Below are 42,212 nucleotides of genomic sequence, written 5' to 3'. Positions count from 1 at the left end.
GGCATGACACCCTATGAGTTCGCAACCCGGTCCGAAAAAGGCCAAAACCAGAACAGAGCTAACTTATAAATGCGGACACAAAGGGGAGCAGGTCATTCGGCGACCCATCTTCCAACTTTTTCCAATCATCAGCCACACGATCACATAGTCTCGAATTTGGCGCGTCCGTCTCATGTCTGTACAAGCGGCGCCTGGAGGCCACAACATAACAAAAACCAGCAGTTGGGTTGGATACGTCCAAATGGTTGTGCAAGCTGATGTTACGGGCCGGGACCACGACGATTGTTTCACGTATAGCAAGCTCGGGCCGTCCATTGACATTACTATATCGCATAAACCGCGATTAGTGCGCAGTAAGAAGGGCGCTCCTCTAAATTCGAGGTACCCGAGCTAATCCACGGCTGCATCTCAATTGGGTAGTTGCGTCGTGCCAGATTGTGTCTCATATCCACGGGTTTTGAGGGGATGCCGAATATGACTAAATACGCGAGCCTCACCGACTATCTTAAACTTAGGACGGAAGGTGAACTTACTCTGACATTCGACGAGATTGCCGACATCATTAACGGATACCTTCCGAAGTCTGCAGAGCAGTCCCAATATTGGGAAAACGCGGCGAAGATGTGCGCGGGCCACAAAGCATCACAAAGAGCTGGTTATAAGACATATCTCGTACCTGGGAACGACAAGGTGCGCTTCGTTCGCAGTTAAGCTGGTTGACAAAATAACCACACTTGTCTCCTGTCGGGAGTAACCGATTTCGGCGTGAAGCCCGGCTTCCGGACGAGGTGCCCAAGCCGGGGCCTACTGACGCCGTTGACGGTGCAGGTCTCGCGATGTGCTGTGCTTGATGCCGCATCCATTGTCACCGAAGCCCATCCTCTTGGTTCGAGTGCGCTTTATTTTTGGAAAGGCGCGGATTACCCTCGTGACAAGTCGATCCGCACTTGCACGGACAAGCAGTGGTGAAGGCTAAAACGCGCGGTGAGGTTGTCATAATGGATGGTAAAAGCCTGCAGTCCTCTCGCAAAACCAGGAACGGCACGACTTCCCTGTAGTTACTGCGTCCAATCACAAGGATAATTACTGCTATCTCCGCAAATGGGAGCGGTGCCCATTCATAGGACCACTGCATCCATGCTTAGGTGACCTCGGGTAGGCCGCCGATCAGCTTGTCGAGCGTGATTGGATAGTGTCGGATCCTGACCCCTGTCGCGTTGTAGATCGCATTGGCAATAGCGGCAGCGACACCGCAAAGTCCGAGTTCACCGACGCCCTTCGCCTTCATAGGCGACGACATCGGATCGGTCTCATCCATGAAAATCACCTCCTGATGCGGAATGTCGGCATGCACCGGCACTTCATAGCCGGCGAGATCGTGATTGACGAAGTAGCCTCGGCGCGTATCGACCGCAAGCTCTTCGGAAAGTGCTGCCCCAACTCCCATCGTCATCGCGCCGATGACTTGGCTGCGCGCTGTGATCGGGTTGAGTATCCTTCCTGCCGCGCAGACGGCCAGCATGCGCCGGATTCTGCTCTCCCCAGTGTCGACGTCGACACCGACTTCAACAAAGTGGGCACCGAAGGTCGACTGCTGATGGGTCTTCGACAGATCGCCCCACTTCATGGTGTCCTCACCGACAAGTCCGTGCGGGCCTACGGCCTCGGCAAGGGGAAGCGACCGGTTGCCGGAGCGAACCTCGCCGTTTTCAAAGACAACATCGTCGGAGTTGAAGCCGAGCTTCTGCGTAATTGCCTCGCGCAGCTTGACGCAGGCTGCGTAGACACCAGATGTAGCGGAGTTTGCCCCGAACTGTCCGCCCGAACCGGCCGAAACGGGAAAGCGCGAGTCACCGAGATGAACGCTGACCCTGTCGATCGTGACGCCCATCATTTCCGCAGCCGTCTGGGCAATGATGGTGTAGCTGCCCGTTCCGATATCAGTCATGTCGGTTTCGACTGTAACGACCCCTTCACCGTCCAGTCGAACCTTCGCCCCAGAGGGCATCACAAGGTTGTTGCGAAAAGCCGCGGCGACACCCGTCCCGATAAGCCAGCTGCCCTCACGTCGGGATCCGGGCCGTCCTTGTCCCTCCCAGCCGAACCGCTCTGCCCCCAGTTTCAAACAGCCGATGAGATCGCGGTGAGAGAATGGGCGCTCGGGTTTTTCCGGATCGACTTGGGTATCGTTGATAATCCTGAACTGTACGGGATCAATACCCACCCTCTCGGCGATCTCGTCAATCGCTATCTCGAGCGCCATAAGGCCAGGTGCCTCGCCGGGCGCGCGCATTGCGTTGCCCTCGGGAAGATCGAGCGTCGCCAGCAGCATAGCCGTCATCCGGTTCGCGCCAGCGTAGAGTAGCCGGGTCTGCATGACAGCGGTCTCGGGGCCGCCCCCGGGTAAGTCGCCGGACCCGCTCTCATGCGCGATGGCCGTAATCTTGCCGTTGCGTTCAGCACCGATGCGGATTCGCTGGAGGGTAGCTGGGCGGTGGGTCGTGTTGTTTACGAGAAACGGCCGAGGCAGCGCTACCTTGACGGGACGCTTGGCAGCGCGTGCACCGAACGCGGCCAGCACGGCGTCCGCCCGAAGGAACAGCTTGCCACCGAACCCGCCGCCGATGAACGGCGACATCAGGTGGATCTTTTCCTTGTCCATATCAAGCGTTGTCGCCAGGTCGGACCGCCACCAGTCGATCATCTGGCTCGACGTCCAGACGGTCAACTCGTCGCCATCCCATGCGGCAATCGACGCGTGCGGTTCCATCATCGAATGTGATTGGTCCGGAGTGGTGTAGGTTTCGTCGAGAACGACCGGAGCGGCCCTGAAGGCGCCTTCGAAATCGCCCACCGCCGAATCCGGCTGTTCTGACTCCGGCTTGACCGCCGTATCCATCGCCGCCTTCAGATCAAACGAGCCCTTCTCCTCGGTGTAGGCGACCTTGATCAGCACGCTCGCCGCGCGTGCCTGCTCGAAGGTCTCCGCCACGACCACAGCGATCGCCTGATGATAGTGCTGCACCTCGTCACCTCCGAAGAGATTGGCGGTATTGTACTTGCCTTTTTTCCGCTTGCCCGCGTCCAGCGCAGTCACTACGGCGAGCACGCCCGGCGCCTTCTTCGCTGCGGAGATGTCCATCGACTTGATTCTGCCTTTAGCAATTGCAGCGCCGAGGGGATAGCCGTAAGCACAGCGCACGTTGGAGTCATGCCACTCGTACGCATACATCGCCCGGCCGGTCGTTTTGAGCTGGCCGTCAATGCGGGGGATCGGCCGACCGATGACCTTCAGACGATCGATCGGATTGGTGGTTGCTGGTGTATCGAACTGCATGGGCTCAACCCTTTGCTGCGGCTATGACTGCGCCGAGCGTGCGCTCGACCAGGTCAATCTTGAATCGGTTTTGCCCGGTGCTGCGCGCATCCGCAAGAAGGACACGGCTCGTTGCCCGCGCGCCGTTCGGTAGCTCGGTGTCCGCCGCTTCGACGCGCCATGGCTTGTGCGCGATACCTCCGACGGCAACGCGTCCCGTGCCGTCCGGCTGGATCACTGCGCCCACTGAGACAAGCGCAAAAGCATACGAAGCACGGTCCCGGACTTTCCGATAGATATGCTTGCCTCCGAGGGGGCGTGGCAGCAGCACGGCAGTAATGAACTCGCCGGGTTCCAGGACGGTCTCGATCTCAGGGGTATCTCCGGGCAGACGATGCAGATCCGCAATCGGAATGGAACGGCGGCTTCCATCGCCCTTGACGCTTTCGATCGTCGCATCCAGAGTCCGCAGGGCGACTGCCATGTCGCTCGGGTGCGTCGCAATACACGCATCGCTCGTTCCAATGACGGCGTGCTGTCGCGAAAAACCGCCAATGGCTGAACAGCCGCTGCCTGGCTGGCGTTTGTTGCACGGTTGGTTCGTGTCATAGAAATAGGGACAGCGTGTGCGCTGCAGAAGGTTTCCTGCCGTGGTGGCCTTGTTGCGCAACTGGCCGGAGGCGCCCGCGACAAGCGCTCTGGAAAGAAGGCCGTAGTCGCGACGAACGGTCTCGTCGGCAGCAAGATCCGTATTGCGGACCAAAGCGCCGATGCGCAGCCCGCCTTCCGATGTGGCTTCGATCTTATCCAGGCCGAGATCGTTCACGTCGATCAGATGAGCCGGCGTCTCGATTTCAAGTTTCATCAGATCCAGCAGGTTCGTGCCGCCGGCTATGAACTTGGCTTGGGAGTTGGAAGCGGCAACTTTGGCCGCTGCCTCGATGGAAGAGGCGCGTTCGTAAGTGAAGGGTCTCATGCTTTGGTCCCCGCGACTTCGATGATTGCGTCGACGATGTTGGAATAGGCACCACAACGACAGATGTTGCCGCTCATGCGCTCGCGAATTTCGACCGGAGTGATCGCCACTTCTGCATTAAGATTGTCGGTGACGTGGCTCGGGATGTTCGCCTGGATTTCCGCCAGCATGGCAACAGACGAACAGATTTGGCCCGGTGTGCAGTAGCCGCACTGGAACCCATCATGCTTAACGAAGGCTGCCTGCATGGGATGAAGATCGTCAGGCTTACCGAGACCTTCGATTGTGGTGATCGCGTCGCCTTCATGCATGATAGCAAGCGTCAGGCAGGAATTGATGCGGCGTCCGTCGATTATGACAGTGCACGCACCACATTGGCCGTGATCACATCCCTTCTTGGTTCCGGTGAGATGGAGATGCTCGCGTAGTGCGTCGAGAAGGGTTGTCCTGTTGTCGACATCGAGTTCGCGGCCCTCTTCGTTGACTGTAAAGGTTAGTTTGGTTGTGTAAGCCATTTCATTCCTTGAGGCCTGCGCCGCCGCTCCCCCGGCGATACCGATGGCCGCGACGGTCGCGGCCGATGAGATAAGTAGATCTCTGCGGGATATTTCAAGTTGGGTGGGGTGCATATCCAAGTCCAGTTTGTTTGTTGAGTCCAACAAGGTCGCGACGCCGATTAGGCAAGACCCGACGAACAATCCAGAACAGAAATACGGGACGATTGGTTGCCCGCTATCACATCATGTTAATTCATATAATCGTGATCGGTTCCCCTCCGCTGGTTTAGGGCTCGAGCGATCCGTCCCATCCGACGTGCCGGACGTTCTCGTGTTTCGTCGGTTTGGGGGATGCTGCGGCAACTCTCGCCGTCACAAGCAAAGACATCAGGCCGGAGCCTTGTCGCCTTTGAGTTCCGCCATCTTCTGCGAAAGGACCCAGAGGGCCTTGTTGAGCTTGATGTCCTGATCGATGCCATTGGCCAACTAAGCAGGAAAGACGAGCGTGTCGCCGCTGAGCTGACCGCTCTCGTACGCGAAACTGCGGGGCCGGATATGGAGATCCTGATCGACGCTCATGGACGTTTCAATGTACCTACCGCTATCCGCCTTTGCCGTACTCTAGAAGATGCAGGTGATATCGGTTGGTTTGAAGAACCGGTGCCCCCTGAAAGCTATCATGCCTTGAAACAGGTACGCGACAAGGTGGGCGCTGCGATTTCCGTTGGCGAAAGGCTGCATACACGCTGGGACTTCGTGCCCGTTTTGAGCAAGAACTGGCAGAATTCATTATGCCGGATGTGACCTGGACCGGAGGGATCACCGAGTTGAAAAAGATCGCGGCAATAGCGGAAGCTTATTATGTTCCGGTTACTCCCCACGATGCGAGCGGACCGATAAGTACAATTCGTTCCTCGAGAAACCGCTCGACAACAGCGGAGAGAGGTTGAAATTACCTGCTGGTTCCGGTCTCGGTCTAAGGCTTAACATGGACTTCATGCGCAGCAATATTATCGATGGCTTCGGGGGGTAAGATGTCTTGGAGAGATGGTGGGAAGGCAATTGACATTTTAGGCTCCTCTGTGGGCCCATCGGAAAGCTTAGGCGCCAATCTCCCGGGATTCAAAACGGTACAGGGTTAAGGCTGACGACTTGGGTTCCAATACGCGCCGACACCAAACTCCTGCGATTTTCGGATGCGGAATGGCAAGCCAACTGCAGTGGCGCGATATGTTCCAACGACAGAGATCAGCACGCCTGCAAGCCGCGGACGTAAGGCGCAGGCAACTTCAGAGCAGTGTTTTTCGCTTGTGCCTAAATATCCGCAATGACTCGTTTAACCAAAACATGGGCCTTCTCACGTCACAGCTATTGGCGCTGCATGCGGAAAACTTCCCGAGAGCAGATGCTCGCCGACAACTCTGCCGGGGAACATCCGCCAAAGACCAAAAAATAGGTTCTGTCTCAATCGATTGACCTTATCTTCACTCAGACACTACTAATTAATCCGCCGTCGACGCGTATGACAGATCCTGTCAGATAGGACGCGCGCGCGCTTGCCAGAAATGCCACGACGTCCGCATATTCCCGCGGTTCGCCGTAGCGACCAACAGGGATAGACGCTGTACTTGCGGCCGACACTTCCTCCACCGCTTTTCCATCGCGTTTCGCCTTTTGCTCATCGAGAAATGCAATCCGCTGCGTTGCTATGCGGCCCGGCAGCACAATATTGACCGTGACCCCATCCCGTCCGACTTCACCGGCAAGTGTCTTTGACCAGCCTAGGAGTGACATTCGCAGCGCATTTGACAAGCCGAGGTTGGGAATAGGAGCGACGACTCCCGAGGAGGTCGAGGTAATAATCCGGCCCCATTTTTTCTCCCGCATTTTTGGCAGGACAGCATCGCTGATCGCGATCACGGAAAGCACCATATTGTCGAAATATTTCCGCCAGCTATCCGCGCTCTGACCGGAAACCAGTGTCGGAGGCGGGCCACCGGTAATGTTGACCAGAATGTCCACCGATCCCAATTGTTTTGCGATCAGCGACAGATTCGGCTCGACCGCCGAAAGATCTCCAAGATCCCACCCCACCGCCATGGCGGAATCGCCACTGGCCTGAATATCGGCCACGGTCTTTTCAGCGGCCTCTTTGTTGATATCGGCGACTGCAACCTGAGCGCCTTCAACCGCCAATGATTTCGCAATAGCACTACCGAGACCACCGCCCGCGCCGAGAACGAGCGCAGTTTTTCCCTTGATTCCTAGATCCATGCGTATTTCCTTTCCATTTCCGGTAGAGCCGGTTCTTCGTTCAAATTCGCTGTCAACCGGCTATCCAGCCGCCATCGACCATGAGATTGATGCCTGTTATGTAGCTCGCCATGTCACTTGCGAGGAACAAGGCGGCGCCGGCGACGTCATCGGGAACACCAAGCCGCGGCCAAGGCGTACGCCGCCGGGAATAATCCAGGCCCTCCGGATCGTTTGCCACACCGGGTTTGCCGGTGATGATCTTGCCCGGCGCGATCGCATTGCAGATAATCAGCTCATCGGCGTGATCGATTGCGATTTGACGTGTCATTTGAACTATACCGCCCTTGCTGACGCCGTAGGGGAAGTCTCCGGGGCAAGCGACCATGCCGTGCTGGGACGAGATGTTAATGATCCGGCCGCGGATGTCATTGACCGGTTCCTGCTTCAGAAACTGCTGAGCAGCTCGTTTGCAGCAATAAAAGAAACCGGTGAGATTGACCCCGATAACACGGGCCCATTGATCGGGCGTCGTTTCAAGCAGGTTGGTTGAAGTATATATGGCGGCGTTGTTGACGATCACGTCGAGCCGACCGAACTGCTTGACCGTCTCTTCCACCAGCCCGTCGACAGCATCCCAGCTGGAGATGTCAGTCTTGACGAAGATCGCCTTTCCACCTTCGTCACAGATCATATTTGGAGTGGTTTCCCCACCCTCAAGGGGCGTCTCGATCACATCAGCGACGACGACTGTCGCTCCCTCCCTGGCGTAGCGAAGCGCTATGGCACGGCCAAGGCCTGAACTCGCGCCAGTGACAATCGCAATTCTGTTCTGCAATATGGGCATTGGTTTTCTCTCAGTCCTGCCGGGCTATGACTTGGCCCTGGGCCTCTGTGACAAGCGATCCTTGAGACACGATCGCCCTGCCGCGCAGAAAGACGTCCGTGAGTTCAGCAGGAACGGTCCAACCGTCGAATGGCGTGTAGCCGGCTCGGGACAGTTGTTGCGCGTTGGTGATCCTGAATTTCCGGCTCCGGTCGATGATCACAATATCGGCGTCATAACCCGCAACTATCGCACCTTTCGAGCGACCGAGACCAAAACGCCGCGCTGGAGCCAGAGCGCACATGCGCACAAGGTCTGTCAGCTTTATCACCCTCTCGTCGACCAGCTTCAGCATGACCGGCAGAAGGGTTTGCAGGCCGGGCATCCCGCCGGGAATTTCGGCGAAAGCACCGTAACGCGTGTCCTTTTCCGCCGCGCTATGGGGTGCATGGTCCGTCGCGACAATATCGATCAATCCTTCAGAAAGTGCCGCACGTAATGCCTGGACATCATCCCGTCCGCGCAGTGGAGGCGAGCCCTTCAGATTTGCTCCCAGTATCTCGTAGTCATCCGCCGTGAAAAAAAGATTCTGCGGCGTCGTTTCCACGGTTGCATCCGCCATGTCTTTGAGGCGACGCCACACACCAAGGCCAAGGAGAGAATTGATCTGGCGAATATGAATGCGTGCTGTGGACTGCGCAGCAGCCAGAACCGCGCGGGCGATACCGTTGGCTTCAGCCAGCGGCGGGCGGCTGGATAGAAATGCCCGAATGTCACCGGCCCAATCACGCGCCTCGCTGCCCAGCAAGATAGACTGGTCGCCCGGTGAAATGCCTATCACCGTATTCTCGCTGCCAAATCGTTTCAGGGTTTCATGGACGCTATCAAGGCTGTCAAAAAGGTAGGCGGGGGGTACATCTGCAGTAAATAGCTCGAGGGATACGGGCCGAAGCTTGAGCATTTCCAGGACGGCGTTCATATCCTTACTTATGACGCCCTGGAATCCGACATCGACGTTGAGACGCCCTTTCGCCAATTCCATCTTGTCGCGCAGCTGCTGACCTGTGGCTGTCCAGGGTTCGTCCGTCGGCATATCGAGCACAGTAGTGACACCCCCGAGAGCCGCAGCTTTTGTGCCACTGTCGAAATCTTCCTTGTGAGTGAGCCCCGGTTCACGCAGATGGGCATGCGCATCGATCAGTCCCGGAAGCAGATATTTCCCTGCGGCATCCACATGTGTCCGGGCACCTGCTGTTTCTCCAGGACAAAGGAGCGCGGCAAACAGTCCGTTGGCGATGGCAATGTCGGCTTTGCACTCTCCTTCCGCATTGACGACGGTACCGCCTGTGATCAGCGTATCAAACATTTGGCCGATCCCACATTTGTCAGCTCAAGCCCGGCAAGCGCGGCTCTTCATGTGTGACAACTTCGATCAGCGCTGCCTGTCCCTTGCCCACCCGTTCAAGGCCACGCAGGAGCGCCGGCCGAAGGTTTTGCGGAAGGCTCACACATTCCCCGTAGCCGCCCAAGGCTTCTGCAATCGGGGCATAGGCGCCCGACATACGGTTTGCGCCATATTTTCGGGAAGCTATCGGCATGCTGGCCGCATAACCGCCAAGCACATTGTTGCGTAACACCACGGTCAGAATTGGCAAGTGACACCGGATTGCAGTTTCGAAATCAATAGCGACCATGCCAAAGGCAGACTCACCCATCAGGTTGACAACAGTGGCGTTGGGCCGCGCGAGTTTAGCACCAAGCGCAAAACCGAGGCCGCTGCCAAGCTGAGTTGTCTTCCCCCAGCCTATATAGCTTCCCGGTACAACGGCCTCATAGAATGGACTGAACTGATCGCGTGGATTACCGGCGTCGTGAGTGACAACAGAGTTAGAGGGATCAACCGCCTGCATGATTTCCCAAACGACGCGATAAGGTGAGATCGGCTCGCTGTCGGCAGTCAATAGCGGCATCCAGCGTTCCCTAAACGCGGACCGTATCGAACGGATCTCGTTCATGACGTCGGCACGATCCACCAAGACATGCTTTTGTTGATTGACATAGGCGATCATCTGCCTGAGGGCCGAGCGAGCATCGCTGACGACGCCTTGGGCGATGAGATAATCCTTGCCAAGGTCGCCCGCGTCCACCGTAACCTGTAAGAGCACCTTGTCTTTCGCGATCGGCAATATGTAATAGGATCGCGTCAAGCTCGTGCCCAGCGCTAAAACGACGTCTGCCTTGTCCATGAAGTGATCTACCGTGGCTGGCCTTGCCCTGCCTGCCGTACCTAGCGCCAGTGGATGGTTTTCCGGAAAGCCACTCTTTCCATTTGGTGTCGTCATGACCGGGATACGCAGCAATTCGGCAAACTCGACCAGTTCTTTCGTGGCGGAGGCGGCAAGAACTCCCTGGCCCGCAAACACTACCGGGTTTTTTGCGGCCAGAAGTGTTTTGACCAGTTCAGCAATCTCGCCAGCATCACCCTGCGGTGCGCTGCGCCGTGGTCGTTGATAGACCTCATTGGTTGGATCGAATTTTTCCGCAAGCAAATCGACGGGCAACTCCAGCAGTACTGGCGCCGGTCGGCCATTGCGAACGCGGGAAATGGCCGAATGCATTAATTTGGGCAGATGTTCGATGCGGCCTGCTGTCTCGGACCATTTGGTCACGTGCCGGAAATTACGGCTGGCGTGGAAATTTGGGGGCACTGCTTCCGACCCGCGCGGATATCCTGTCGGCAAAAACAGGATGGGGGCGCGGTCGTTGAACGCTTGGGCGATCCCACCAAACGCGCTCTCAGCGCCAGGCCCATACTGCACTGTTACGACAGCCAACTCACCATCAGCCACAGTGCGGGCGTAGCCTTCGGCAATGTTGACCGCGACACGCGGCGTTCGGGCGATAACCGGTGGAATGTCGAGTGCCGCGCAGGCATCGAAGAGTTCGCTGTTGGGAAAGCCGATGATCTGCTTGACGCCTTCCAGCTTTAGGATTGAAGCGACGATCTGCGCGCCGGACATCGTCTGCCCTCCGGCCTTCACCGGGCTGATCATCAATCTGCCTGCCACGCTCGCATCGACCCTGCGGATTGATTCATTCATGATTTTCGAGCCAATGACGCGCGATGTCTTCCCGCCGCATGAAGGCAGCAGCTGGTTTATTGCTGACGTGCTCAATAACCTCGCGCAAACCCGAGGCACGATTGGGCTGACCCATCCAGCGGGCATGAACACCGATGGTAAGCATCCGCCCCCCGGTCTCGTCAGCTTCGTCGATCATATAGTCGATGGCGGAACGGCAATCCTCGGCAAAATCGCGCGGACTGCTATAGCCGGGCGCTATCAGGTAGCGACTGTCGTTCAGCGTCTTGGAATAGGGGACGACCAGCAGCCGCGTTCCATCGTGGTCGGCATAATATGGAAGATCATCGTTGCAAGGGTCGGAATAATACAGGAAACCACCTTCTTTAACGATCAGGTCACGCGTGTTGACGCTCGGAAAAGAGCGGCAGTTCCAGCCCAACGGGCGCCGTCCCGTCAGCTTCTTGTAAAGCGCAATTGCCTCATTCAGCTGGCGCTCCTCTTCATTGCGGTCCAGGGTGGAATATTCGCTCCAGCGCAGGCCATGACCCAGCAGATCGTGGCCGCGTGCGTTCATCCATTCGATGACGGCCGGGTTGCGCTCCAACGCAACAGCACAGGCGGACACTGTAACTGGAACGTTATATCGATCAAAAAGACGCGCCAAACGCCAGACACCAGCACGGCTGCCGTATTCAAAGTGGGTTTCGGTGCCGAGATCGCGCACCGGTGGGCTATTGGGAATATTGTATTCACCCCAATTGTCGTTACGACCATCTTCCAGCCACGAGTATTCCGAGCCTTCTTCGTAGTTGAGCACCAGATTGATGGCGAGTTTCACGCCATTCGGCCAGCGGACAAAGGGTGGCTTCGGGCCGTAGCCTATGAAATCGCGCGGCTGGTGTTCTGTATTATTCAACGCGGTCTCACCCGTCATCATAGTCCCTCCCCTGCTGCGTTGCTCTCATTGGCGACAATCCATTGCATGTAGTCGTGAAAAGCCTCCTTGACTGGACGTGGACGCCAAGCAGTGTCGCGCTCAATACGTGCAAGGTCATAAGCACCCCACATGCCGTCTTTCAGTGCGGTGTCTTGAATTATGTTGGCAGTCTCTGGAGGGCTGACTTCGACCATCAGATCCGGTATTTTTTCCTGCGCCCAGTTGATCACGTCGCCGATGGTCGACGTGACGCCACTGCCGATATTGTAATGGCGGTAACGAAGACGTGGCGCCATGAGCAGAGCGATAATTGCCTGTGCCACATCCGACGAGTGTGCATAGTCACCTACCGGTTCCAAGCTGTTGGGACGGATCACCTCACCTGCCAGGGCCATGTGCGCGACGCGATTTGGTACGTGACGAAAATTGCGGCTTGTGGTTGCCCGGTCCATAGGACCATAAACAGATGCGAGGCGAACACTTAAGGCCGATATGCCGAAGAGATCAGCGTAACGGTTGACGACCATTTCCGAGGCGAATTTGGAAATGGCGTAAAGGGTCAACGGCGCGACATAACCATCTTCCGGCAGCGGCTCTCCCGCCCAATCTGGACCGTGATGGCGATAGATCGCACCAGAGCTGACATAGACAAAGCGCTTGACCAACGGCTTGGCCCGGGCCCATTCCAGCACCCTCACGGTTCCCATCAAGTTGACGTCGACGATGCGGGCCGGGTCCTCGGCTTCCGGCTGGCGCTGCGCTTCCGTTACACTGCCTCGCGAGATGGGGGTTATCGTTGCGCCATGCACCACTAACGAAATGTCATGGCCATCAAGTTCGCTCGACCACTGCTTTGAATCCAGGATATCGGCTTTAAGCACGGTAAGACGGTCTCGAACGGGAGCGAAATACCGCTCAGCCATGTCGTCAAGTCCGGACCGGTCGAGAATAACGGCGCGGGCCTGTGGGTCGCGATCAAGCCACTCGCGAACCAGAACACTCATAACAAAACCCGTACCGCCGGTTACAAAGAGAGTCATTTCGAGATCCATTTCATTGCAGCGAAGAGATTCACCGAGTTGCAAAACCACCATCAGCGAGCAAATCAGTGCCGGTAACGAAGGAGGCGTCCGGGGACAGGAGAAAGACGGCAGCGGCAGCAATCTCACCGGGTTGCGCGATCCGGCCGAGCAGATGCGCGGGTCCGAGACCTTTATTGGCTGTCTCAAGATCGGGCCAGCGTTGCAAAAGCCTGGAAGTAGCCACTGCCCCCGGAGATAGACTGTTCACGCGAATGCCATCGCCGGCATGATCGACCGCCATGGCTTTGGCAAGATGGACGAGGCCTGCCTTGGCCGCGCAATAGGCTACCGCCTTTCCGGTCGCCACATGACCAAATTGGGACGCGACAAGCACTATCGATCCGCCCCCGCTGGAAATCATGAGTGGTACCGCGAATTTGCTGGCGATAAATGCGCCCGTCAGGGTAACGTCGATTTCCAGCCGCCATTGCTCTTCATCGAGATCGACGACCGTGCCATCGAGCGAGGGTGCCGCAGCATTGTGGACCAATCCATCGAGGCGCCCAAAATGATCAATAGCAGCGCTCATTGACCGGGCCATGGAACGTTGATCCGTCACATCACACTCAAGCGCCAAGGCACAAGAACCTAGTTCCGCAGCAAGATTTGCGACGCTATCCGGCGAAGCGTCCGCGCAGACTGCACTTCCTCCTTCGGCTATGCAGCGCCGCGCGATCGCTGCCCCGATACCGCTTGCAGCTCCAGTGATGAAGACCACCTTTCCGCCAAGCCTTTTCCCCGATTGATCTGGAATTTCCATCATGACGCAAGCGTCCGTGAAAGGTCCTGCCGTGGCGGAAAGGGTCGTTCTCGCGCAATGAATTGCCCGCGACCAGGCTTGGACAGGACCTTGCCATCATTCCAAACCAGTTCCCCGCGCGAAATGGTCATGACGGGCCAGCCCCGCACCGTTTGACCTTCATAGGGTGTATGGTCGGTTGCATGATGCAACATCGCGTTGTTGATGGTGACTATTCGGTCCGGATCCCAGATCGCCAAGTCTGCATCTGATCCGACCGCCATCGCTCCCTTGCGCGGATAGAGACCGAAGAGACGTGCCGGTGCTGCGGAAGTCAGCTCGACAAACTTCTGGAGAGAGATGCGGCCACCATTGACACCAGCCGAAAATAGCAGCGCAAGTCGCGTCTCAATGCCAGGAATGCCATTTGGAATCCGGTTAAACGGCGTATCAGGGCCGCCCGCAATCTTGTCGGCATAGTTCCAGGGCGAATGATCAGATGAAAAAACTTCAAGGGTTCCGTCAAGGATCCCGTCCCAAATCGCCGGTTGGTTGGACTTGTCACGGGGTGGCGGCGTACAGACGCATTTCGATCCGGACAGGTCATGGGTGTCGATGTTCTCAGCCGACAGGAATAGGTATTGCGGACAGGTTTCCGCGTAGATGGGCAACCCTCTGGCCTTGGCACGTCGGATTTCCTCCACCGCGCCGCCGGCGGCAACATGGCTGACCAGAATGGGAGTTTCGATCAGTTCCGACAAACTGATTGCGCGATGGGTGGCCTCCCGATCTCCGATCTCTGAGTGAGCTTTCTCGTGGTAGCGTAGCTGCGTTTTGCGGGCTTCGATAAATTTCTCAGTGAGCCAGCGGATACAAGCGTCGTTTTCCGCATGGACCATGACCATTGCGCCCTCTGACCTGGCAACATCGAGAACGTTCAGTACCTCATAATCATCGAGCTTCAGCCCGTCATATGTGAGGTAAATTTTCATCGAAGTGCAGCCTTCATTGATCAAGGCCGGGATCTCGTTCTTTAAAACCTCCGCCGACGGATCACCGACGATCAAATGAATCCCATAGTCAATATGAGCCTTCGGGCGGGCCCGATCGTGGTAGTCGAGGACGATGTCTCGCAGCGATTGACCGCGCATCTGCATGGCAAAGGGTATAACGGTCGTCGTGCCGCCGCACATTGCCGACAGCGTTCCGGTGTTGAAGTCATCAGCCGTGGCTTTGCCTTCCCACGGCTGCTGATCCATATGGCAGTGGCTATCGACGCCGCCTGGGAGAACCAGCCGGCCTTCAGCCGATATTTCCGTATCTCCCTTCGGCAAATCTTTGCCAAGCGCCGCAATTTTCCCACCACGAATCCCAACATCAATTTCAAGGGTTTGATCTGGCAAGACGACCCTTCCACCCCGAATGACGAGCTCAAAATCACATGCACTGCTCATTCGTTTACTCCTGAGGTTACACAACTCGATCCCCTGCTGGCGGGTATCACGGCGTGTCTGCGCATGAGATTGAAACTCGCTGCGATTGCTACAGACGCTGCTCCGCTGCCCAGCATTACAAACAGCGCTTGCGGCGCCACATGTTCCATCAGACCGGCGGCCAAGCCGGGCGTCATGACGTTGCCGATGGAGTAGAGAAGGAGCAGTCCGCCGGATGCCGACACCATATGGCGGCTCTCAATCTGTGAATTGGCAAAGGCGATAGCGACGGGATAGATGGTCAAAGCCGTCGCTCCATAGGCGAAAAAAAGCACAAAGAGCAACGAAACATACCGATTGCCCGACCATACAATCCCGGCACACAGCAACGCAGCAACACCCCCTTGCACCAGTAACATCAGACGGCGATCCAAGCGATCCGACAACCAGCCCACCGGGGCCTGGGCCAGCATACCGCCGATACTGAATGTCGTGATCAATGCAACAGTCGTAGCCGCAGAAAGGCCGATACGAACACCATATATCGGCGTCATTGCAAAGACATTCATATTGGTCATGCCGGCCTGGAAAACGCCAAGGATTGTAACAGGCGCGAGAATAGCAAGTTTCCATAGACTATAGCGCTGTTTGGCTGGCGCGATGGTCAATGGATCAGGTTGAGGTTCCCAGGCTGGCAATACTGGCCAGTGAGCGGCAATGAATTTGCAATAAACCAGACCAGCGACGAACGTCATTGTCGCAATGAGGAACAGGTGCGGTGAATGCGGCCCGGCCACCTCGATCATCAATTGGCCGAACAGGACCGCAAGCGAGGTCATCAGCATATAGAGCGCAAAATAGGTGCCTCGATGGCGCTGGTCGGCGTAAAGATTGATCCAGCTCTCTGAAACGATGAACAGCGCTGCCATCGACAGACCATTCATCAGACGAAGAACCACCCACACGGGCATGAATATTGTCAGGGTAAAACCCGCTGTCGCCAGCGCCGCAAGCAAAGAAACCAGGAGAAAGGTCCTCTGATGCCCAAGTTTGGCAACAAGAAACCGCGTGACGAGGCAACCCGCCAGAAATCCCACCGGGAATGCGGTCAACACAGTCTGGACCACGCGCGGGTCTACCTCCGGATTGCTCAAATGAAGTGAAACTGCTGTCGTCAGCAAGCCGTTGCCGGTGCCAATAATGCATATACTGAACAGGATCGGGAAAATGGCGCGGGACCGCGCCACTTTCTGCCAGAGTCTTGTTCCGGATACCGACGGCTGAGTCACGATTATGCACACCCTTGCGCTGATGCGCCGAATGGAGATGGCGTGGTGCGCAGTTCGGCAGCGTCGATATGGCAGGCAATCTCATGTGTGTCTGACATTTTTCGTAATGGAGGCGGCACGGAATCGCATGCTGCGCCGACCTTTCGGTGGCAGCGGGTCGCAAATCGGCAGCCGGCGGGAACATTGATCGGACTGGGTGTATCACCCGTCAAGTGGACACGAACGCGCCTCTTCTCATCCGGATTGGGGCTGCGGATCGCCGAAATCAGAGCTTCGGTGTAGGGATGCGTACCGCCGCCAAACACCTCTTCGACAGTTCCCTGCTCCATGACCTTGCCAAGGTACATGACAACAACTTTGTCAGCGACATGCCTGACCAACGCCAGGTCGTGGCTGATAAACAGCATCGTCGATTGTCTCTCCCGCTGGATATCGAGAAGAAGGGTAACAATGGCCGCTTGGACGGATACATCGAGAGCTGAGACAGGTTCATCAGCAACGATGAGTGCCGGATCGGCTGCGAAGGCACGGGCGATCGCAATTCTCTGCTTCTGCCCGCCGGAGAGCTGATTTGGCTTGCGGTTGGCGATCGTAGGCGACAGCCGCACCATTTCAAGAAGCTCGCGAACGCGCTCTTCGATCGCGGCCTTACCCTTGCGGATGCCGAACTTTTTGATGGAACGGCGGATCGAGAATGCCGCAGAATGGGACGGATTGAGGGTACTGTCCGGATTCTGGAAAATCATCTGGATGGATTGCAGAAGGTGGCGAGGCCGGTCTTTCGCCTGAATTTCCGCAACGTTTTCGCCAGCTATCCGAATCTCTCCCGAAGTGGCCCGGTCAAGTCCCGTGACGATGCGAGCCAAGGTTGACTTCCCACAACCGGACTCGCCAACGAGTGCGACAATCTCGGCCTTCGCCGCATTGAATGAGACTGATTCATTCGCCTTCAGGGTTCTGTCCCCGCCCAGCTTGTAAAGTTTGGTCAGATCAGAAACCGCCACAGCTTCCGTTTGAACCTGAGCCTTGCCAATCTGCGCAAGTTGGGCAGGTTGGGAGCGTTTCATATCCCTCCAGCGAATGCAGCGAACCACATGATCACCGCCGATATCTTCAAGCTCGAGATCCGGCCTATCACACAGACCGGCCGTAAACCCTGTACAGCGCGGTGCGAAGAAACAGCCGACGGGGCGCTCTTGTGGCAACGGGATATGGCCAGGGATAGCGGCAAGCGACCGGCTGCGCTTGTCATGGGTGATATCGGGGATGCAATCGATCAAGCCCTGCGTATAGGGATGGCGTGGTTTGCGAAAGAGATCACCGGTGGGGCCTTCTTCCACCATTTCGCCCGAATACATAATGCCAACCCGGTCGCAGGTCTCCGCAATCAATCCAAGATTGTGCGAAATGAACAAGAGACTTGTGGAATAGCGGGATCGCAATTCACCGATCAGATCAATAACCGCCGCTTCCACGGTAACGTCGAGGCCGGTGGTCGGCTCATCTAGAAGCAATAAAGACGGGCGCGCCAGGAGTGCCATAGCGATAACCACGCGCTGTTGTTGACCGCCCGAAAGTTGGTGCGGATAGCGCTTGAGCATATCGCTGGCGTCAGGCAAACGTACATCTGCAAGCATGGCGGCAGCCATTTCCATGGCCTCCGTGCGGGACACTCCCAGATGCAGAAGCGGCACTTCTGCAAGTTGGGATCCAATTGTTTTAACCGGATTGAGTGCGCTCATCGGGTCTTGATAGACCATGGCAATCTGCCGGCCCCTGATTGCCCGCAGCTCTCTCGCACTTGCGCCGACCAGCTCCTTGCCTTCGAAGCGGATGCTGCCACCGGCGATCACACCCGTGTTGCCGAGATACCCCATGATGGCCATGGCAGTCGTGCTCTTGCCGCAACCGGATTCACCGACGAGACCATAACTTTCCCCCGCCTTGACGCTAAAGGACAGGGTGGGAACGGCCACCACAGTCTCGCTCTTGCCGTGAAACTCGATCCTCAGATCGTTGACATCAAGAACGGTATCGGACTGTGAACTGCCGGACATGGCCGCTCCTTTAGGGTTGGATACGATCAGGTTCATGGTTTCCAAGCCTCTCTCATGCCATCAGCGAGTAGGTTAAAGCCAAGTACAAGACTGACGAGGGCTGCGGAGGGGATTAGTGACATCAACGGCCAGACATTGAGGACCGTTACGCTCTCCTTGACCATCCCGCCCCAGTCCGGATTGGGGGGCGGTAGTCCAAGACCGAGGAAGCCAAGAATGCCAATAGTGATGATCGTATAACCGATGCGCAAACAGGCATCGACGATCAACATGCTGCGGCAGTTGGGGAGGAGTTCGACCAGCATGATATAGAGCGTGTTCTCTGCTCGCAGCCGCGCCGCCGCAATGTATTCCTGCTCCTTGAGGCCGAGCACCAAACCGCGCGTGATGCGCCCTATACCGGGGGCCGATGCGATTGTTGTCGCAATCACGATGTTCGTGACCGAAGGCCCGATATTCGCGATCAGAATGACGTAGATGACCAGCACGGGGAAAGCGAGGATAATGTCGGAAAACCGGCTGATGACGGTGTCGATCCAGCCACCGTAATAACCGGCGAGCATGCCCATCGTAATTCCGACAATCATGGCGACGGCCACAGAAAGCGGGGCAACCGACAGCACCGTTCTTGCACCGAAGATCAGCCGGGCCAGTATGTCCCGTCCCAGGATATCAGTGCCCAGCCAATGAGCCGCGGAAGGATATGGATTGCCCATAGCCATAACATCGGAATCCGTTGGAGACGGCAAAGGCAGAACGGGGGCTAGCAAGGCCGCGGCAACCCAGAACGTGACGAGAAACAGGCCGATGAGAGCTGTGCGCGAATAAAAGATCCGCATCCAGTTTGACCGTGCTTGACGTTTTATACGGGCTACCTGAACTGCATCCGGAATATCTAGAGCTGCCATGATTTACCTCACCCGGATGCGTGGATCTAGCAGCATGTAGCCGAGGTCACCCAGCAGCTGCGTTACGACGGCAATGGCGACAGTGATCAGCGTTGCCGCCTCGAGAGTTGAGATATCGCCGAACAGGCTGGCTTCGAGTATCAATCGCCCAAAGCCCGGATAGGCAAAGACGAGCTCGGTCACGACCACGCCGCTGATGAGAAAGTTGATCTGGAGGAGCAGTACAGTGAACGGTGCAATCATTGCATTGCGCAGGGCATGGCCGAGGATCACACGACGTGTGCTCATGCCTTTCAGCACTGCGGTGCGAATATAGGGCCGTTCCATTACAGCGATCATAGAAACGCGGATCATCCGGGCGACGTATCCGAAATCGTAGATCACCAGCACAGCTACGGGCAGGACGAACTGGTAAGGAATCGCCCAACCTCCGTCACTGTTCAAGGGGCTTGTCCCGGGTAGTATCGGCCAGAGAATGACGAAAAGCGTGACCAGAAAAACGCCCGAAGCGAATTCCGGAATTGATGTGAAGGTGATGCATATCACCGACAGAGTTCTGTCGAGGGGGCCTCCTTCCTTCAGCCCCGAAAGGATGCCAAAGATAATGGAAAGGGGAACGATGAGGAGAAAGGCGAGGCCGGCGAGAATCGCGGTATTGCCCAGCCTGTTCCAAATCACGTCGTTGACAGGCAGCTTGTTGAGGGTCGAATAGCCAAAGTTGCCAAAATATTGTGAGCCGCGCGGATCTTTGAAATTCAGGCCAGTGCTCGGGTCCTGCAGCGGATCAGGGATAGCTCCAACGAGAACACCGAGCCAACGGCCATAACGTACGACGAGCGGATCGTTTGCCTTCAGCTTCGCCGTCAGCAGGTCGACCTGCTGTTGCGTCGCGAATGGTCCAAGAGATTTGCGTGCGACGCTGCCGGGTGTGTATTCACAGACTGCGAAGACCAGAAACGATGCGCAGAGCATTGTCAGCAACATCATTGCCAGTCGGTTGAGCAGGAATTTTACCATGTCATCGTTCCATCGCCATCTGCACTGTCCCCGGTCGCACGTTCGCGACTGGGGATGGCACGGAGGATTTATGCCGCGATCGCGTATTGATGCGCGAAGATATATTGTGAGGGGTGGAGTTCGAAGCCCTTGACCTTCTTGTCCATGACGGTCGAGAAGATGCGCCAGAAGGGTTGAACGATCGGCCCGTCATCCTGCATGATCGCCTCGATCTTCGCCATGACCTTGCTGCGCTCTTTCGGATCAAGGATCCCCTCGGCCTGGGTCAAAAGCTGGTCGAATTCGGCGTTGGAATAATGAGATTCGTTCCAGGCCGCATTCGAGCGATAGGCAAGCGACAGCGTCATGATGGCGAGGGGGCGATGGCCCCAGGCCGTCAAACTGAAGGGCGCCGTAGTCCAAACTTCCCAATATTGAGCGCTTGGCAGCGACTTGATATTGATGGTGACCCCTATATCCTTGAATTGCTCCGCAAGAACCTGTGCCGTATTCAACTCCCAGATAGGATCTGGACGGGTTACCATGTCAAATTCGAAGCCCTCCGGATATCCTGCATCGGCAAGCAGCTTCTTCGCCTTTTCGATATCGCGGGGATATTTCGCAAGGGCTGCATATTCGGGATGCGAGGGAGCGACGTGATGATCCTCCGCAGGCGTGCCGGCTCCAAGAAGTGACGTCTGAATAATCTTTTCCCGATCGATCGCATATCGCATTGCCTGGCGAACACGCTTGTCTTTGAACTGCTCGGCATCTGGATGCATGCGGGCAACAACAGTCTGGGTGGTCTCGACCTTATAGACCGCGACATGCGGGAAGTTTTTCATTGCATTGACCTGGACAGCATCGGCTTCCGACAGACCGTCCACTTGCCTTGAAGCGACGGCAGCGATTCCCGCTCCGGGATTGTCGCCAAGATCGACATATTCGAACGTATCGAGATAGGGACCTGTACCCCAGTAGTCGCTGCGGGCCTTGTATTTCGCGCCCTTGCCCACCGTGTATTCGACAATTTCGAACGGACCTGTACCATTGGCATCGGCGCCGAAAGCGCCGTTCTCGGCCGGATCGAGAATAAACATCGGGTAATGGTAAAGATGTTCTGGAACTGCGATCTGCGGAGCAAAGCAGTTTAGGCGGACGGTAGCGTCGTCGACCTTTTCGATCGCGTTGTCTGCCCAGAGTTTGCTCGACTTCTTGGGATTTCCCTTGTCGTCTTTCTCGCCGCCGTCATATTCCTGTACGAGATAGCCGGTGAACAAGCCCAGCATTGACGATCCGATTGCAGGATCGCAGACACGCTTCAAATTCCAGACGACATCGTCCGCCGTCAATGCCTTGCCACCCTTGCGCCATTTAACGTCTTTGCGAATGTGCAGCGTCCAGGTCTTCAGGTCGTCGCTGACCTGCCACTTTTCCAAAAGGTAGGGATGGGTGATGTTGTTGCGGTCGGTTAAGGTCAAATATTCACAGACCTGGCGGATGACATTGGATTTCTCAGCAAAGTCGGCCAGGTGCGGATCTTTGATTTCCATGCAGCGCATGCCGATGCGCAGATTGCCACCTTTGGGCATGTCTTCTGCCCTTGCGACGCTCGGTTCGGAAATACCGGCAAGCGAATAGGCAGCGGCGGCTGACATGCCAAGAAGGGTGGCCTTACGCAAAAAATCTCGGCGACTAATGCCCCTGCTCGTGAGGTCGGCAATCAGCGTGGGTATATAGGGATGCTCATCTGTGTCCATGATCGCTATCTCCTCTTGATCACTAACGGTTCCGTTTTTTGTAAGCCACGGCGACGTTGCTACCCCGGCCTGGCCTCGTTGCGGACTTCTGTCCGTCTCTTAGGCTTCGGATAATCTAAGAGCGATTTACATCGCAATATATGCACCGACTCGACGCTCTCTATGCGTGAAGCGACATCGTCATGCCAACAATATGCCGCCCTACCTGTGGTTCTCTCGCCTGGTTACAGCAGGACTTTCCTTGAAGTGACGCCGATAGAAGCGGCTGAAGTGCGAAGCAGATTCGTAGCCGCAGATGTCGGCGATAGTATTGATTGCGAGCTCGGTATTAATCAGCAATTCCCTCGCACGCAGCAGCCGCAGTTCAATGTAAAATTTTGAGGGGCTCTTATTGAAGCTGGATTGAAAGAGTCGTTCGAGCTGGCGAACGGACATCGCAACGCTATTGGCGAGCTGCGCAATTTCGATCGGATCGTTTAGCGTCGCCTCCATGCGGCGTATGACAAAACCGAGCTTGGGATTTCGGATGCCGAACCGGTCCAAAGCATCCATTCTTTGCACATCGCTTTGCCGGCGAATACGAGGATGATTAAATTGATCGGAAATTTGTGAGGCCAGATCCCGGCCTTCAACGGCGGCGATCAAATACAGCATCATGTCAAGTGTGACGGTACCGCCCGAAGATGTGAGGAACCGGCCATCGATGGCAAATATATCGTCAGTCGCCAGACAATTCGGAAATTCGGCGCGAAAACTTGCAAGGGATTCCCAATGAACCGCACACCGTCGTCCTTCCAGCAGCCCTGCTTTTGCAAGGAAAAAGACAGCCGTGCTGACGGCACCAAGGATACATCCTTCAGAGTAAATCCGCCGCAGCCAAGCGAATATATTGGAATCGTAAGCATCCGTGTAATTGATTCCGGCGCACAATAATACAACGTCACAGCGCGATGCCCCAGACATTGAGGCATCTGCATCGAACCCAAGTCCACTGCTCGACTTGACGTGACCACCGTCGGCGGAGATCAACAACCATTCAAAAGCAGTCTTCTTTGCCAGTCTATTTCCCTGCCGCAAGGAATCCAGCGCAGCGGAAAAGGTCATGAGCGGAAAATCTGGTATGAGAAAGAAGCCGATACGGATCGGACGATCGGCCTGGGCAAGCTGGTCGAAGGAAACAATTTGCTTGGGCATTTATCGATCCTGTCCCTGAAGAGCATTCTGCACAATGTGACTCTGCTGAATTCCACATTTGCACAGTTAGAAAATATATCCGGTACCTTTATTGTTTGAATAGATCAGCGCTTCCCGTTGGCAGTTGCCCAGGCAAGAAACGTGCCGCGCTGGCCGCCGGAAAACTCGTGCGGAAAACGATCCGGCCATCGAAACGTAAAGACCGACACCCTCTAAAAGCTCGCCGACACGCTGGCGGGCTTGCGAAAGCTGTCGCGAGCCCATGGGTGACGATTGGTCCCGCAATCGCCTGGCCGGGATGTGCGGATTGAGGCTTTCGAACGGGTCTCGAAAGATCATCTGCGCTTCGCGGATATCGGTGAAGATTTACCCGCTTTGAGAACATTCTTGCCATCGATGCGCCCGTCGCTGGAAATTGCGTCCGTCAGGCGGATGATCGAGCGGCCGGGGGGTGGACTTGCCGCAATCGGATTTCGCCGACAATCGAGAGAGTCTAGCCCTTGCGCAATTCGAGCGAAACGCCTTCGACGGCATGATGCGACCTTGCCGCGCTCATAAATTTCACGATCCATTCTGTCAGGAGTACTCGGAACCCATCGCGCCCCCTCCCATTAAGCTCCTGATGTTCTCAATGAAAGGAAGAAGCATGACAAACGGGCTTGTACATCACAAGGAACTGAACCTGGATGGCATCAAGATTTTTTATCGCGAGGCTGGGCCAAGAGAGGCGCCGGTCATCCTGCTTCCTCATGGTTATCCGTGTTCGTCTTATGAGTTTCGCAACTACATGCCTCCGCTGGCTGACAGGTGGCGGCTAATTGCGCCGGATTTTCCTGGCTGCGGTTACAGTGATACGCCAGAGGACTTCGACTACACCTTTGACGGCTACACTGATTTTCTGGAACGTTTCACGGCGAAACTCGGACTTAACAAATTCACTCTTTATCTCCATGACTTCGGATCACAGATTGGTTTACGGTTCGCCATCAGTCGCCCCGATCTAATCGCATCGTTGATCATACAGAATGGTGACATCTACGAAGATGTTTTGGGGAAAAAATATTCATCTTTAAAAGCAATCTGGGAAAAAACCCCTGAGAATAGCTTTGCAGAAATCAGGCAGGGCATCTCCCAGGAAGAGTTCCAACGTGAATTCCTCAACGATGTTCGACCAGAACTGGCGGCCGCGATTCCTCCCGATCTTTGGATGCTGCATTGGTCGTTAATGACCGATCGACGGAAAGATATATCAGCCCATATCATCGCTGGATTAAAGGACAATTTAGACTGGTTTCCTCGATATCAAAGTTATCTTCAAGACCATCGGCCGCCAACGCTGATAATTTGGGGGCCACAAGATGGCTATATGCCGGAAGCCTCAGCGAGAGCGTATTTGCGAGACTTGCCTGATGCCGAATTGCATCTATTGGACGGCGGCCATTGGCTGTTGGAAACAAATCTCGATGAGGCTGTGAGCTTGACGCGGAGCTTTTTAGGACGCCACGGTTAGTTGCCGACGCCGGCTTTCAAACCGCCTGGATCTCCAGTGTCAACAGACCGAAGATGCTTCAACACGCCGAATAGGAAGACTCCGTTTAAGTGCCGCGCGACAACGTCGACCTGGAATTCGACTCTTCGTTGGATTCCGAAGGCAAGGCATCGTGGAAAAGCTCAAGGCCAATCCTGCAAGGACTTCGAAAAGGCCTTTCCTAGATCATAAATGAGTGGCCTGGCGAAACCTGCTGGTACTGCCTTGCGGGAGGCGTATAACCGACAGGCCGGATCGGGCTTATGATTTCATCATTGGAGATGGCGCGGACCCGATGCCGTTGAGCGGGGTCCGCTACCGGAACCGCGGCGAGCAGCTTCTTGGTATAGGGATGCTGCGGGTTGCCGAAGATTTCTTCCCGCGGCCCGATTTCAACGATCTCTCCCAGATACATGACCGCGACGCGGTGACTGATGCGCTCGACGACTGCCATATCATGCGAAATGAACAAGTAGGCGAGTTTGAGCTTTTCCTGCAGCTCCATCATCAGGTTGACGACCTGAGCCTTCACGGAAACATCAAGCGCCGAAACTGATTCATCCGCCACGATCACGCGCGGCGCGACAGCAAGCGCCCGCGCAATGCAGACGCGCTGTCTTTGGCCGCCGGAAAATTCATGGGGGTACCGCTTGGCCATTTCGGCCTGAAGTCCGACGCGTTGAAGAAGATCGGCGACCTTCGCGTTGGCTTGGGCGGGCGTCTGCAGTCCATTGACGACCATCGGCTCGGCTATGGCCTCGCCGACCGTCATGCGAGGGTTGAGGCTCGCGTAGGGGTCCTGGAATATCATCTGGATGCCCTTGCGTTGTTCACGCAATTTGCGGCTATCCAGTGATAGCAAGTCCACGCCATCCAACTCGACAGAGCCGCTCAATGCCGTCGTCAAGCGCATGATGCAGCGCCCGGTCGTCGATTTGCCGCAACCGGACTCCCCGACGAGTGCTAGCGTTTCCCCAGGCATGATCGCAAAGGACAGATCCTGGACAGCATGAATTCGCCCTTTGATACCCCGAAACATTCCGCCCTGGATGTCGAAGCGAGTTGTAAGCCCTTTGACCTCTAGAACAGGCTTGCCGCCCCGCGAGACGGTATCAACTCCTTGTGTCGCCTTTTCGGGCAAACCCGTTTCCCGATCGATATCCGGAAAGCGGATTGGCATGCTGATTCCAGCCAGCGAGCCCAGCCGGGGCACAGCAGCCAGCAGCGTGCGTGTATACGCATTCTTCGGAGCAGCGAAAATCTGCGCCGTCGGGCCCGTTTCAACAGTATCGCCCCGATACATAACGACAGTTCGATCCGCAATCTCGGCAACGACGCCCATATCGTGCGTGATGAAGAGAACAGCCATGCCCTCTTCGTTCTGAAGCGTCTTGATCAGGTCGAGGATCTGCGCCTGGATGGTGACATCAAGCGCCGTGGTCGGTTCATCCGCAATCAACAGCTTCGGCCGGCAGGCCAGCGCCATCGCGATCATGACTCTTTGCCGCATACCGCCCGAGAAGCCATGCGGATATTCGTCGAAGCGCGCTTTTGCGGAGGGAATGCGAACCTTTTCAAGCAGCCGGACGGTCTCCATTTCGGCCTCTCGCCGAGAAATACCTCTATGCAAAATGAGAGACTCGGCGATCTGCGAGCCGATCGTAAGAACGGGATTGAGACAGGTCATCGGCTCCTGAAAGATCATTGCGATCTCGTTCCCGCGAATACGGCGCATGGCCTCCTGCGGCAGATCGAGCAGTTCTTTGCCTTGCAACTTGACGCTGCCGCCAACGCGACTGCGCCCAGCCGCATTGAGCCCCATGATGGACAAGGCAGTTACGCTTTTTCCTGAGCCGGATTCGCCGACGATGGCAAGAGTTTCCCTTGGCGCGATTGCAAACGAAACATCGTGAACCACCGTCTTCCAACGTCCGTTTATCAGAAACGACGTGGTGAGATTATTCACTTCCAGAACAGGCTGCGTCATCATTGCTCCTCCCGATATCCGATTGAAGACGAAATGCGTTCGGGTTCTTTCGAAGGCGTCTGATGGGTTTGCATAATCGAGAGCAAATCCTCGAAAGCATTTTGCAGATGTGATCTGCTCACATCTCTCGCGTCGGTCTTCGAACCACGCCGGTAGGCATCAATCAATCGGTTATGCTCCTCGATGGCGCGCGGCTTTCTCAGATCGCTAAACCCGTATCTGCGCCTGAGCGCCTGGGTGAGAAGATGATGTCGCCCCAGGATCTGATCAGCTTCGAAGTTCACCCTGATGCTTTTGGCTGCTTGGTGAAAGACGCTGTTATATTCGATAATCTCTTCAATGTTACCCTCCGCAACCGCCTGTTCATAAAGCTTTTCGGCTTGAACCATGCGGGATATGTCGCGTTCTGTCGCGAGTGCAGCGCGTTCACCTTCCAGATAAGGAATCAACCCAAGCCGGACTTCGTAAATGTCAAAAAGAAATTCCGGTGTAACCGCACGGACCACAGCTCCCCGCTTCGGATGTATCGCGATCAACCCTTCAGCGGCGAGTTGAAGCAACGCTTCCCGTATAGGAGCAAGGCTGAGGCCATATTGCTCAGCAAGCTCCATCGTCGTAATGCGCTGGCCATCGTCCAATTCGCCGTTTACGACAGCCTGCCTGATCGCCAACGCGACCCGCTGATAGTTCGGAACGCCAATTGACTTCCTGCCTTTTCCCAATTCCCCCAGCCCGTTCATGCTATCCGTCCTCTCTGGCCTCGTCTCGCAGCACCCGTCATATCAGTCTCGAGACTCAGGATCGAGAACGTCGCGAACGGCATCTCCAACGATATTGAAGGCAAGAACGCAGAGCGTTACCGCAAAGCCGGCGGTAATAACCGACCACGGTGAGACCAGCATCTCTGTTAACCCATCGCGAATGAGGTTGCCCCAACTGGCGGCCGGCGGCTGCGTGCCGAGACCGAGAAAGCTCAAACTTGCCTCGATCCTGATCGCGGTCGCCACCCAAAGGGTCGCGACGACGACGAGCGGTCCGGAAATATTCGGCAGGATCTGCTTCCAGAGGATGCGCATCCATGACTGCCCCGATGCGACGGCTGCGTCGATATAGGGCTCTGCGGTGATGCTCATCGTCGACGCACGCGCCACGCGGACGAACCGTGGCAGGAAAGCGAACGCGATCGCAACGATGAGATTGGTGAAACCAGGGCCGAGCGCCGCCGATATCATGATGCCGATCAGCAGTGATGGAAACGCCATCAAAACATCGCATAGCCTGCTGACAATTCGGTCTATCCACCCACCGAAATAACCGGCAAGCATGCCAACGACCGTCCCGACGATCCCGGCAAGAACGGGTGCCATGACGCCGAGAGCAAGTGACGGGCGTGCTCCATAAATCGTCCTTGAGAGGATATCTCGGCCGTATCTGTCAGTTCCGAACCAATGCGCCGCACTCGGTCCCTTGCTCATAGCAAGAAAGTTTTGCTTCAGCGGATCATAAGGCGCAAACCATGGCGCAAATGCCGCTATCGCGGCAAAAATGCCAATGACGCACAAACAAACAACCGTCATTCGGCTACTAAAAAGCGTCGACCAAAAGCCCGCACGTTCAGACTTTTCCTCGACCGCCGGGGTGTCTGGAATAATATTCTCGGTGACAGTCATCTGGCTGCTCTTCTCAGTCGCGGGTCAATCAGAACGTAGAGCAGATCCATGGCTATATTCACCACCACCACGAACAGTGCAAACACCAGCAGCCCGGCCTGTACCATGGGGTAATCTCGAGAGTTGATGCCATTGATCAAAACACTCCCCACGCCTGGCCGAGCAAAGATCAATTCGATAGCGATCGAACCCGACAGCATGGTGAGAATGTAGATGCCAAAGCCGGTGACGACCGGGATCAACGCATTTCGCAGCGCATGCTTGTAGATGACCCAGCGTTCCGTCACCCCTTTCGCACGAGCGGTGCGGATGTAGTCGCGCTTCAAGACTTCAAGCAAGGCAGAACGGGTCAGCCGGCTGGTGAAGGCGGCCATAACGAGACCAAGTGTCATGGCTGGAAGCACAAGATGCTGCATGCGACTGGGAAAATCAGTGCCGCCGCCAGTCACGGGAAACAGGTCGAGTTTTAGACCGAACACGATCAGAATGAGTGCACCGAGAAAGAAATCAGGAATGCAGAAACCGGCGAGTGCGATGATGCGCGCAATATAGTCAGGAAATGACCCGCGCTTGACGGCCGACAGCACGCCGATCGGGACGCCGATGATCATTCCGATGATCATGGCGGCGACTGTCAATTCGACCGTGTAAGGAAGATTGGCCAAGAGCATTGCAGAGATGTTTTCGCCGGTTATCATTGACGTTCCGAAATTCAGCGTGACGATATTGACGAGAAAATCCAGGTATTGGTGCCAGAGCGGCACGTTAAGCCCCATACGCTCTCGGAAGCTCGCGAGCTGCTCGGCGGTTGCGGAATCACCGAGTGCCGCAACTGCCGGATCGCCTGGGAGGATCCTCATAGCGACAAAAACAAGCGTCACCACCAGAATAACGGTTATGACGGAATCGACTAAACGATTGAGAAGCATTTTTGGTCTCACTTTCCACCGGCGATCGAGGGGGCAACGGCACGATGCGCCGATGCCAGACCCAGGTTAGGACGTGAATTTTGCGCCGCCAAGCCGGTAGCGCGCATAGCCGGCTTTGACGTCAAATCCCAGGTCGAGACGTGGGTTCCGGGCGTAGACGAAGGACAACGTGCAGATCGTAAAGGCGGGCATGTCCGCAAGGATTTTCAGCTCTGCCTGACGCACGATTTCCTGCCGTTTGGCCAAGTCGCCTTCTGCGAGGGCCTGATCCAGCAGATCGTCAACTCCGGGCCCACCTATAGCGCCATAGTGGCTATAGTTTTGGTCGCCGCTTCCATCCGATTTGACCTCGGCACCGCTTCGGTAATACGTCACCGGAATCTGCGTTGAGACCGGAGCGAATGTCGAAGACTGCAGGACGATCGCGTTGACGTTTTTGTCCTTTTCGGCATGGTATGTCGTATGATCGATTGTGCGGATCGTCATATCGACGCCGATTTCCCGCCACATGTCCTGCACCATGAGCATGATCGAAGCATAATCCTCTCTCTGCGTCATGATGATCTCGAACTTAAGGCCATCGCCGTGGCCCGCTTCCGCCAGCAAGGCTTTGGCTTTCTCGGGATCGTAGTTGTAGCGAAGTTCTTCGGGGAGTTCGGTTTCCTTGAAGCCGCCCGGGAATTCCGGCGGATTGATCCCCCATGCCGGCCCCGCTATTCCACCGAATGCCGTGATGATTGTGTTCCTATCGATGCCGTAACGCAGCGCCTTACGCACCCGGATATCGTCAAAGGGCTTCATACTCATGTTGAAGTACAAGGTATTGATACTGCCGGGACGCGTCTGGTCGATGACAACGTTAGGCATCTGCTGCTTCAGCTGGCCCACCCAGCCAGGAAGACGCGCGCCTTCGATGATGTCGAGATCGCCTTTCAGCAAAGCGAGAGTTCGAGCCGTCGGATCGGCCATGTATCTGAACTCGACCGTATCGATCTCGGGCTTTTTGCCATGATACTTCTCGAACGCCTTGAGAGTGACGCCGCCGCCGGAAACGGTGCCGGCAACTTCATATGGGCCGGTTCCGACCGGCTGACGCGCATATTGTTCCATGGTCATAGTGCCCGCCACGCTTTTTGGCACGATCGAACCTATGATCGAGATCAGGCCGGATGCGTGGAAATTCGGGTTCGGCTTGTTGAGGTGGAACTTGACCTGGTATTTATCGACAGCTTCAACGGATTCGAGATCCGTAATGTACACCCGTTGCGTCGATCCGGTCGTCTTATCCATGATCGTGTCATAGGTGAACTTGACGTCTTCCGAGGTCAGTTCCCCCGCGTCTTTCTGAAACTGGACGCCTTGCTTCAACTTGACTGTCCAAGTTTTGCTGTCAGGCGAGACCTGCCAGGATTCCGCAAGCTCGGTGACAACATCGGCATAGTCGAGGTCGAAGGTCCCATATGGCGGATCCAGCAGGGAATCATATATCTGCCGTTGAACGAAATTGTCAGCGTTCTGCACACTCCTTCGCGGATCCAAAGAGTTGACGTTGGTTGCAGACATTCCAATCCGCAAGGAACGTGTCGCCTGCGCTCGGGCCATCTTCGGCAATCCCGCGATCGCTGCGGCTGCCACACCCGCCATCAAAAATTCACGGCGTCTCAACTTGCTCATGCGACTCCCTCCCAAGAGTGTGCTCGATTAAATTCTAAATTTCCCGAAAAACCGGCCGCTCAACCCTGCGTGAGCGGTCGGAAATTCAGTTACGCCTCGAAACGATGCTCGTAGACTTCGAGGGTCTGCTTCTCGATGTATTTCCAGTCGTACTCGACCCCGAGGCCTGGCTTTTCGGGAACAGCCACGCAACCGTCTTTACCGATTGCATCGAGCGCGTCGCTATAACCGCATGTGTAGAAGTCGCCGGTGAAGCAGCCGCGGCTTGGCCCTACCATCGAAGTCTCGTAGAAATTGCTGTTGCGGATTGCTGACATACACGCGCGTTGAGCTGGGCCCGGTGCGTGAAGCTCGATATCGAGCCCAAGGGCTTCGGCCAGATGCGCAATTTTCATAGTCCCTGTAATGCCCATGTCGAAGTCCGGATCGGCGCGCACGAAATCGGTTGCGCCCGATATCAGAAGGTTGGCAACCAGTTCCAGTCCGCGAGCATGTTCGCCAATCAGGACAGGCGTCTTGATCATTTCCCGCAGCTTCTGGTGGGAATGGGTGGACAGTCCGCCATCGCTATAAGGATCCTCGTACCAGTAGAAGTTTGCCTCGTCGCATGCCCGACCGACCTCCAGCGCGTCGGCGAAGGTCCGAAGGTGGCATCCTGGATCCAGCATGAGGGCCATGCGATCACCCACGCGCTTTCCAAGCATCCGGACGTTCTCGGCCTCCAAGCGCGGGTTGCTTTCTTTCCAACCGTGAACCTTGAATGCTCGATATCCGAGCTCGTAGCACTCCTCGGCGAAATTTGAATAGTCTTCAGGCCTATCCAGACCGCCACCTTCACCGCCATGCCAGGTGCTGGCATAGGCCGGCAACCGCCCACGGCTCCCGCCCAGTATCTCGCTTACGGAAGCGCCGAAACGCTTTCCCGCAAGATCCCAAAGTGCGTTGTCAAAGACGCCAACCCCCATGCGATCGGTCTTGCGGAGGTCCCTTTTGACTTCTTCGTAGAAATGTTCCCGCTCAAGGGCGCCGTAACCGGGCAACGCCTTTGCTACGAGACGAGCCTGACCGAACATCGTATCGTTTCCGCCGATATACTCTCCTCGGGAACCGTCCTTGGTGTCTATGCGAACCGCAAGCCGCGTCCTGCTGGATTTTGCTCCGGGCAGATCCACTCCTGCCTGAACGTTCTCCATGGGGAATGAGAAGATACGAAGTTCGACCCTCTCGATGACTGTCCCGGTTTTAGGGGGCTCGCGCCTGTTGCTCATCCTGCTCCTCCAAAATTCAGATGTTAATTATCGATTATCGATGAAGATAGCAATAACGATAATCGATAATCGGCGAGACCTTTTGAAAAGAATGTGGAAAAGATAAACACCGCATAACAGTCGCCAGCCAATCCGCTGGAGAACACATACGCCGCTAGCAGCCCGTTCAGATGCTACTTGCGCCGTGGGAGCGATCTTTGCCGTCGCCGAGTAACTCGGCGCGGGCGGCGGACGCAGGCAGCGCCTAAGGCAGAAGCGACGGCCGGACGGCTACGCTCGCCTCGCCGTAAATGGATTCTGGCCGGCTATCTGTTCGCACCGTCAACTTAGATGGACCGGTTGCTGCATCGCCAGCAAATGCCTTGCTTGACAGCAGGCAATTATTTTATAAACATTAGAAAATAATTGGGAGGAAAGATGGGAATCCATCACGGCACAATTCTTCGCATTCTGAGGGATGACGGTCCACAGTCGCGCGCTGAATTGGCGCGGCGCGCTTCCCTGTCGCCGACGGCGCTGACGAATCTTACGGCTCAACTCATCAAGAATGGCAGCGTGATCGAATTAAGCCAGGATCTGACTGGCGAAGCGCCGGTCGGGCGCCCGGCGGTCAGCATAGCTCTTGTGCCGGAAGCCTATTCCGTCATCGGGGTGCATATCGGCGCGGGAGCCATTCAGGCCACGATCACCAATCTGAGGGCATCGCAAAAGACACTCTCCTCGCTTTATTTCGATACCGCCACCAGCAGCCCGGCGACGGTCATTAAAAAAGTTGTCGCGATGGTGGAAGGTCTGATCAGGAAGACAGATACCAACCCTGCCCGGATTCTCGGAATCGGGCTCGGCGTGCCAGGGCCAGTGGACACGCAGCGGCGCCGCAATCTCCTATCGATCAATTACGACTGGAGAGACGTGGCCTTCGCCGACGAGCTTGAAGCCGCGCTTCGAATGCCCGTGATCGTGGAACATAATGTCAGCGCCATGGCTCTGGCAGAATCGCGCCACGGGATCGGACGCGACGCCGCCGCCCTCCTCTATATTTATCTGCGCACCGGCTTGGGCGCCGGGTTGGTCGTTGACGGAATGCCATTTCGTCCAGGCGGTTATGGCGCGATGGAGCTTGGTCACATTCAGGTTGTCGAACATGGCGAGCGATGCGCTTGCGGCAGTACAGGCTGTCTCGAAACATTCCTTTCGGAACGCGCTCTCAGCCGCGCTGCCGGTATCGACACGCCTCATCCAAAACGGTTGCTTGCCGCTGTGGAAAGACATCCGGAAGCCTGGGATGCCGCCATCCGCCATTTGACGACGGCTATCGCAAGCGCGACCAATCTGCTCAATCCGGATCTCATCGTCTTCGGCGGACATCTCGCAGAAGCGCCTCAGAGCTTTGTCGACAGCGTTCGAAATGGTGTGTTACCACGGGTGCTGCCGCCCATGCGTGACGCGCTGCGCATCGAAAAATCAAGCCTTGGTGTTGGTGGAGGCGCCATTGGCGGAGCGGCAGTTGCGCTCGATCATCTGTTCTATTCGGGAGTTTTGCGATGAACGATGCACCGAAAAAAGCGGGCCCGGTTCAGCCCGTCGCATCGGCCCAATCGACAGGCGTGGATTTCTTTGGTCTGGGGCTCAATCTGGTTGGGCTCGTGGCCGGAATTCTCATCTGGTGGCTGCTGACGGCGAGTGGTGCGGTTGGGTTGCCCCGACCGCCTGAAGTTGTGTCCAAGTTCATCGAAGTCATTGCCAACGGCCAGCTTGCGACCGATCTCATGTCCAGCCTTGCACGCGTGCTCACCGGCTTTCTCATTGGCGTCATAACGGCAATTCCGGTGGGCTTTGCTATGGGTTGGTACACGGTCGCGCGTTCGCTCATTGATCCTTATCTGCAGTTTTTCCGTATGATCCCGCCACTGGCCATCATTCCACTGGCAATCGTGACAATGGGCATTGATGAAACTCCGAAGATCTTCGTGATCTTTCTTGCGTCTTTCCTTGCCAGCGTGGTTGCCACATATCAGGGTGTGATCAGCGTTGATAAAACCATGATCAATGCCGCGCGTGTGCTTGGGGCCAAAGATCTGACGATCTTCCTTCGGGTCATCATCCCGGCATCGACGCCGTTCATCCTGGTTGGCGTCCGTATCGGGCTTGGGTCCGCTTGGGCGACCCTGGTTGCTGCAGAACTGATCGCCGCGCAGACCGGCCTTGGCTTTCGCATGCAGCAGGCGCAGCTCTACTATGATCTTCCAACCATATTCGTCAGCCTCATTACCATCGGCATCCTTGGGCTCGCAATGGATCGTATTCTGCTTGCGATCGAACGTCTGCTCACCAACTGGCAGGAGCGAGTATGACTTCCAAGGTTGTTTTCAACAATGTAACGCGTCGCTTCGATCTCAAGAACGAGCCTTTTCTGGCTCTCGACCGTTTTTCTCTCGATATAATGGATGGCGAGTTCGTCACGGTGGTGGGTCCTTCCGGCTGTGGAAAGTCCACCGCGCTCAACATCGCCGCGGGTCTCATGCAGCCGAGCGAAGGAGAGGTTCTTATTGACGGAATGCCTGTGGACGGCCCCGGCCCTGAGCGCGGCGTAATCTTTCAACAATACGCGCTCTTTCCCTGGTTGACCGTGCGCCAGAACGTCGAATTCGGTCTGCGCATCAAGGGAGAGCCTGCGGCGCGCCGCCGCGAGATAGCCGAACGTTTCATTGATCTCGTTGGATTGAGTGACTTTGCGGACTCATTGCCGAAGACCTTGTCCGGCGGCATGAAACAGCGCTGTGCCATAGCCCGCGCCTATGCGGTGGATCCTACGATTCTTCTGATGGACGAGCCCTTCGGTGCGCTCGACGCCCTCACCCGCGTTCAGCTTCAGGATCAGTTGCTCGAAACCTGGAGCCGCGAACGCCGGACGGTCATGTTCATAACGCATGATGTTGATGAAGCGGTCTATCTGGCCAACAGAGTCATTATCATGGCGGCGCGACCGGGTCGGCTGAAAGAAATCATCGACGTGGATCTGCCTTATCCAAGAACCGAGGAGATCCGGCTTTCACCGGAGTTCATGGAAATCCGCAACCGCGTTTGGCACGCTGTTTATCATCAGTAAAACAAGAAGCAGAGGAGAGCAGATATGAAACTGACACGACGAAATTTTCTTACCACATCGGCTGCCGCCGCAGCCGCCCTCGCTACGGGTGCCGTTCCTTCCAGAGCCGCGGGGGATGCGGCGCGCATTGGTTATAATGGCGACTTTTGGGGAGCCAGCATTGCGGGCATCGCCAGTGATCAGGGTCTATGGGCCAAGCATGGCATCGACGCCGACATCAAGGTCTTCACAAATGGTCCGATACAGGTCCAGGCCTTGGGGGCAAACAGCCTCGAATTCGGATATCTCGGGCCCGGAGCGCTCTGGCTACCAGCAAGCGGCAAGGCCAAAATCATCGCGGTCAACGATGTCGGGTTTTCAGATCGTGTGATCGCTCAGGCCGGAATCAAATCGGTCGCGGACCTCAAAGGCAAGAAGGTCGCCGTGCCCGCCGGAACGTCCGGAGACATGCTGCTGCGTCTGGCGCTTGCGAAAGCCAAGATGACAATCGGCGATATTGAGGTTGTGCAAATGGACCCCAGCACGCTTGTCGCGGCCTTCTCCTCGAAGCAGGTGGATGCAGCCGGTATCTGGTATCCCTTTGTCGGCATCATCAAGAAGCGAGTGCCGGACCTCGTTGAACTGTCCAAAAACGATGATTTCTTCCCGGAAACGACTTTCCCGAGCGTGTTCATCGCCCGCAACGACCTTGTCGAGAAAAATCCCGATCTCGTAAAGAGAGTGGTCGGGGCCATCAAGGAAGCCCAGGATTTCCGGGCGGCCAATGTGGATCACGCCGTGGAGATAACCTCGAAACTGCTTGGTATCCCTGCCGAACAGCTCAAAACCGAGGCCGGGTTCGGAAGGCTCATGACATCGGCAGATCTTGTGAAGCTCACCCAGGACGGGACCGTGAATAGCTGGTTCACTACCATGAACGAACTCTTCAAGACATTTGGTCGTTTCGACAAGCCGCTCGATCCCAAGGAATATTATCTGGCCGATCAATATGTTTCGGCTTGATCCGCCCTATTGAAATCGATTGCCCCGGTAGTAAACCGGGGCAATTCCCGCGAACCATCACATATGAATGAGTGCCCCCATGAACGTTCTCTACATCGATATCGACAGCCTTCGACGCGACCATCTCGGTTGCTATGGCTATCACCGCGATACTTCGCCGGTCATTGACAGTCTGGCACGCGATGGCATCCGTTTCGACAACGTCTATGTTTCGGATGTCCCCTGTCATCCGTCACGAACGGCCCTATGGAGCGGCCGTCACGGAATGCGAACCGGCGTTGTCGGGCATGGCGGCACTGCCTGCGAACCCTTCCGCGAAGGTCCCGAGCGGGCTTGGGCGGGCACTTTCTATGAAGAAGGCTGGATGCGGGCGATGCGGGATCTTGATTATCACACCACAACGATCAGCAGCTTCGGAGAACGCCATGGCTGCTGGCATTGGTATGCGGGATTCAACGAGATCATCAATCCAGGCAAGGCCGGCATGGAAAATGCCGACGAAGTATCCGCGCTTGCCATCGATTGGATGCAACGCAATGGTTCCAGCAAGAAATGGTTTCTGCATGTTAATGTGTGGGATCCGCATACGCCTTACCGCGCACCCGAATCCTTTGGCAATCCCTTTGCCGACAAACCAATCCCTGAATGGATGACGAAAGAAGTATTTGAGAAAAGTTATGCCGGATACGGTCCCCATAGCCCGCAAGAGCCTTCTGGCTTCGATGTCAAACCGGGTGGGTCCGGATATGAGCGGATGCCTTCTCCGATCAGCGATATGGACAGGGTCAAAGCCTGGTTCAACGGCTATGATACCGGCATTCTCTATGCGGATTATCACGTCGGGCTCATCATTGAGGAATTGAAGCGACAGAACCTTTTCGAAGATACGATTATCGTTATTGGGGCTGACCACGGCGAGAATCTTGGTGAACTCAATGTTTGGGGTGACCACCAGACCGCAGATGAGTTCACGTGCAATGTACCTCTCATCATGCATTGGCCCGGTGCTGAAAAGCTCCGTGGCGTCAATCGCGGCCTGCATTACCATTTTGACTGGGCTGCAACCTTGATCGACCGGCTCGGCGGCTCCGTGCCAAGCCTTTGGGATGGACAGTCCTTCGCGCCAGCGCTGGAAGAAGCGAAGGATGGCGGCCGGGAATTTCTTGTCCTGAGCCAGGGCGCCTGGGCGGCGCAGAGAGGGGTGCGGTTCCGTTTCGAGAAAGCGGACTGGCTAATGCTTCGCACCTATCATGACGGCTTCAAGGATTTTGGACCGGTGACCCTGTTCAATCTCAGCGATGACCCGCATGAACAGAACGATCTTTCGGGTTCCCGCGCCGATATTGTTGGCCGCGCAAGCCGTCTTTTGGAAGATTGGCGAACCGGGATGAACCGAAGGAGCGACAGCGACGTTGATCCTCTGGTGACAGTCATGAAGGAAGGTGGGCCATTCCACTGCCTCGGCGAATTGCCGGCCTATTTGGAACGGTTGCGTTCCACCGGACGCGAGGCGGCAGCAGACGCGCTGGCGGGAAGGCACCCTGCCCCGCCGCCACGCCGAAAATCTTTGAATTAAGCGCGTCCGTCTCGGCAGGTTCTCGCAATAAACACCCCGCCTCTCAGGCGGGTGTTTATTGGAGCCTTGAGGTTCATTGCTCGCGGAACGCGCGGTTGAACCGGCCTGGACAGGAAGGACATTGCCGTGCGCTCTTCCGTCGAAATAAAGACTTCCACTGGCATGCCGGGTAAAAGCTTGGCCTCACCGAGCTTTTCAAGCTCTTCGGACGGCACGATGACGTCGGAAAGATAGTAGACCTGACCCTGTAGCGGGATCGCTGCTCGTCGCGGCAGAGACATAAGCAACTGGTCTGCCCCCATCGGGTGATCCGGTGTTACTGTTAGTGCATGTTTGGTCTTGGCGCTACAGTCGGGGTGGCCGGCGAAGCAGGTCCTTTTTGCGCAGCAGGCCACGCAATGGCCTCGGGTGCGGGTGGTCTGTAGCTCAGGGATGAGTGCGGGCGGATGGTATTGTGGTGCTGCCGCCAGTTCTCGATGACGATCTGGGCTTCCTTTAATGTGTAGAAGATTTCACCATTAAGCAGCTCGTCGCGAAGCTTTGAGTTGAAGCTCTCGCAATAGCCATTCTCCCATGGGCTTCCAGGCATATGTTTTGGCACCGACCGCAGCGATCCATTCACGGAGCGCCTTGGCAATGAATTCCGGGCCATTGTCGGATCGAATGTGGCCGGGAATGCCACGCAGGGTAAACAGATCGGACAGAACGTCGATCGATCCGACGCCACCTGATGGAACGGCAAATGCGAGACGACCAGCATTTGTGCCGCGCCTTTCCAATCAACGGCCTAATCGGCCATAATATACGATGGGGTACCGTGTTAGATGATGCAGACTTTTGACCGTGTCAGAAATCTCACCTCCCGCCCGTTGTCGAGCGAAAACATGCCGCCACGGCCAGGGACGACGTCTATGATGAGTTCGGTATGCTTCCACACGTCATATTGCGGGGCGCTGATGTAGACGGGAGCTCCGCCGATTTCACCAAGCTGAACATCTTGGTCACCGATGATGAAATCGTCTTTTGGATAACACATCGGTGACGAGCCGTCGCAACAGCCGCCAGATTGGTGAAACAAAATCGGCCCGTACTCCGACTGAAGCGTCGCTATCAGTTCAAGCGCAGCAGGTGTAGCGCTGACTTTATCTTCCATGGTGCTCCCTCCGGCAAATCGTCATCGGTGGCGCAAAAAGTGCCACCGATGTTTATTTCTAGCCTACGATCTTAGAAGAAACCGAGCTTTTTGGGGCTGTAGCTGACGAGCATGTTCTTGGTCTGCTGGTAGTGATCCAACATCTTCAAATGGTTTTCACGGCCAATGCCAGACTGCTTGTAGCCACCGAATGCCGCGTGCGCCGGATAGGCATGGTAGCAGTTTGTCCAGACGCGCCCTGCTTGAATTGCACGTCCGAAGCGGTAGCAGGTATTTGCATCGCGGCTCCAAATACCTGCGCCAAGACCATAGAGCGTATCGTTGGCGATCGACAGCGCCTCGTCATTGTCCCTGAAGGTCGTCACCGAAACAACGGGGCCAAAGATCTCTTCCTGGAAGATGCGCATGCGGTTATGACCCTTGAAGACGGTCGGCTGGACATAATATCCACCCGCCAGATCGCCGGGGAGCAAATTGCGTTCGCCGCCGATCAGCACCTCGGCACCCTCCTGTTTGCCGATGTCCATGTAGGAGAGGATTTTCTCCAGCTGTTCGCTTGAAGCCTGAGCGCCGATCATGGTCGCTGGATCCAGCGGATCGCCTTGCACGATCGCTTCCACGCGCTTCAGCGCCTTTTCCATGAACTTGTCATAGATGGCCTCATGGACAAGAGCGCGGCTGGGACAGGTGCATACTTCGCCCTGATTGAGGGCGAACATAACGAAGCCTTCTATTGCCTTGTCAAAGAAATCGTCGTCCTCGGCCGTGACATCCTTGAAGAAAATGTTGGGGGATTTGCCGCCGAGTTCGAGCGTCACCGGTATGAGATTCTGGCTGGCATACTGCATAATCAGCCGTCCGGTCGTCGTCTCGCCGGTGAAAGCAATCTTGGCAATACGGGGGCTCGAGGCCAGCGGTTTGCCGGCTTCAAGGCCGAAGCCGTTGACGATGTTGAGCACGCCGGGCGGCAGGATATCTGCGATCAGTTCGGCGAGCACCAGGATGGATGCAGGAGTTTGTTCCGCAGGCTTCAGCACGACGCAATTTCCCGCAGCCAATGCAGGGGCAAGCTTCCACACCGCCATCAGGATCGGGAAGTTCCATGGAATGATCTGACCGACGACACCGAGCGGTTCATGGAAATGATAGGCCACCGTATCGTGATCGATTTCCGAGATACCACCTTCCTGTGCGCGGATCGCACCGGCGAAATAGCGGAAATGGTCGATGGCGAGCGGCAGATCAGCCGCCGTGGTTTCGCGGATCGGCTTGCCGTTATCCCAGGTTTCCGCCTGGGCAAGCACAGCGAGGTTGTCTTCCATCACCTGTGCGATCTTGTTGAGCATGACGCTGCGTTCGGCAGCGCTCGTACGACCCCAGGCTTCCTTGGCAGCATGCGCTGCATCGAGCGCCGCATCGACATCACTTGCGTCGGAACGCGCAATTTCACAAAGAACCTGACCGTTTACCGGCGACGTGTTTTCAAAATAGCGGCCGGCATTGGGTTCAACAAACTTTCCGCCAATGAAATTGCCATAGCGCTTTTTGAAATTGGGTTTGGCTGTGCGGTGGAACTCTATCTTGTTCATGGATTTTCCTCCCTTGCAGCTCAGCTCGCTCCTGCAAACCGGCTGCGTTGAAAACACCGCCTGCTGCGGTGTCAAAGGCAAGGATCGCGCTCTACGACTTGTATGTCAGCCCAGCCAAGGCAGGGCCGTCGTTGATCTGTCGCAGTTTTGCGACAGTTGCGATTAGAAATCGCTGAACGACACCTTATCGGGAAAGCCGAGCCGTTTCAGTTTGCGATGCAGGGTGGCGCGGCTGATACCCAGATTGTTTGCGGCAGCGGATATGTTGCCGCCAGAACGTGCCAAAGCACGCTGGATGGCGCCTCGTTCTGCGGTGGCATAATCGAGCTCGGCATTGGCTTGCTCGCCCAGAACATCAGAAGCCGGCAAGGGGTTGCGGAGCGATTCATCGGTCAATCCAAGCATATGGCGTGCTGCACGGGAAGCACCGATAACGAGATCATCCTCATCCACAGCAATCAGTGCATGCATGGCTCGTTCGCTTGCCGCGTCCGCGCCTTGCGCCAAAACAATTCTTGCCTTGGGGAATGCCAACCGGAAGTTCTCGGCCTCGAGCCTGCGCGCAGCATCAACCACGGCAACAGCAATGAGTTTGACGAAATCCTCGGTCAAGTCGCGGCGGGCCGAGGAGACGTCAATTGCCGCAATCAGGCGGCCTCGATGATCGAAAATCGGGGCAACAGTACAGGACAGCGCAGTGTTCCGGCTGCGGAAATGTTGATCCCGGTGGATGGTAAGCGCCCTTTGTTCGGCAAGTGCGGTACCGATTCCATTGGTCCCTTCGCTCTCCTCGCTCCACACTACTCCAGTCCAAAGACCGATCGTGCGGAATGTCGCGTCATCTCCTTCGTAGCCGCGGCGGTCAACCGGAACTCCATCCTTGTCAGCTAGCAGGACACAGCAGCCTGCACCACCGACGGCGGAATAAAGGCGGTCCAGCGCCGACTCTGCGGTATCGATTAATGATCCAAGCCGTTCGCGCGCATCTTTCAGCTCACGGTCGGTGAGCACATTCGGCGCGCCTTCTTCGGGACTCAAACCGTAAAGACGCATCGAACGGCCCCAGGACGCGATCAGCGCAGATTGTGCAGCGGCACTTCCGATCAATGCGGACTGTATATGTTCGGCATGCAAGCCATCATGCCGCGTTGCCATGGCCTCCTCCCAAGGTTCAAGCGAACTACCATCGCTATTGCCAGCGTATGCTACTTTGACTTGCCGTCAATGGTCGACTTTGTCATCACAGCTGGCGGCGGACACCGCCGCCACCAGCCAATGTCATCCGAAACTTACTTGCTCCAGCTCTTGACCAGCTCATCGTAGTTGACGGTCTGGGGCTTTTCCTTTTCGTTCTCGATCTTCAACTGGGGTGCCAGATGGC

The 42,212-nt window shown here is 56.3% G+C and carries 34 protein-coding genes and 2 pseudogenes; 8 read left to right on the top strand and 28 right to left on the bottom strand.

Annotation, left to right across the window (positions count from 1 at the left end; genetic code table 11):
* Window positions 1-474 precede the first annotated feature (474 nt).
* A complete protein-coding gene (locus tag FHS21_RS28470; protein ID WP_112529458.1) occupies window positions 475-711 on the top strand; it encodes a DUF7662 domain-containing protein in 237 nt (78 codons plus the stop codon).
* A gap of 430 nt (window positions 712-1,141) precedes the next feature.
* Here FHS21_RS28470 and paoC read toward each other — a convergent pair whose 3' ends face one another.
* From paoC to paoA, 3 genes are read right to left on the bottom strand one after another with little or no spacing between them, the layout of a single operon-like run.
* Entirely contained in the window at window positions 1,142-3,337 is a 2,196-nt protein-coding gene (gene paoC / locus FHS21_RS28465; RefSeq protein WP_183665366.1) for an aldehyde oxidoreductase molybdenum-binding subunit PaoC, read from the bottom strand.
* A 4-nt stretch (window positions 3,338-3,341) separates the two neighbouring features.
* The gene (locus FHS21_RS28460; protein ID WP_183665364.1) at window positions 3,342-4,292 is read right to left on the bottom strand and encodes an FAD binding domain-containing protein; all 951 of its coding nucleotides are present in this window, start codon (window positions 4,290-4,292) and stop codon (window positions 3,342-3,344) included.
* Window positions 4,289-4,921 (bottom strand): aldehyde dehydrogenase iron-sulfur subunit PaoA, encoded by a 633-nt coding sequence (gene paoA, locus FHS21_RS28455; RefSeq protein WP_183665362.1) that lies wholly within the window; start codon window positions 4,919-4,921, stop codon window positions 4,289-4,291. Before paoA ends, FHS21_RS28460 begins: the two co-directional genes overlap by 4 nt.
* Before the next feature lie 348 nt (window positions 4,922-5,269).
* Here paoA and FHS21_RS28450 point away from each other — a divergent pair.
* Window positions 5,270-5,822 (top strand): annotated as a pseudogene (locus FHS21_RS28450) (enolase C-terminal domain-like protein); the annotation flags it as partial.
* A 455-nt stretch (window positions 5,823-6,277) separates the two neighbouring features.
* Here the strand turns inward: FHS21_RS28450 and FHS21_RS28445 are convergent.
* The 14 genes from FHS21_RS28445 to FHS21_RS28380 form a co-directional block, all read right to left on the bottom strand.
* Entirely contained in the window at window positions 6,278-7,063 is a 786-nt protein-coding gene (locus FHS21_RS28445) for an SDR family oxidoreductase (protein WP_183665361.1), read from the bottom strand.
* A 52-nt stretch (window positions 7,064-7,115) separates the two neighbouring features.
* Window positions 7,116-7,889, bottom strand: coding sequence for an SDR family NAD(P)-dependent oxidoreductase (locus tag FHS21_RS28440; protein WP_183665359.1), 774 nt, complete (start codon window positions 7,887-7,889; stop codon window positions 7,116-7,118).
* A gap of 10 nt (window positions 7,890-7,899) precedes the next feature.
* Complete coding sequence (locus FHS21_RS28435; RefSeq protein WP_183665357.1) at window positions 7,900-9,234, bottom strand: dihydroorotase; 1,335 nt, start codon at window positions 9,232-9,234, stop codon at window positions 7,900-7,902.
* A 19-nt stretch (window positions 9,235-9,253) separates the two neighbouring features.
* Window positions 9,254-10,969: a thiamine pyrophosphate-requiring protein gene (locus FHS21_RS28430; RefSeq protein WP_246411277.1), complete on the bottom strand. Its 1,716-nt coding sequence runs from the start codon at window positions 10,967-10,969 to the stop codon at window positions 9,254-9,256.
* Window positions 10,962-11,888: an allantoinase PuuE gene (locus FHS21_RS28425; protein ID WP_246411275.1), complete on the bottom strand. Its 927-nt coding sequence runs from the start codon at window positions 11,886-11,888 to the stop codon at window positions 10,962-10,964. The genes FHS21_RS28430 and FHS21_RS28425 overlap by 8 nt, the downstream gene beginning before the upstream one ends.
* Complete coding sequence (locus tag FHS21_RS28420) at window positions 11,885-12,928, bottom strand: NAD-dependent epimerase/dehydratase family protein (protein WP_183665355.1); 1,044 nt, start codon at window positions 12,926-12,928, stop codon at window positions 11,885-11,887. Before FHS21_RS28420 ends, FHS21_RS28425 begins: the two co-directional genes overlap by 4 nt.
* Window positions 12,929-12,959: 31 nt before the next feature.
* Window positions 12,960-13,733, bottom strand: a complete 774-nt coding sequence (locus tag FHS21_RS28415) for an SDR family NAD(P)-dependent oxidoreductase (RefSeq protein ID WP_246411273.1) — start codon at window positions 13,731-13,733, stop codon at window positions 12,960-12,962.
* The gene (gene hydA, locus FHS21_RS28410; RefSeq protein WP_183665353.1) at window positions 13,730-15,163 is read right to left on the bottom strand and encodes a dihydropyrimidinase; all 1,434 of its coding nucleotides are present in this window, start codon (window positions 15,161-15,163) and stop codon (window positions 13,730-13,732) included. The genes FHS21_RS28415 and hydA overlap by 4 nt, the downstream gene beginning before the upstream one ends.
* On the bottom strand, window positions 15,160-16,431 hold the full coding sequence (locus FHS21_RS28405) for an MFS transporter (RefSeq protein ID WP_312879953.1): 1,272 nt from the start codon (window positions 16,429-16,431) through the stop codon (window positions 15,160-15,162). Before FHS21_RS28405 ends, hydA begins: the two co-directional genes overlap by 4 nt.
* 2 nt (window positions 16,432-16,433) lie before the next feature.
* Window positions 16,434-18,524 carry a dipeptide ABC transporter ATP-binding protein gene (locus FHS21_RS28400; RefSeq protein ID WP_183665351.1) on the bottom strand — a complete coding sequence of 697 codons (2,091 nt, stop codon included), beginning with the start codon at window positions 18,522-18,524 and terminating at the stop codon, window positions 16,434-16,436.
* On the bottom strand, window positions 18,521-19,396 hold the full coding sequence (locus FHS21_RS28395) for an ABC transporter permease (protein ID WP_183665349.1): 876 nt from the start codon (window positions 19,394-19,396) through the stop codon (window positions 18,521-18,523). The genes FHS21_RS28400 and FHS21_RS28395 overlap by 4 nt, the downstream gene beginning before the upstream one ends.
* A gap of 3 nt (window positions 19,397-19,399) precedes the next feature.
* Window positions 19,400-20,413: an ABC transporter permease gene (locus FHS21_RS28390; RefSeq protein ID WP_183665347.1), complete on the bottom strand. Its 1,014-nt coding sequence runs from the start codon at window positions 20,411-20,413 to the stop codon at window positions 19,400-19,402.
* 68 nt (window positions 20,414-20,481) lie between these two features.
* Complete coding sequence (locus FHS21_RS28385) at window positions 20,482-22,152, bottom strand: ABC transporter substrate-binding protein (protein ID WP_183665345.1); 1,671 nt, start codon at window positions 22,150-22,152, stop codon at window positions 20,482-20,484.
* Between the two features lie 201 nt (window positions 22,153-22,353).
* The gene (locus FHS21_RS28380; RefSeq protein ID WP_183665343.1) at window positions 22,354-23,346 is read right to left on the bottom strand and encodes a GlxA family transcriptional regulator; all 993 of its coding nucleotides are present in this window, start codon (window positions 23,344-23,346) and stop codon (window positions 22,354-22,356) included.
* A 646-nt stretch (window positions 23,347-23,992) separates the two neighbouring features.
* On the opposite strand from FHS21_RS28380, the gene FHS21_RS28375 reads away from it, so the two are divergent.
* Window positions 23,993-24,856 (top strand): alpha/beta fold hydrolase, encoded by an 864-nt coding sequence (locus FHS21_RS28375; RefSeq protein WP_112529446.1) that lies wholly within the window; start codon window positions 23,993-23,995, stop codon window positions 24,854-24,856.
* Window positions 24,857-25,055: 199 nt separating this feature from the next.
* Here the strand turns inward: FHS21_RS28375 and FHS21_RS28370 are convergent, their stop codons facing one another.
* The 6 genes from FHS21_RS28370 to FHS21_RS28345 form a co-directional block, all read right to left on the bottom strand.
* The gene (locus FHS21_RS28370) at window positions 25,056-26,861 is read right to left on the bottom strand and encodes an ABC transporter ATP-binding protein (RefSeq protein ID WP_112529476.1); all 1,806 of its coding nucleotides are present in this window, start codon (window positions 26,859-26,861) and stop codon (window positions 25,056-25,058) included.
* Window positions 26,861-27,601: a GntR family transcriptional regulator gene (locus FHS21_RS28365; RefSeq protein ID WP_183665341.1), complete on the bottom strand. Its 741-nt coding sequence runs from the start codon at window positions 27,599-27,601 to the stop codon at window positions 26,861-26,863. Before FHS21_RS28365 ends, FHS21_RS28370 begins: the two co-directional genes overlap by 1 nt.
* Window positions 27,602-27,643: 42 nt before the next feature.
* Window positions 27,644-28,531: an ABC transporter permease gene (locus tag FHS21_RS28360; protein WP_112529442.1), complete on the bottom strand. Its 888-nt coding sequence runs from the start codon at window positions 28,529-28,531 to the stop codon at window positions 27,644-27,646.
* Complete coding sequence (locus FHS21_RS28355; protein WP_112529440.1) at window positions 28,528-29,460, bottom strand: ABC transporter permease; 933 nt, start codon at window positions 29,458-29,460, stop codon at window positions 28,528-28,530. Before FHS21_RS28355 ends, FHS21_RS28360 begins: the two co-directional genes overlap by 4 nt.
* A 66-nt stretch (window positions 29,461-29,526) precedes the next feature.
* Window positions 29,527-31,134, bottom strand: coding sequence for an ABC transporter substrate-binding protein (locus tag FHS21_RS28350; protein ID WP_112529438.1), 1,608 nt, complete (start codon window positions 31,132-31,134; stop codon window positions 29,527-29,529).
* 89 nt (window positions 31,135-31,223) lie between these two features.
* Window positions 31,224-32,402 carry an enolase C-terminal domain-like protein gene (locus FHS21_RS28345; protein ID WP_112529436.1) on the bottom strand — a complete coding sequence of 393 codons (1,179 nt, stop codon included), beginning with the start codon at window positions 32,400-32,402 and terminating at the stop codon, window positions 31,224-31,226.
* Window positions 32,403-32,819: 417 nt separating this feature from the next.
* Here FHS21_RS28345 and FHS21_RS28340 point away from each other — a divergent pair, with 417 nt between their 5' ends.
* The 5 genes from FHS21_RS28340 to FHS21_RS28320 all read left to right on the top strand — a co-directional run bounded on the left by FHS21_RS28340 (window position 32,820) and on the right by FHS21_RS28320 (window position 38,089).
* A complete protein-coding gene (locus FHS21_RS28340; protein WP_183665339.1) occupies window positions 32,820-33,950 on the top strand; it encodes an ROK family transcriptional regulator in 1,131 nt (376 codons plus the stop codon).
* On the top strand, window positions 33,947-34,756 hold the full coding sequence (locus tag FHS21_RS28335) for an ABC transporter permease (RefSeq protein WP_112529432.1): 810 nt from the start codon (window positions 33,947-33,949) through the stop codon (window positions 34,754-34,756). The genes FHS21_RS28340 and FHS21_RS28335 overlap by 4 nt, the downstream gene beginning before the upstream one ends.
* Window positions 34,753-35,511, top strand: a complete 759-nt coding sequence (locus tag FHS21_RS28330; RefSeq protein WP_112529430.1) for an ABC transporter ATP-binding protein — start codon at window positions 34,753-34,755, stop codon at window positions 35,509-35,511. Before FHS21_RS28335 ends, FHS21_RS28330 begins: the two co-directional genes overlap by 4 nt.
* Before the next feature lie 30 nt (window positions 35,512-35,541).
* On the top strand, window positions 35,542-36,513 hold the full coding sequence (locus FHS21_RS28325) for an aliphatic sulfonate ABC transporter substrate-binding protein (protein ID WP_376772234.1): 972 nt from the start codon (window positions 35,542-35,544) through the stop codon (window positions 36,511-36,513).
* A 79-nt stretch (window positions 36,514-36,592) separates the two neighbouring features.
* Complete coding sequence (locus tag FHS21_RS28320) at window positions 36,593-38,089, top strand: sulfatase (RefSeq protein WP_183665337.1); 1,497 nt, start codon at window positions 36,593-36,595, stop codon at window positions 38,087-38,089.
* Here the strand turns inward: FHS21_RS28320 and FHS21_RS28315 are convergent.
* The 5 genes and pseudogenes from FHS21_RS28315 to FHS21_RS28295 all read right to left on the bottom strand — a co-directional run bounded on the left by FHS21_RS28315 (window position 38,086) and on the right by FHS21_RS28295 (window position 41,986).
* Window positions 38,086-38,391: a beta-barrel domain-containing protein gene (locus tag FHS21_RS28315; protein WP_183665335.1), complete on the bottom strand. Its 306-nt coding sequence runs from the start codon at window positions 38,389-38,391 to the stop codon at window positions 38,086-38,088. The two genes, FHS21_RS28320 and FHS21_RS28315, sit on opposite strands and share 4 nt — an antisense overlap.
* Window positions 38,392-38,411: 20 nt before the next feature.
* Window positions 38,412-38,802 (bottom strand): annotated as a pseudogene (locus FHS21_RS28310) (integrase core domain-containing protein); the annotation flags it as partial.
* Between the two features lie 107 nt (window positions 38,803-38,909).
* A complete protein-coding gene (locus FHS21_RS28305; RefSeq protein WP_183665333.1) occupies window positions 38,910-39,242 on the bottom strand; it encodes a DUF779 domain-containing protein in 333 nt (110 codons plus the stop codon).
* 71 nt (window positions 39,243-39,313) lie between these two features.
* Complete coding sequence (gene adh / locus FHS21_RS28300; RefSeq protein ID WP_112551832.1) at window positions 39,314-40,831, bottom strand: aldehyde dehydrogenase; 1,518 nt, start codon at window positions 40,829-40,831, stop codon at window positions 39,314-39,316.
* Window positions 40,832-40,993: 162 nt separating this feature from the next.
* Window positions 40,994-41,986 carry a GAF domain-containing protein gene (locus tag FHS21_RS28295; protein ID WP_183665331.1) on the bottom strand — a complete coding sequence of 331 codons (993 nt, stop codon included), beginning with the start codon at window positions 41,984-41,986 and terminating at the stop codon, window positions 40,994-40,996.
* Window positions 41,987-42,212: the final 226 nt, after the last annotated feature.

It is taken from the genome of Phyllobacterium trifolii (genome assembly GCF_014192095.1).
Lineage (GTDB): Bacteria > Pseudomonadota > Alphaproteobacteria > Rhizobiales > Rhizobiaceae > Phyllobacterium > Phyllobacterium trifolii.
Note: the sequence above shows the minus strand (reverse complement) of the source record. Positions and strands in the feature narration are given on the sequence as shown.

What these genes read in the sequence shown, in the direction of transcription:
- FHS21_RS28470 (WP_112529458.1), top strand. Translation starts at nt 475, where the DNA reads ATGACTAAATACGCGAGCCTCACCGACTATCTTAAACTTAGGACGGAA.
- paoC (WP_183665366.1), bottom strand. Translation starts at nt 3,337, where the DNA reads ATGCAGTTCGATACACCAGCAACCACCAATCCGATCGATCGTCTGAAG.
- FHS21_RS28460 (WP_183665364.1), bottom strand. Translation starts at nt 4,292, where the DNA reads ATGAGACCCTTCACTTACGAACGCGCCTCTTCCATCGAGGCAGCGGCC.
- paoA (WP_183665362.1), bottom strand. Translation starts at nt 4,921, where the DNA reads ATGCACCCCACCCAACTTGAAATATCCCGCAGAGATCTACTTATCTCA.
- FHS21_RS28445 (WP_183665361.1), bottom strand. Translation starts at nt 7,063, where the DNA reads ATGGATCTAGGAATCAAGGGAAAAACTGCGCTCGTTCTCGGCGCGGGC.
- FHS21_RS28440 (WP_183665359.1), bottom strand. Translation starts at nt 7,889, where the DNA reads ATGCCCATATTGCAGAACAGAATTGCGATTGTCACTGGCGCGAGTTCA.
- FHS21_RS28435 (WP_183665357.1), bottom strand. Translation starts at nt 9,234, where the DNA reads ATGTTTGATACGCTGATCACAGGCGGTACCGTCGTCAATGCGGAAGGA.
- FHS21_RS28430 (WP_246411277.1), bottom strand. Translation starts at nt 10,969, where the DNA reads ATGAATGAATCAATCCGCAGGGTCGATGCGAGCGTGGCAGGCAGATTG.
- FHS21_RS28425 (WP_246411275.1), bottom strand. Translation starts at nt 11,888, where the DNA reads ATGATGACGGGTGAGACCGCGTTGAATAATACAGAACACCAGCCGCGC.
- FHS21_RS28420 (WP_183665355.1), bottom strand. Translation starts at nt 12,928, where the DNA reads ATGACTCTCTTTGTAACCGGCGGTACGGGTTTTGTTATGAGTGTTCTG.
- FHS21_RS28415 (WP_246411273.1), bottom strand. Translation starts at nt 13,733, where the DNA reads ATGATGGAAATTCCAGATCAATCGGGGAAAAGGCTTGGCGGAAAGGTG.
- hydA (WP_183665353.1), bottom strand. Translation starts at nt 15,163, where the DNA reads ATGAGCAGTGCATGTGATTTTGAGCTCGTCATTCGGGGTGGAAGGGTC.
- FHS21_RS28400 (WP_183665351.1), bottom strand. Translation starts at nt 18,524, where the DNA reads ATGAACCTGATCGTATCCAACCCTAAAGGAGCGGCCATGTCCGGCAGT.
- FHS21_RS28395 (WP_183665349.1), bottom strand. Translation starts at nt 19,396, where the DNA reads ATGGCAGCTCTAGATATTCCGGATGCAGTTCAGGTAGCCCGTATAAAA.
- FHS21_RS28390 (WP_183665347.1), bottom strand. Translation starts at nt 20,413, where the DNA reads ATGGTAAAATTCCTGCTCAACCGACTGGCAATGATGTTGCTGACAATG.
- FHS21_RS28385 (WP_183665345.1), bottom strand. Translation starts at nt 22,152, where the DNA reads ATGGACACAGATGAGCATCCCTATATACCCACGCTGATTGCCGACCTC.
- FHS21_RS28380 (WP_183665343.1), bottom strand. Translation starts at nt 23,346, where the DNA reads ATGCCCAAGCAAATTGTTTCCTTCGACCAGCTTGCCCAGGCCGATCGT.
- FHS21_RS28375 (WP_112529446.1), top strand. Translation starts at nt 23,993, where the DNA reads ATGACAAACGGGCTTGTACATCACAAGGAACTGAACCTGGATGGCATC.
- FHS21_RS28370 (WP_112529476.1), bottom strand. Translation starts at nt 26,861, where the DNA reads ATGACGCAGCCTGTTCTGGAAGTGAATAATCTCACCACGTCGTTTCTG.
- FHS21_RS28365 (WP_183665341.1), bottom strand. Translation starts at nt 27,601, where the DNA reads ATGAACGGGCTGGGGGAATTGGGAAAAGGCAGGAAGTCAATTGGCGTT.
- FHS21_RS28360 (WP_112529442.1), bottom strand. Translation starts at nt 28,531, where the DNA reads ATGACTGTCACCGAGAATATTATTCCAGACACCCCGGCGGTCGAGGAA.
- FHS21_RS28355 (WP_112529440.1), bottom strand. Translation starts at nt 29,460, where the DNA reads ATGCTTCTCAATCGTTTAGTCGATTCCGTCATAACCGTTATTCTGGTG.
- FHS21_RS28350 (WP_112529438.1), bottom strand. Translation starts at nt 31,134, where the DNA reads ATGAGCAAGTTGAGACGCCGTGAATTTTTGATGGCGGGTGTGGCAGCC.
- FHS21_RS28345 (WP_112529436.1), bottom strand. Translation starts at nt 32,402, where the DNA reads ATGAGCAACAGGCGCGAGCCCCCTAAAACCGGGACAGTCATCGAGAGG.
- FHS21_RS28340 (WP_183665339.1), top strand. Translation starts at nt 32,820, where the DNA reads ATGGGAATCCATCACGGCACAATTCTTCGCATTCTGAGGGATGACGGT.
- FHS21_RS28335 (WP_112529432.1), top strand. Translation starts at nt 33,947, where the DNA reads ATGAACGATGCACCGAAAAAAGCGGGCCCGGTTCAGCCCGTCGCATCG.
- FHS21_RS28330 (WP_112529430.1), top strand. Translation starts at nt 34,753, where the DNA reads ATGACTTCCAAGGTTGTTTTCAACAATGTAACGCGTCGCTTCGATCTC.
- FHS21_RS28320 (WP_183665337.1), top strand. Translation starts at nt 36,593, where the DNA reads ATGAACGTTCTCTACATCGATATCGACAGCCTTCGACGCGACCATCTC.
- FHS21_RS28315 (WP_183665335.1), bottom strand. Translation starts at nt 38,391, where the DNA reads ATGGGGGCAGACCAGTTGCTTATGTCTCTGCCGCGACGAGCAGCGATC.
- FHS21_RS28305 (WP_183665333.1), bottom strand. Translation starts at nt 39,242, where the DNA reads ATGGAAGATAAAGTCAGCGCTACACCTGCTGCGCTTGAACTGATAGCG.
- adh (WP_112551832.1), bottom strand. Translation starts at nt 40,831, where the DNA reads ATGAACAAGATAGAGTTCCACCGCACAGCCAAACCCAATTTCAAAAAG.
- FHS21_RS28295 (WP_183665331.1), bottom strand. Translation starts at nt 41,986, where the DNA reads ATGGCAACGCGGCATGATGGCTTGCATGCCGAACATATACAGTCCGCA.